Raw genomic sequence first — 55,461 nt, forward strand, 5'->3', positions numbered from 1 at the left:
CAGAAACCTGGTGATTCAGGCACGCTAAATACACACAGAGGTACATGTACCGTGGGCTGCTTTCAGTTTCCTTAATATGGGGCGCCTACGCGGTATTCTGCTCCAGCCAGGCATTGATGCCGCCGCGCAGGGAGTAGACCTGCGTGTAACCGCGCTCGCGCAGTGCGGCTACGGCTTGGGCGGAGCGGATGCCGCCGGCGCAGTGGATGACGGCGGGTTCGTCGTGGCCGAGCCGGGGATTCTCACCCGCCAGGATGCGGTCCAGGAGGAAGTGCTCGGAGCCGGGGATGGAATGCTCCGCGCGTTCTTCCTCGGTGCGCACATCGATGATGCGGTAGCCGGAGGGGATGGTGCGTATTTCGGGGGCGTCGGCAGGCTGCGTGGGCGTTGCGCCGCTGGCAACCACCGGAATGTACTCCCAGGTGCAGGTCAGCGCATCGAAGTAACCAATCTTCCCAGTAAGCAGCGTGCCCATACCCGTGAGGTACTTAAGGGCCTCCAACGCCATGGCGGAGCCCACCGTGCCCACCACGGGGCCCAGCACGCCGGCTTGGGAGCACGAAGGCACCGAGCCAGGGGCAGGTGCCGTGGGAAAGACGTCCTCGTAGACCGGACCGTGCCCAGACCAGAAGACGGAAAGCTGCGCATCGAATCCTAAAATCGACGCCCACACGTGCGGAATACCCAGCTCGTGGCACGCCCAAGAGCACAGGTAGCGGGCTTCAAAATTATCGGTGCCGTCTAAGAGGACGTCGGCTTCAGCCAAGTGCGCAAGCGCCGTGGCGGAGCTGAGGCGCGGGTACTGCAGTACCTGTACCTCCGGATTGAGTTGATGGATCGTCTCCGCGGCCGACGCAGTCTTCGGCCCACCAATATCGTCCATGCCGTGGATGACTTGGCGTTGCAGATTGGATAGGGAGACCACGTCGTCGTCGAAAAGCAGGATGCGCCCCACACCTGCGCCCGCGAGGTAAAGCAGGGCAGGCGAGCCAAGCCCGCCGGCACCGATGACCGCCACCGTTGCATTAGTTAGCTTGGCCTGGCCCTCTGTACCCCACAGGGCCTCCTGGCGTGCGTAGCGATTACTCATTCCAAGCCCACCCAGTTGCTAAAACCATCCGCGTAACGCTGCTCTTTCCAAATCGGCACCTCCGCCTTCACGCGGTCGGCGCACTCTTCCGCAGCCGCGAAAGCATCCCCGCGGTGGGCCGCGGCAGCGATCACCACGAATGCTGCCTCGCCCACGCGCAGATCACCGGTGCGGTGTGCGCACCACAGGCGGGTATTCTGATGCGCGGCGATGACTTCTTGCGCCACGCGGGAGATCTCGGATTCGGCAGTGGGGTGCGCGGTATAGCGCAAAAGCTCCACGCCGCCGCGCCCGCCATCATGGTTGCGCACGATGCCGTCGAAGGTGACCACGGCACCCATCGCCGGGGTGGAAATATCAGGCTTTTCAATGGGCGAGCTCGTCATCATCGCCCCGATTACCTTTCCGGTATCGGCGCTAACAAAGGCGGGATCAGTGCTCATGCCTTCCTTCCAATTGATCGACGATGTGCGGTAGCAAAGGCTCCAAAACCTTACAACCATCCTTCACCCCGCCCGTGGAACCGGGCAGCGCCATGGCGAAGGTGTGTGCGTTGACGCCGGCGACGGTACGCGAGAGCGCGGCAGTGGGCACGCTTGCCGACGCCGCGTAAAAAGCATGCGCTATCCCCGGCAGCTCCCGTGCCAGATGCGCGGAGACGGCCTCCACCGTGGCGTCGTCAGGCGAAATGCCCGTGCCTCCGGAAGTTAAAATGACGCTGGGCTGGGCGGCGAAGACCTTATCGAGGGCCTCGGCGATTTCGGCATCGGGTACCACGAGCGCATCCGGAGTATCAAAGCCCATCCGCCGCAGAAAATCCACCGCGATGGGCCCGGAACGATCTTCGTAGATGCCCGCTGCCGCGCGGGTGGAGGCAACCACTACTACTGCACGTCGCGCCATTAGAACGGGATAACCTCAACGACATCGCCCGGCTGCAGATGTGCGCCGGCCGGGATGCGGATGAGGGCGTTGGCGCTCATAGCCTGCGAAATCAGGTGCGAACCAGTGCCGGCGAAGAGCTCGGCCGTGGCGATGCCGTTTTCATAGTCGATGATGCCGCGACGGAACTGGTCGCGGCCTTCCAAGCCGGTGACTGGAACGGTGACTTGCGCGGTGTGTGCGGCCCTGGCGCGACCCAGTGTGGGGCCTACGTAGATGCGGAAGCTGACCAGCGTGGAGACGGGGTTGCCGGGCAGGCAGATAACCGGGACGCTGCTTAGCTTGGACAGTCCCTGCGGTCCGCCGGGCTGCTGTGCCACGTGGCCGAACCAGCCGTCTTCTTCGAAGACTTGGCGCACGACTTCGAACTTGCCGTGGGATACGCCGCCGGAGGTGACGATGGCGTCGGGCTGGTAAACGCGAACCACGCCTTCCAGATCGGAGCGCAGGATGCCTGGGTCATCGTTGGTGCGTACAAAGGCGACGACCTCAATGCCGTACTCGCGGCAGAGAGCAGCGATCATCGGCGCATTCGCATCGGGGATGCTGGCCGCACCTTGGCCGCCGATCTCCGCGCCACCCGTGGCGACCACGATGCGTGCCGGGGCATAGACCTCGACTTCAGTGATGCCTTGGGAGGCCAACGTGCCGATGATGGCCGGGGTCAGCCGCGTGCCTTCCTCCACCAGCACCTTGCCAGCCGCGATGTCGGATCCGGCCTCGCGGATGAACTGGCCCGCCGGAGCCGCCGGAATGGTGACTTTTTCCCCCTCGCGCGGGAACTGCGGTGGCTCGCATTGCTCCACCGGGACGATGGTCACGGTGCCCTCTGGAACCTTGGCGCCGGTCATGATTGGGGCCGCGATGCCATCCTGTGCCGCGCTGGGTACAGCACCGGCAGCTACCGTCTGGCCGACGGTGAAGGTGCCGCCTTCCGTCGTGGTGATGGCGTAGCCGTCCATCTGTGAGTTATTAAAGCGCGGCATGTCATAAGCCGCGGCGATGGTGCGCGCGAGGATCAAGCCATTGACCTCCAGCAGTGAGCGAGTCACCACCGTCGGCGCAGGTAGTGCCCCACGGATAGCTGCTAGGTGTTCTTCGTAACTGCGCATGCTGGCGTGCCTCTCCTTATGTGCCTGGTTAACCTCTTCAATTTTAACGGCACTTTCAATGCAAAAACTGGCATAGTGGCAGACATGGTTGAAATTCACTATTTCGCCGCCGCTCGCGCAGCGGCAGGCTTAAGCCATGAACAGACTGCAGCTCCTGCAACGCTCGGTGAGCTGCTGGACACCGTGGCTGCAGAGCATTCCGGCACCACCGAGGCCGGCATGAGCTTGGGCGAGGTGCTAGACCGCTGCACCTTCCTGGTGGATGGCAAAAACGCCGAACGCGCCGCCACCCTCACGGGTGCGACGCGTGTTGACGTGTTGCCGCCTTTTGCAGGCGGGTAGGGCTGCTGGTCTAGTGTCCTGTATCGGCCCTCAGGGCATTTACGTCCGACAACAAACTCTGCCGAGTATCAACTAGCCTCCAACAAAGTTGGTCTGGTCTGTTCCTAGGCGTTTAGCACTTCAAGGAGCTGATTCCGGTATTGCATTGTGAGGGTGTCTGTTTCAGTACAACTAGGGGGAGCAGTTTACTTACTTCTGTGGTGTGCAAACATAAGGGGGGTTCATTCCTGGGACAGGATTTTGCCAAAGGATGATTCCCTGGTCATTTCAGTCGCATAAAGCTCCTGCTGCAACAAGGGCCCCTAGTCCTACTGCAACCCATCCAGCAACTGAAGCTGCGAGTCCTTCTGCAATGATTTCTTTTGTCACCGCGCCAGCGGCGCCTCCGGCAGTGAAAATTTTAGTAGCTTTAGAAACCACATTGTGACTCAGATAAACTTTTACGACTGGCCCCCAGTGGGACACCTTTGTTTCATTTCCGTATGTGGTAAAAGTAGGGTGTCCAGCCGGGTCGACGGCTGAATTATTCTGTTGAATAAATTCATCGATCCTGGTAGCGCCGTCTTTATTTGCTGAGCGAACATCCGCGGGGATAACCGCAGTGGCGAGTCCTTTTTCGTCATACTTGATATATTGGCCGAGCTTCTCGAAAGCTTCACGATCTGCTTCAGATCGGTATTCGACATAGGTTTTATCGGACTCTTCCACTGGCAATTTCGATGTGGATGCTTTCGTTGTTTGATTATGCGTTGCTTCAGTAGCGGGAGCAGTGTCTGCCTGTGCCAATGGTGTTGCGCCAATTGCAAGACCGAGCATCACAGTCTACAAGAGGACTCCTGGATTGCGCAAAGATTTCATGGAAGTGAACCTTTCTGGTTGATAGACGAGTTCCACAATGCTGGCTAATGGAACACGCCCATTTTCACCTACATGATCTAGTCAAACCACAAAATCCGAGAAGAGTATACGAAAGTATCCGATTTAGAAACAGGACTCATTGGTGGGAAAAGAATTGTTAGTCTAAAGGGCGATTCTTAAGTTCAGTTGATGACGAAAATTGTAAGGACGATGCGGAAATGAAATTGCTTAAGGCTTTTACCCTTGTCGTTCTCATTGCAGGGGTTTTGTTGTGCGTAGCGGGCCTATATTGGGAAAATAAGCTTACCAATCTTGGGGTTCCCATAGCCTTGCTAGGCATCGCTCTTTCGGTTGCTATACCTGTGAAAAAGAGAAGCGAAGGGGAAAAACACGCTTAGCACAGATAGTGAAATGAAGAACGCTAAGTTTACGTGTTTCATTCATCAATGAGTCCCGTTTGAAGTGTCTTCGGGAGCCGAAAATTATAAAGTCCATGTTGCCCGATAAACCGCGCAAGATTCTCACTGCCGATGAAGTCTACGACGCTGTCATTGATTGGTTTAAAGCCGATGATGATTGGGTCAATCTCGTCTACGTCGTCCAAGATACCGGCTACGATGACGACGCATTGACTAGTGAGCAGCTTCAGGATGTCATTGAAAAAGTCATGAGCTTTGATGACCTTGTTATATATGACGCTGCAAGCCCTTCATCAAGTGAAATTGGAACAAATTTTGGTGGCAATCCACTGCCTCGGGACGTGGACGCAGCAGCATTGAGCCGATTCATCCTTGAAAAAGACCGAGCTGGCCTACTGATGGCGCTTATGGTTGTTCCGCATCCGGATAAGCACAAGATGCCTTACGAATACGACGAGGAATAGGCGTCAACAACGCACGCAGCAACATGATGCTTATTCTAAAAAAAGGGGGTTGCCGCCTTGGTAGCAACCCCTTTTTGGTGATCTTTTACCCGCGTTGTCGTTTTAGGCGCCGAAAGCAGCCTCCCACGCCTTGAGGAGTACATCGGTCTCCTCGGCGGTGGTGATGGAGATGCGCACACCTTCGTCGAAGGCGCGAACCAGCACGCCGTTTGCGGCGAGCTTGGCAGCGACTTCTTGTGGGGTGCCCAGCTCGGTGATGTTTGCTGCCGGGAACCAGATGTGGTTGGCCTCGGAAGCAGGAACGCCGAACTTAGCAAAGTGCTCAGTGACGCGCTCGCGTTGGCGGACGGTCTCATCGGTGCGCTCACGCAGGGAGTCCTGTGCCGCCAGAGAGTGCAGGGCGCCGACCTGAGCCACCGTGTTCACGGAGAACGGGATGGCTACCTTGTTCAACGCCTCAATGATCTCTTTGTCGCCGAAGGCATAGCCCACGCGCACGCCGGCTAGGCCGTAGGCCTTGGAGAAAGTGCGCAGGCCCACGACGTTGCGGTGCGTCTTGACGTACTCGGTGGCCAGCGGCAGGGAGCCGTTGCGGTTGTACTCGATGTAAGCCTCGTCCAATGCCACGATGATGTCATCCGGCACGGCCGCCAGGAACTCGTCGAATTCCGCGCGGGTGATGATCGAACCGGTGGGGTTATTCGGATTGCACACGAAGATAACCTTGGTCTTTTCCGTCACGGCCTTGGCCATTGCCGGCAAGTCCACGCGGTGTTCCTCATTCAGTGGGACCGGAACCGGCGTCGCGCCAACCACGTGGGCGAAGATTGGATAGGCCTCGAAGGAACGCCACGGGAAAACCACTTCATCGCCAGGCTGGCAGGTGATTTGTACCAGCTGCTGGCAGATTGCAGAAGAACCCGTTCCCACGGCCACCTCATCGAGCGTCAGGCCAAGGTGCTCTGCGAGTGCAGTGCGCAGCTCGACGACGCCCATGTCTGGGTAACGATTGGCGTCGCCAGCCGCGGCCTCCATGGCCTTGAGCGCCTCCGGAAGCGGAGGCTGGGTGGCCTCATTGGAAGACAGCTTCAAAGCAGTCTCGTTGCGGGCACCAGGAACATAGACGGGCAGGGAGGAAAGATCGGATCGAATCATGGCAACCACCTTAGCCCTGGGAAGAGGTTTCCGGGTTGCGCGGACCGCGAGGGCCGTAGTCAAACTCCGCCGTGAGCGGGCCGAATGCCTGCAGGCCCTTCGGTGCATCAAAAGCGTCGAGCTGGACCTCAAGGAAGGCGCCGCGCTCCGGGTGCTCAGAAATGTCCGCGAGCGCCTTAGCCAGCTCGCCCTCGGTCTTCGCTGCGTAGGACTCCATGGTGGTATCTGCCTTGAAGACCTTCGGCAGCTCGTTGTAGTTCCAGTTCTGGATGGCGTTGTACTCCTGCTCCATGCCCAGGATGTAGCGCTCAATGGTGTAGCCATCATTGTTGACCAGCACGATGATGGGCTTGAGCTCCTGGCGCAGGATGGTAGATAGCTCCTGGGCCGTTAGCTGGAAGGAACCATCACCGATGAAGAGCACGTGGCGGCGCTCTGGGTTGGCCAGCTGGGAGCCCAGCACGGCTGGCAGGGTAAAGCCGATGGAGCCCCAGATGGTGGAGTTGATGTACTGCACGCCCTCCGGCATACGCAGCGGGCCCAGGCCGATGTTGGAAGTACCCGCCTCGGCGATGACAACGTCGTCTTTTTTGAGGAAGTGGATCATCTGGTTCCAGATGCGCTCCTGGGTCAGCGGCGCTGACTCGTCTGGCTCGAAGGCAGGCAGCTCAAACTTCTCGCCCGCGGCGGCTTCCTTGGCTGGGATGCGCTCGACGAGGACGTCGAGAAGCTCCAGCGTATTGATACCCACGAAGTACTCGCCGTCAGCGTTGAGGTGCTGATCGCCGAAGTTGAACACGTGCGCCTTTTCCAGATCGTGGGTGAAGGAACCGGAGTTGACCTCGATGAATCGTGGATTGGTGGTGACCAGGAAGTCGGAGTTTTCGATGCGCTCCTGTACGCCCGGGGCGGAAGCGGCGCCGTTGTAGGTGCCGATGAACAGCGGGTCGCGCTCGGACAGGATGGCCTTGCCGGAAGAAAGCTGGGAGTACGGCAGTTGGGCCTTGTCGATGATGGCGCGGAACTTGTCGGCGAAGCCGTGGCGGCTAGTGTCCTGATCGATGAGGATGATCGGGTCCGTAGCAGCAGCGAGGCGCTCCAGCACGCGATCGGCCGCAGCCTCGAGGCGCTCCTGGTCGGAGGTAGCCAGCTCGGTGCTGAACGGGGTATCCGGGACCTCGATGGTCAGGTGCGTGATATCGGAAGGGATCTGGATGTGCACCGGGCGCTTCTCGCGCAGGCAGGTGTGCAGGGCGCGGTCGAATTCCTCGACCACGTTCATCGGGGAAACGCGGGTGGCTACCTCGGTAAACGGTGCGATGGCGTCGAGCATGTTGGCAAAGTCGCCGTCGGCAAGCGAGTGGTGCAGGTTCCAACCGAACTCGGTGGCGTACTGCGGCGGTGCGCCAGCGATGGAGACCATCGGAACGTGCTCCGCGCGAGCACCCGCGATGCCGTTGAGCGCAGAAAGCTCGCCCACGCCGTAGGTGGTGAGCAGACAGCCGACGCCGCGCTGGCGGGCGTAGCCATCAGCGGCATAGGCTGCGTTCAGCTCATTGCAGGCGCCGACGAAACGGATGTCCTTGTCTTCGTCGATCTGCTCGAGGAAGCTCAAATTGAAATCACCTGGGACACCGATGATTTCGGTGATGCCGATGGCCTTCAAGCGATCAAGGATAAATTCGCCGACAGTAGTCTGCATTGCGAGTCCTTTCTTTTGTTAGCGATAAAACGTGCTTTTCCGATTATCGTAGGTCACATTTTTGTTGTCATTAGTCAAAATAGAGAACTATCTTTGACATATGTCGAAACTGACGGCGCCGAACCTGGCACGGATTCAAGAGTTAGCCGATGACATCGCGCGGCAGTTGCAATGTTCGGTGGAGGTAACCACTCCCTCTATCAACGTGATTGCAGCAAGCGCGCAGTTGGGCGCCGTGGATAGTCACCGCGTGGCCTCGATTCTGGAGCGCACCCCGCCGCCGGAGCCGATCCCGTGGATGCTCAGTTATGGCATTCAGGAATCTTCTGCCCCGGTGCGCCTGCCGGCGAATGCGGAATATGACATGCTCCCGCGCGTGGTTATTCCTTTGCGCCACGGCCCTGACCTGGTAGGGCACGTGTGGATCATTGATGAGCACGCGCTTTCCGACGCCGCTCTTGCCTCCGTTTCCCCGCAACTGAGCACGCTGACCAAGTTGGTAGACGAGCGCGATGCTTACCTGGCCACTCGTGCGCAGCAGCTTGGTGACTTAACCCGTGACATCGTTGCGGGGGATGAAAGTGCGCTGGCTATAGCCCGCGAGCGCGACCTTTTGCCGCGTGATGGGGAAGTGCTCATTCACCGTATCGACGTAGACGGTGATTTAGTCCAGCTGACGATGGAGCTCGCCCGTCCGCTGCGGCGGCGTCCGTTTCTGGCCCTGGACTTGCATGATTCGCTCATCATTGTGGAATCCCCGCGCGACGAGCAAGACACGAAAACGCTGATTGAGGAGGTTGCTTCCGCGGCCCTTACGGCGGGAACGCAGATTGGTGCGCGGGGCAGTGCGCCCACTGCGCGTCGGGCTCGTTTCATGGCCGACGTGGCGCGGCTAACCGGGCAACCTGCGATGGACTGGGCTGCGGCTGGCGCCTGGCGCGCGCTGTTGGGTTGGGATCTGAGTCCGGCTACCGTGCGCGCGCTGAGCCCCGATGCCGCACTGCTTTTAGACGCCGAGCACAAAAGCTACTGGGAAAGTCTGCTTTGTTATTTCGAGTATTCCCGCAACGTCAATGACACAGCCGCCGCGCTGTATATTCACCGTGCTACTTTGCATTATCGCCTAGACCGCGTCCGTGAGATTCTGGGCTCGGCTGCCCTCGAAGATGGCTGGCGCTGTGCCGCTTTGTATGTGGCATTGAAGCTGCATGCGGCGCTTAATCGCCGCTAAAACCTAAGCAGTTAGACGGTAGTGAGGGGGCTGTTTGGCACGCGTGGAGGGGCTCGGGTAAAGTAAGCGAAGATTCATTGCGAATCGCTGGAGACGTGCCAGAGCGGCCGAATGGGGCTCCCTGCTAAGGAGTTGACTTGCTTGCGCAGGTCCGGAGGTTCAAATCCTCTCGTCTCCGCCACTTGAGAAGTCTCGAGACATCGTTTACTCGCTGTCTCGAGACTTTTTACTTAGACCCCGATGTGGGGCAGTGCGGTTATTGCCAAGCTGAGCCTGGAGCTCACCGCGAAGACGGACATTAGGTGGGAAATCTGCTTCTTAACGGTCGATTGTGCGTAGTGCATCGACTTGGCGATCTCTGCGTTTGAGCGCCCTTCGCAGATGTGGCTCAAGATTTGCTTCTCAGTATCGGTGAGTAAGGCGTACTTCTCATTGAACTCGATAACGCTGGATTCTTTGTCGTTATCGCCCTCTGTATGGGAATCGGATTGGGGAAGGTAGTCAACCAGGCGGGTTAGTGCGTGCGGCGATACGGCTGTGCCACCGTTTACCGCCTCGCGCACAGCGGCATACATTGTGGCTGGCTTGCTGCTTTTTACAACGTAGCCGGCCCCTCCGTTGGTTAAGACCTCGATCATTGTTTTGTCAGTGTCTAAAGCGGTGATTGCTACGAATGCTGGTGGGGCGGGCCGCTTTTTGGCCTCGCGCAAGAGCGTTATTCCGTCCATCTCGGGCATGTGAATATCGGCGATGATGACATCGATGTCGATTTGGTCGAGAAGCGAAAGGGCTTCGACGCCGGTGCTGGCCTCGGCGACGACGTGAATGTCGGCAGTGTATGAGAAGTAGGTCTTCAGCGATGAGCGTACGAGGGGATCGTCATCAACGATCAACGTCGCAATGCGGCTATCGGTGTCAGCGGTGCTCATCGATGCTGGATCGCCGACCTGGAAAATAGCCATAGGCATCTACTTTCATAGTTAAAACTCTTATTTATGCACACTTTATTTGTACCATCATTGAGCTCAATTAAAACCTCGTGCATTGGGCACGCGCGAAGGAGGATACTAAAGTATATTTCGCCTGAATATAAAGCTAAATTTGGGCCATTTCCGGTGGTCCAAGCGTGGTTAGGGCTAGCTAACCTACGCTAACGGAAGTATGGTCCTAACTGGATTCAGGCACAGCCCAAATCCACTTGTTAATGACCCTTTTACAGTTAGGACTCCATCATGGAAATCGCATCCACCGTTCTCGAAATCCTCGGCGGCATCTTCGAGGCAATCGCTGAAGGTCTGCAGAAGTAAGAGCTTCTAAAACCTTCAAACGCTCCCGCAGGCTAGTTCAATCGCACTGCCTCCGGGAGCGTTTGCATGTTTTGCGTGGGATGCTGCGCTTGGACTCTTTATCGGTCTTAGGGGCGTCCTTGTGCTGCACCGTGGTTGCCGCTAGGTGGTGACCTCACCATTTGTGGCCGCAGTAAAAGGCGAACCCCGCCCCACCAGTGATGAGCTGGCAGGACGGGGGTGCGGCTCCGGAAGAGCGGGCTCGCGCACTTACATCGCCGGGGAGAGACCCGCGTCGTCCTGGCCGCTGACGCGGTAGAGGTGCTCGTTGACGAACTCGCCCACGCCCCAGCGCTCGAGCTCGCGGCCGTAGCCGGAGCGGTTAATGCCGCCGAACGGGAGGCCGGCAGCGGTGACGGAAGCCTCGTTGACGAAGGTCATGCCGTCGTTAAGCTGCTGCGCCACCTCAAAGGCCTTGTCGAGGTCGGAACCCCACACGGAGCTGGAGAGGCCATAGTCAGAGTTGTTGGCAATCGCGATGGCCTCGTCGATGTCCTTTGCCTTGTAGATGACTGCGACTGGGCCGAAGATCTCGTTGCAGGCGATCTCGGCGGAAGAATCGACGTCGCTAAGCAGCGTTGGCTCCATGTAGGCGCCGTCGCGGTCTACCTTCTTGCCACCCACACGGACGGTGGCGGTGCCATCGGCAACAGCCTTGTCGAGGCGCTCGATGATTTCGTCGCGGGCACCGATGGAGGACAGTGGGCCGATGTCGGCATTCTCGTCGTCGTATGGGCCGACCTTGAGGTTGCCGATCTTCTCCACCAGGTAATCGAGGGTGCGATCGTAGAAATCCTCCAACACAATCAGGCGCTTTGGGGCGTTGCAGGCCTGACCGGTGTTGTACATGCGGATAGGTACGAACTGATCGAGGGTCCACTCGAGCTTCTTGTCATCGATGATGATGAATGGGTCGTTGCCGCCGAGCTCCAGCACGGACTTCTTGTAGTTCTCACCCGCGGTCTTTGCCACCGCAGCGCCGGCTGCTTCAGAGCCGGTGAGGGAAACGCCCTTGATGCGCTTGTCCGCCACGAAGGCATCCATCTGGGAGCCGGAAGCGTAGATGTTGATGAAAGCGTCCTTCGGCAGACCTGCCTCTTCCAGGAGATCCTGGCAGGCCTGGGAAGACAGCGGGCAGATGGAAGCGTGCTTGAGCACGATGGTGTTACCCAGCAAAAGGTTCGGCGCCGCGAAGCGGGCAACCTGGTAGTACGGGAAGTTCCATGGCATAACGCCCAGCAGCGGGCCGAGCGGCTCCTTTTTAACAACAGTCTTTTGCGCGCCCTGGGCCGCCAAGTACTCGGGCGCGAGCAGCTCGTGAGCGTGCTCGGCGTACCAGCGGTAGATGTCAGCGACGATTTGAATCTCGCCCTTTGCCCAGCGCGTGAGCTTACCCATCTCACGGCCGATGTGCTCGGCTAGCTTGTCTGCATTTTCTTCATAGAGATCTGCAGTGCGGAAGAGGATGGCTGCACGCTCCTCGATTGAGGTGCGGGACCAGCTCTTGAAGGCTTCCGTGGAGCGGTCCAGGATCGCGTCACGGTCAGAGTCATTGATGCGGTCGAAGGTCTCCTCGGAGACGCCAGTGTTTGGGTTCTCAAGTGCAAAAGTACTCATGTCCCCTGTGTACCCGCGGTGTGCCGAGCCTTCAAGAAAAATTAGTCACTTATAAAATGGTAAATCGCCCTAACAGGTCTATCATCCCTATTTGTGAAACGAAGATCTTTGCAGAACCGAAGCCGCATCTTTGGCCCTGCACGCGTGACAGCTTTGGGCTTTTTTCTGCTCATCATGCTGGGGGCATTCCTGCTGATGCTGCCATTTTCTACCGAAGGCACGCAGTGGACTCCTCCTCTACACGCTTTCTTTACAGCGACTTCCGCTGTCTCTCTGACCGGTCTTATCGTTGAAGATACCGGCACGTACTGGACTCCCTTCGGCCAAGTGGTAATTATCACCCTCATCCAGCTCGGCGGCTTGGGAATCATGTCGCTTGCCTCCTTATCCGGCATGCTTTTAACCGGACGCATCAGCTTGAAAGCGCGGCGCTCGACGGCCGCCGAGGGCCGCCCCGTAGCCGGCGGCATTCGCCGTACCCTCTTGCTTACCTTTCTCGTCACCCTCGTTTGCGAGGCTGCAGTTGCTGTCCTCTTGGCCCTACGCCTGCATTTCGCACATGGCGTCCCAGTACTGCGCGCGATGTGGGAGGGTGTCTTCCACGCGATTTCGGCATTTAACAACGCGGGTTTTAGTACTTACTCGGACAATATGATTGGTTTTAATACCGATGCGTGGATTCTGCTGCCGGTGGCCTTTGCGCTCATCGTGGGTGGCTTGGGCTATCCCATGTTGGCGGAGATAGTGCGCCGTATCCGCGGCCGGATCAAGCTCGCCCTGCGAGGGCGTGCGCCGCGCGTGCACCACATGTCCATTACCGCGCGGATGACGCTGGTGGGAACTGCCATTTTGCTCTTCGGCGGCATGACGTTTTTCTTGGTGGCCGAGTGGTCCGGCGTGCTGGCGGACATGCCGTTTGGCACCAAGCTGCTCAATAGCTTCTTCATGAGTGCTTCGCCGCGTACCGCGGGCTTTAATGCCATCGACTACGGGCATGTGCATTCCATTACCTTGATGGCCTCGGACATCTTGATGTTCATCGGCGGCGGATCCGCCGGTACGGCCGGCGGCGTGAAGGTGACCACCACCTGCGTGCTCGTTGCGGCGATGGCGGCGGAGTTCCTGGGCCGTGAGGACACCACCATCGGTAAGCGCCGTTTGCCGTATTCGATTACGCGCCAGGCGCTCGCCCTGACTGTGGCCGGTGCGGCAGTGGTGATGTTCGGAGTTGGAAGCCTGGTGGTTTTGAACCCGCAATTCTCCACCGACCAGATCACCTTCGAGGTGCTCTCGGCTTTCGCTACCGTTGGTCTGTCCACAGGAATTACGGCCAGCCTGACCGCGCCTTCCCAGATTATTTTGTGCTTCATCATGTATCTTGGCCGCGTCGGGCCGACCACGTTGGTGGCCGCTTTGGCCGCGCGCACGGTAACTCGTCACTATCGCTACCCAGTAGAAAGGCCGTTCATTGGCTAACATCTTCGGCGCGCTGCGCCGCGAAAATCAATCCATCGACATCCCCGCAGTGGTGGTTATCGGCTTGGGGCGCTTCGGTTTTTCCCTGGCACGTGAACTTATGGATCATGGCGTTGAGGTGCTTGGCATCGACAATTGCGAGAAGTTCGTGCGCGATTATTCGCCGGTTCTCACCGAGGTAGTACAAGCTGATACAACCGACGCCGAGGTCTTGCATCAGCTGGGCATCGACGAGGTGGACCGCGTGGTGCTGGCCATCGGCTCGCACCTTGAGGACTCCATTTTGACCGCCTCAAATCTGGTGGAACTCGGCGTAAAGGACATTTGGGCGAAGGCGGACTCCGACGCGCATGCACGCATCCTGCTGCAGCTGGGCGTACACCACGTCATCCGCCCAGAACGCGACACTGGCCGCCGCATTGCGCACTTGCTCGGCGGCAAGTTCGAAGATTTCGCCGAAATCGCCGAGGACTATGGCGTTACAAAGCTCACCCCGCCCGCGCACTTGGTGCAAACCCCACTAGATCCGCAGAAAACGTGGGAAAAACATCGCGTGCAGCTGGTCTCAGTGCGCAAGAACTATGGCTGCTGGATGCCTGTTGAGAAAGGCCAGCAATTGAACCCGACGGATCTCATCGTGATTGCTGGCAGCCCCATCGCCTTGGAGAAGTTCTCCGAGGCTGGGTCTTAGGCTTCTTAGTCCCCTGCCTGGCGGTATCCGCGGCGCAGGTCATCGACCACATAAGGATGATCGAGCGTGGAGGCCGGCAGGTTGCGCGGCTGGTTATCTAAGCCGAATGATTGCGCGGCCTCAAGAGTCGCATCATCGAGGTAGCGCAGCGGGGGAGCGTAGTTGGGCACGGAGATTTCCTCCGCGCAGGCTACAAAGCCCCAGTCACCAAAGGTGGGCACGTGCACGTGATAAGGCACGGTGGGGCAGCCGGCGGAACGCAGTGTGGAATCGATACGCCAGAACACATCGGGAGTACTAAAGGCACTGGTTGCCTGCACGACCATCTTGCCGCCGGGAGCGAGCATCTTGTGCGCCATGGAGTAGAACTCTTCCGAGTAAAGGCGGGCCATGGCGGCGGAGTCGGGGTCGGGTAGATCGATGAGGACGGCGTCGTAAAGCGTGTGATCACCACCCGATCGCAACCAGGTAAACGCGTCCTCGTTGAGGATCCGCACGCGCGGATCTTCCATGGCGCCCCCGTTGTCCTCGCGCAGGACCGTGTTGGTCACGTTCACCACCTCGGGATCGAGCTCGACCTGGGTGACTTTAAAGTCCATCTTGAGCAGCTCGCGCGCGGCTAAACCATCGCCGCCGCCGATGACGAGCACTCGCCCGCCTGGCTCGGCAGGCAGTACGGGATAGACCAGGGACTCGGTGTAGCGGTACTCGTCGCGGGAGGAATACTGCAGGCCGCCGTTGAGATAGAGGCGCGAATCCTTGCCGCGTTTGGTCACCACGATGTCCTGGTAATCCGAGGTATGGGCGTAAATGACAGGATCATCGTAGAGCGATTGCCGGGCGGTTACCACTATGGATTCGCTGCGGATGATGAGAGTAAGCAGCAAGGCGATAGCGCCCAGCAGCGCGAGGACATGCATTAGAAGCTGCTTGCCGGAGAGCACCGTGCGCAGTAGAAGCAGCGCAACCACGAGTGCGGCGATGAGGTTGACTAAGCCGGCCGCAGCGGTGCCACGAATCATGCCCAGCCACGGCAGCAAGATAAATGGCCATGCCAAACCGCCCAGCAGGCCGCCGACGTAATCCGCGAAGTTGAGGTTGGCCACCACCGAGCCGGAATCCTCAGCATTCGAGGTACGTCCGCGCTGAATCAGCGTCATAAGCAGTGGCACTTCCATACCCACCAAAATGCCAATGAGCAGCGTCGCTACGACTAAAATGAGGGTGGACTGGCCCACAAGCGCGAAGACCATGTAGAGCACCACGGCGCTCACGCCGCCGCACAGGCCGAGCAGAGTTTCGACGATGAGGAAAGAACTCGCCGGCCACGACAAGAATGGCTTGGCCATCAACGCGCCCAAGCCCAAGGATGCGACGTAACCTGCCACGATCAGCGAGGTCTCTACAATGCCGCCGCCGTTGAGGCTCGTGGACAGCGTCAGCAAGGCCAGTTCGTAGACCAAGCCCGAAGCTGCGCAGATACAGACGGAGATAAGCAGAGCTACCCGCCAGGCGCGCGAGCGGACCAGGGAATCTGCGGTGGGGGAAGCGTTTAGGTCAGACATGCGGCATTAATTGCGCCGATGACGATGAGGATGACGCTCGCGCAAAAGGTGCCCGCGCGGGGCTTGGTATCTTCCACCAGATCCCGGAAACGGCCGGGGATAAGCGCCTCCAAAATGACCAACGCTAGTGCCTGCAGCACGATGCCGACTAGGCCGTAGACAGCGGTTTCTAGCAGGTCAAAAGAGTGCACGATGGCGGTAACCAGCACCGCTCCCAGGGCAATCTGCTGGGCGGAAGCGATGACCGCAGCGTTGACGTGATGATCAACGAAGACAGCGCGGTAAAGCTTGCCCGGGGTGAGCAGATCCAGAACTACGAAGCCGGCAAGTAGCAGTACCGCTGCAACACCGAAATAAGCAAAGGTGGCCAGGATTGAATCGAGCATGAACTAAAGCCTTTCTATTTCACGCCGCCGGAAGACCCGGAGGAGCCGCCGGAAGAACGGGAAGGGGAGGAGGGACTAAAACCGGGACCTAAGAAGATATAGGTGCCGTCGTGGAAGTGATCGAGATTTTCCACGCGCACTGAACAGTTCTGCGGGCCAGTGGGCTCGACCTTGACAATCTGCTTGCGGTAGCGCAGGTACTCCGTGCCCGTTGCGGGATCGAATTGGCGCGCCTTCGGCTTGTGCTCTGCTGCAAGGCGGTTGGCCTCTGCCTGAACATTGTTTGCTTGACAGGTGCCTGACCTGATGGGAGCGCCAGTAACGCCGGGTGAAGTCAGACCGCCAATTACTGCGAATAGTACGGCGAAGACCAGTGACCATTTCCAGCCTTTGTCATAGTTCATGGAATCCACCTACTTGTAGTCTTCACGATTATTTCTTCTGCAGGGTACATATGCACCGTTTCCCACTCGAAGCCTGCGCAGTCTTCGAGTGCGGTGCCCTTGAGGGCGGTGACGTGGTATTCGCCCTGCCCGGGAAATTGCGCCGAGAGCCAATCCGTGCCCGATACCCGTTGAAATTCTGCGGCGAAGCCATCCGCGCCATGCTTGGCGACGTCCGTCTTCAGCTCGTAGCCCGTCATCTCACCGTAGGTCTGCGGCAGCGGACCCTCACAGTGGCAGGAGATCTCCTCGCGGAAGAGTAGCGTCTCGTCGCGATAAACGCTGGCAGTATGCGAAGCACCGATGATATCCAGCTCAAGCCGCAGGCCATCGGAACCGTGAAGCACGGTCATGCTCAACGCCTGCGGGCGCGGGCCGTTTAAGCGCAGCCCCAAGTCAGCGGCACTGACGTCAGCGCTGGGGCAATCTAGAACCTCCACTGCGGCCTATGCCTTTGGAGCTGGGTACACGGTGAACTCACCCGGCAGCATGGTGTGGCCGGTGGATACCTCCCAGCTGTCATTGTTGGCCCAGCCCTCAAAGCCCAGCAGCTTGTCACCCGCGGAATAATCTACGTAGCGCATCTCGCCGGACTCTGGCAGGCCGGTGGTGCCGGTGGAGGTGTAGCGCGCATGGCCACGCTCGTCCTCACTATATGTAACTCCCTCGAATTCCACGGTGCCGCGATCTGGCGTGACGCCGGCGCCCTTGCGGGAGGTCCACCAGGTGAGATTGAGCTGGCCTTCATCGACCTCGACTCCCAGCCAGGAGGAGTTATCTCCACCGTCGAGCAGGTACTCGTACCAGTAATAAGGGCCCTCATTTAGGGTCAGGGTGCCGCGGACGACGTAGTCGGTGGCGCCGTAACGGATGATTGCACCCGGACCAAGATTTTCTGGATTGAACTCGTTTTGGCCTTTGGCCTCGGCGAAGTAATCCTTGGAGAAGGTATCGCCCGTCTCCTGCGTGCTAGCCGCCTTGGCTTGGCGCGATTTAAAGAACATGTAGATGGCCGCGATTAACAAAACCACGGCGAGCAGAAAGAAAATCTTGTTCATGACTGGCCCTTTAATTTTTTGCTTAGCTTAGGTCTGTAGCAGTCACCTTAGCCCACGCCTTGGACGTCCGATAGTCCTACGCATTAAGCTGGGGAATTGTCGTTTTCAATTCGATGGATTTTAGGTCGGCGTATGAACGAAAAAGAGCTTATTTCTACTGCGAGCGATGCGGCGGAAGAACTCATTGACGCCGAGTCCTATCCCTTCGTCGAAGGCTGGCGAGCCTGGCGGGTGCGCGGAAAGTGGTTCATGCTGGCCACCACCATGCCTGCGAATAAGCCCTTCGGTGGAAAGAAGGCCATCATTCTCAAAGCTCCGCCGGAGGATGTCTCCGCTTTGCAGGCTGGTTATGCCGACATCGGCCCTGCATATCACATGAATAAGCGGCACTGGTACACCGTGTATCCCGGGGATTCGATAAACCCCAAGTTAGTTCGGGAGCTCGTCCAGGAATCTTATGCCGCGGTGGTGCAAAAGCTGCCTAAGGCGCAGCGCCCTGCCGGGTGGCAAGAGGCAGTGCGTTAAGGAAGTATAAGACGCAATGGATAAATCTAATGGCCGGTTCCCACGCTTTGTCTATGAAAAAGGCACAGAGCCCGATCCGCGTTTCAGCATGGCCAACGAGCGCACGTTCTTGGCATGGATTCGTACCTCGCTCGCTTTCATCGCAGGTGGCGTTGCACTGCAGGCTTTCGACCTCCCGATTCATGGCACGCTGACCCTCATCATCTCCGTGATCATGCTGGTGGTCGCCATCGTATTGCCGGCGGTGGCGTGGGCGCATTGGGCGGCGTCGGAAAGCGCGATGCGTGAGCAAAAGCCCCTGCCGCCGAATGTCGCGATGCCTCTGCTCGTGTTGGTGGTGCTGCTTATCGGCGTGCTGATCCTGGTAGGTCAGCTCGTGGGCGCGGGGGCGTAAATGTATGACCCAGGGCTGCAGCCGGAGCGCACCCGGCTGTCGTGGCAGCGCAGCCTTTTGGCGTTCGTGCTGGTGGTTCTGGTGGTTTTGCGCAGTGAGCTGCCGTGGACCATTGCGGAGCTCATCGCCTTCGTGGGCGGCGCGGGTGCCTGCGCCTGGCTGGGTTGGCGGGTGCGCCGCCGTAACGCGCTTTACGACGCCGCCCTTCACACCGGCGGCGCCCTCCCCGGTGCCGCGGCGCTGGCGGGCCTAGCCGTGGCCGTGATGCTGCTGGCAGTGCTGGCTCTGGTGGGCCTTGGTGGGGGTAACCGCGTTTAAAAACCGATTTTTTCTTTGGTTCAAAGTTGTATGGTGTTCGCAAACGTGGGTATTGCATGGTTCACATTTTGCTTATCCCCGCGTGCTAGAAGGTTTGGCAAGGAGAACTGAATGACGACCCCGCAAACACATGAATCAACAGCACACGTAGAAGGCGAAGAAGATCACGGCGTCGACAAGCGCGAATGGCGCCGCATGCTTATAGGCGTGTTCCTAGGCTTGGCGCTGGCCGCCCTGGTGTGGTTTATTTTTCCGTCGAATGCGGTGGATACCGTGCTGCAATCCTCGGGCGCGGACCCGGAGGAAACCTATACTTATGGCGCGATTCGCGCGGTTGCGGCGGTGACCATCCTGATGGGCGTGTGGTGGATGACCGAAGCAATTCCGCTGGCAGCTACGGCGCTTTTGCCTTTGGTTATCTTCCCGCTGGCCGGCGTGGGCACCATTAAGGAAGTCGGCTCGCCTTATGCTTCGGCGACGATCTTCTTGTTTATGGGTGGCTTCCTCATTGCGCTCGCGTTGCAGCGTTGGAACTTGCACCGCCGCATGGCCCTGGCGGTGGTGAAGGTGGTTGGCACTTCGCCAAAGCGCATTGTGCTGGGCTTTATGCTGGCAACCGGCTTTTTGTCCATGTGGGTCTCAAATACGGCGACCGCGGTAGTCATGCTGCCTATCGGTACCTCCGTGCTGGCGCTGACCGCAGACACTGTGGGCGGCATGGCCAAGCAGAAGAAGTTTGCAACGGCGCTGATGCTTGGCATTGCGTATTCTGCGTCTATCGGCTCCCTGGGCACGCTCATCGGCACTCCGCCGAATGCTCTGTTGGCCGGATATATGAAGGAATCTCACGACATCGTCCTCGGCTTTGGCAAGTGGATGATCGTGGGAATGCCGCTGGCGGTTATCTTCCTGTTTATCGCATGGCTGTTGTTGGTGACCATCTTCAAGCCGGAGATGGACCGTATTCCTGGCGGCAAGGAGCTCATCGACAAGGAAATCGCAGCTCTTGGTCCGTGGACTGCTCCGCAGATTCTCACCGGCATAATCTTCCTAGGCGCAGCTATCGCCTGGGTGGCCGTTCCTTTCTTGGTTGGCGAGGACTCCAACTACGACGATGCCATCGTCGGTATTGCTGCCGGCCTGCTGCTGTTTATCATCCCGGCCGACGCTAAGACCGGCGTTCGCCTGCTGGACTGGAAGACCGCGAATGAGATGCCGTGGGACGTCCTGCTTCTTTTTGGTGGTGGCCTGTCTCTGTCCGCGATGTTTAACAACTCGGGCCTATCTCTGTGGATCGGCGAGATGGCTAAGGGACTCGGCGGCCTGCCCACGGTGCTGCTCATCGCGGCAGTTGCGCTGCTGGTTCTTTTCCTGACCGAAATTACCTCCAACACGGCAACGGCGGCGACCTTCCTGCCCATCATGGGCGGTGTGGCCGTGGGCATTGGCCTGACCGAGGGCGGCGAGATCAACATTCTGCTGCTGACCATTCCGGTGGCGCTCGCGGCAACCTGCGCGTTCATGCTGCCGGTGGCAACCCCGCCGAATGCCATCGCATACGGATCGGGTTACGTGAAGATTGGCGACATGATCAAGGGCGGCGTCGGCCTCAACCTCATTGGCTGCGTGCTGATTACTCTCACGGTCTACCTGCTGGCCGTGCCGGTCTTTGGGCTGGTGCTTTAAAGGCTGGTGTTTAAGTGCAGTTATCGACAGGTTAACAACGCGTAAAAACGTGTGTTGGCCTGGCGATTTGCCGCCTTTAAAGAACGGCACTATAGTTAATCCACGTTGCAGCGAGAGATTGCACAGCAATCAAACGCAGTAGCGGTTAGCGCCCGTAGCTCAACGGATAGAGCATCTGACTACGGATCAGAAGGTTGGGGGTTCGAATCCCTCCGGGCGCACAGCATAAACCCGCTGGTTAAACGGTTAAAACACCGATTGGCCAGCGGGTTCTTTCGCGTTTTCGTGCCCCCAAAGTAGTCCCAAGTAACCCCAGGTAAACCAGGGTGGGTGCAAACACGCTGCAAACGCCCTGCAAACGGATTGCAAACAAGGCGCAAACACGCGAGCTGGGGTTTAGGGTCGGGGATTTCAGCAAGCCTTTAGCCGTATTCACGAATAGATAGCTAAGATTGGAGCATAAGCAAGGAGGTGCGGAACATGGCTGGTCTGGTTTGGAAAGACGCCAGGGAACAAGCGAAGGCCATTAGGTCTGCGTACCGCCTGAGCCGCCACGGACTGTCGGATCTTGAACGTGTAGCCGGGCTCCTCGGAGCAGAGGTCTTTTATGAGAAGCTTCCCAAAGACCAGGCGGGGTTCATCGTGAAGCGCCCCGAAGAGCCTTTTGCATCTATCGTCATCAATAAGCGAGACATTCCTGAACGGCAGCGGTTTACCCTCGCCCATGAAATCGGACATCTCGTAGATCGCCAGCGGATGGCCGGCGATGAACGATTCTCTTTCATGGACTACAGGGACAATCGGAACAACTACAGCCTGCATGAGTTCTTTGCTGATGAGTTCGCAGGAGAGCTATTGATGCCAGCAATTCCATTGCTGACCGAATTGGCTCGGAGCTCGCAATACGAAGTGGCCGCAAAATTTGGAGTAACACCCGCCGCGGTAGATCGCCGTATCGCCCGCCTCCAAAAGAACCTTCCAGAGGAGTTGATGGATGCCTAATTCCGAGGACGATTCGGAATCGCAGCCTTTCTTTATCCATAGCGAGGTTTCGGCCGACCTAAAGTCTCTACTTGAGAACTTCAATCCATCCAGGGGCTCACAAGTAGAACCGGACTCCCATGAAGGCGCTGAGGTCGGGAAACGCGGAGACGGGGACGTCTCCAAGGCTGCAGACGATGCGTTGAAATACATGAACGAGCGCCGGGCAGCAGAAATTGCTCGTCTCAAGATGGACAATGAACAACGAGAAAAGTTTTTTAAGTTCGTCCTGCTCATTACCGGAATACCGGTGCTCGTCGCCGCAGGCGCCCTGGTAAGAGTCGTGTGGGACGGGGACGTGGGGGATTCTGTCCTAATTGGGTTCTTCGCTTCCGTAGTCGTAGAAGTAATCGGTCTCTCGATAATCGTGGCCAACTACCTTTTCCCAAAAACTGGATCCGTTCCACCAGGAGTAGAAAAGGCGCTGGAGGAGTAAGCCTGAACCGCTCCCCAATCTGGTGCGCCTTCTCCGCCTCAAACCGGACAAAGCCCTGGATCGCTGACCTCATGAAGGTCGCGCTTTCCTCTCTTTCTCTGTATTGGGGAGCGAGTCCGAGCTTAATTAAAAGCTAAGCCCAGATCGATGGTCGAAACTTGAGCTCATTGAACCAGACGAAGATGTCGAACCTTGGCATCCTTCTCCCGCTGGGCGCGCCGGGCTTGAGCCGACTCGACGCGCTTTCGCTCAGATTCGAGGTGTCGTTCGATGGCTTCGGCGGCTTCGTCCAGGCCTTCGTCCCAGAGGTGCCCGTAGTGCTTCAGTGTGGTGGAAGCTGAGGCGTGGCCGCACATCCGTTGAACGACGTACACGTCGGCGCCAGCCGCAATCGCCATGGAGACTGCGGTATGTCGTAGCTCATAGGTCTTGAGGGTGGTGTCAATGCCTGCATCGACGAGGAAGGTTCTCCCAGATAACCCGCCACCGCGCCGTAGTCCAGACGTGACCGTACTCGTCTGGGAGCAGCCAGGCCTCGGGGTCGCGTCCTTCGGCTGCTTCTTCGAGGGTGAGAAGCATGAGTCGCGAGATTGGAACGTCGCGGTGCTGGCGGGTCTTTGTCTCGTCTACGTGCCCGAGGTCGTCGACGTCGCGGCGGATCATGAGGCGCCGGCGTTCCACGTCAAGGTCTTTAACCTTGAGGCCCTTTGCTTCTCCAGGCCGTAGTCCTGTCTTGAGAAGAACTTCGAGCATCATTTTTACCGCGGGCTTTTTGGCGGCGAAGAGCAGAGCGTCGACTTCTTGGATTTTCAGGTAACGGCGCTCTGCCTTTGGGATGGCAGGTGTCGGCGAGCCGTCGAGCGGATTGGAGTGAATGATCTTCATCTTGACCGCGCGCGTGAGCATGGATTTGAACATGCCAGCGATTTTTCGCTTGGCCGAGCCTCCCAGGGGCTTGGGCGCGTCGCCTTCTTTGACGCCCTTCATGGAGGTGAGGCTAGCAATCCATGCGACTACTTGGTGCTCTTGTATTTGGCTGACTTTCCTGTTGCCCCATACAGGTAGGACATGGGTGTTCCAATATGAGACGTAGTCTTTCCTGGACTTTTCGGAGATATTGGCCTTTGAGTCGAGCCAGGGCTCCCAAAGCTCTGCCAACGTGACGTCTTTCTTGTCCGCGGATATGAGCGTGCCGTCGGACTTGGTTACGCGGACTTTAGCGTCGAAGATTTCTGCGGCTTCGAATGCGTCGAATGTTTCGGACGTGCGGTGTCCTTCGAGGTCGAGGTACTGGACGATCCAGCGCTTGCCGACGCCGTGGCGCTTGGTGGGGACTTTGACCGTTTTCTTTCGGCCTGTCTTTTCGTCCACGGTAGTTATGTGCTTGTACCAGAGATCGCGTACAGCCATTGGTAGACTTCTTTCTTGTCAGGGCGAGCACTTACAAAACACGTAAGAGTTCACCTGTCTCGGGCCTCTTTCCCGTCGTGTCGCCAAACTTGTCGGGAAAGGGGCTTTATTTTTGCCTTTAGAGTCCAGGTTTTAGGCCAGGCATTTTTTTAGGCTTGAGGGTGTATTTATCCCACCTGCGAAGCGTCGAAGTAGGTGTAATCACCGAAATGCTCAGTTGGTTCGGCGACGCCGAACGCGTAGGGCTGCATGTCGGCGGGGACTTCGTAGACCCAGGTCATTGTCTTTTCAAAGCCAGGGTTCAGGCTCTCATTGCATTCGGGATTATCCAGCACGCGGTAAAGCGAATCAATTGGGTCGTATGCCTGCTCGTCTTTGTTGAAGAGAGTGGCCTGTAAGCCGAAACCACAGGTAAGGTCCATCGATTTCTTGCTGGTGTTTTTCACCGTGGTCTCAACGGATACGTACTTCGCGCCCTGGTTCTCGGGGGTAAGAGTCTCGTTCGGCATTGTGCCGCGCTTGTAGTTGTCAGCGTAGACCTCAAGAGATTCAGACTCGGTGACCTTTTGCAGGGTGACAGTTGCACCAGGAGCGTCGATTGCTTCGCCCATCTTGTGGAGCTCTCCGGTGCTGCTTTCCTGCTCTACGCCGGAGTCAGAGGGGCTTTGCTCATAGGAATCGGTCGTTCCGCAAGCAGTAAGTAGCGATGCGGTTAGCAGTGCGGTGGCCATGAGGAGGCGGTTCGAGGTCATGGGGTGTCCTTTCGTGAGAAGAGAAGAGTTAAAAGATGGCGCAGCTAAACGTGGAGACGCGCCCAGCGTCGAATAGTCGCATCCATACGTTTAGTAGGTGTGGCGTGACTCCGAGCTCCGCGGCGATAGCAGAAGGTGCTCCACCGCAGTCAGTGGCGATGTCTTCAATACGGTCGCCGTCGACCAGGTGTTGTGCGGCCCATTCATCTGCGAGGCGTTCAGCACGAGGTGAAGAACAGGTGTCACCGTTAGCCACGTGCCCGAGTTCATGCGCGATGGCGCATACCCGTGTGACGGGGTCGAGTCCTGCGCGCACGACGATCGTGCGTGAACCGGCATGGAAACATGCGTTATATCGAGCGTCGAGCCTGCCGGTTTCTACCAGCTCGACGCCCTGCTCATCGAGCAGCGCATGTAGACGATCCTCAATAAGAGACATGGTGAACTCCTTTCTGGGGAGGGGAAGATTGGTATGTATCAGGGGCGTGGGCGGTTTCGCCGTTGAAGGGTTTTGACTTCGTTCTCAAGTTGTCGCATATCGAGTTCATTTACTTCGTGGTCGAGCTGTGCGAGGTAGGCATTCCATTCTGTTTTTGCCTTAGTCTTGGCTTGTTCCTTAGTACGTTTCCCAAGGCCTTGAAGTACGTTGCGCTCGTTGAACGCTAGCCATTCAGCGGTTTTCTGCTCCCAGTCTTTTAGCAGGAGAGTCTTGCCCATTTCTGACTGATCTTCGGCATAGTCCAAGTACATTGTTGTGAGTCGATTTAGGCGGCGAAGTTCGGGATCGTCAAGGTAGTTTTTGGCAACGTACATGTCTGTAAGGTGAGGTTTCTCGCCTTGCCAGTTTGTGAGACCCGCATTTGGTTTTGCGCGGTCTGCGCGAGTGAAGATGAGCTCAGCGGCGGTGCTGCCATGGATTGCGTAGTGCAGTCGATTTTGCAGGGTCGCAAAGAAATTACTGACTTCCTTAAAGGACTTTCGTTCTTGATAGTCGGCGCTTGTCTCAACGATTACGTCGCAGATCTTGCGGAAGAACTGTCGCTCCGAGGCGCGAATTTCGCGGATCCGTTCGAGCAGCTCATCGAAGTGGGTGTCGACCCCGTCGTTCTTGAGTCGCTGGTCATCAAGTGCAAACCCTTTGGCCAGGTACTCTCGCAGAACGTCGGTTGCCCACTTTCGAAATTGAATACCTCGCGTTCCGCGCACGCGATAGCCGACTGCGAGGATCATTTCTAGGTTGTAGTGGTTGGTAGACCTGTCTTGACCTGGCTGTTGTAAAAGTTGTTTACATTTAGTTTCGTCTAATTCCCCGTCGCGAAGTATTTCGCGTATGTGATGGTTGATTGCCGGAGCTCCAACGTCGAAGAGGTTTGCCATCTGGGCCGTGTTGAGCCACGCAGTACCCTCTTTGAGCTGAAGCCTCACTTGAGCCTTGCCGTCTTCGGTGGTGTACAGGGCTATTTGGTCGCGGGTCGACATGGGGCCTCCTTCCGTTAGGGATGGTTTTCTTCGAGCGGCTCGGTGGCCTCTTGAGCGGCCACAGGTTCCAGGCCGGCATTGATGCGCTCGACGAGCTCGTCCCGGTCGTGCAATGAGCTTACCGATGCACTGGGCGCAGCATCGTTGCTTTCGAGCAGTTGGCTTTCTGCATCATTCATTCGGCGTAGGAATTCTTCCGCGAGCTGTCGCGGGGAGGCATCTGTGAGCTTCACGCCGCCGATGTGAACCTCGCGGAGATCAGCTTCTTCCTGCGAGATAAGACCTGACTCAACGAGGGCTTCGAGGACATTAGCTCCGTAGGCGCGGGCGAGCTTGACTGCGAACTCGGGGTCAGCCTTGGCGCCCTTCTTCCAGCGTGAAAACGCAGACTTGTCGAATTGCGCTTTCTCTGCCGCGTCCTTGAAAGAGTCGGGACCGATCAGATGCGCTACGTACGTCCACCAGCGTGTTTCTTCCATAGGAGTAACCATAATTGCGCACGCGCAATTATGCAAGTGGTGTGACACTGCAACTTGAGGTTGTGCACAAACTTTCATTAATGTAGGTTGAGGTGTGCACAAACAACTCCAGATTGTTGTGGCACATTTCAGGAGGTGAACAGTGCAAACCATAAACACAGTAAGGGTCAACCAGGAGTGGCTCGAAGCGCAGATCCGCGAATGTGGAGGCGCCTCAAATTTCGCCAGAATTCTTGGAGTTGACCCGTCAACAGTGAGTCGTCAGATCAACATGAAAGCAGAGGCAAGCCCACGCTTTATTGGGGCGGTACTAGCCAAGATCGCGGTTTCATTTCAGGACGCCTTCGACGTCACCGAGGAAGAAGTGCGAGTGCACCGCGCTCGAATGCTGCGGACTACAGCCGCCTAGGCGCGCCGGGCATCGGAAAGAAAAGCGCCCGTGTCCCAGGGGATAGGGCACTGGCAACAACATAGAAAGGAGAAACGCTGTGGAACCAAAAGTGAAAGACACCGGCGCTGGAGCATTTGCGGAAACTCCCGGTGATGAGACGCCGAGAGTAACCGTGAATATGCCGGATAACAAGTGCTTTACCAAGCAGGAAATATTAGAACTCGTTGCCTCTCTCAAGTCTCATAAGGCGACTTTCCAAGACGGCCATTTTCGAGGCAATGGAAGCTACTGCCTGTTTCGAAAACTTCGAATATTCCGCAACCGCTTCTTCAATCGGGACGGAACCTGAAGGTAACGCATTGACCAAATCAGCGAGCTCACTCATTAACTCGGGAGTAGTTGAAAGGCCAGCTTCACGTAGTCGCCATTCGACGTCTTCAGAGCTGAATTCGTAGTTAGAAGAACCAACATTCTTTGTCATTACTAACTCCTCGCTTTCCGGGGAAGCGTCCCCGAATGTGAGTCAACCACACCGTTGTTGCTGGGACAGGGGATATCCGAGCAAACGCAAGAAAAACGAAAGGAGGAAACATGAGATACGTCGACGCTGCATCTATGTCTTCTCAGCAACGTGCTGAATTTATGGCGAGAGAACTTGGTCCGGACTACCTACAAGAGAGATCAGGAGTCTTGGATGAATTCATCGAAATACTCGATGGTTTTACCGACAACGAGCTCTGCGTTCGCCATCCGATCGTCCATGCCCCATTGGGCATAGCTAGTGGGAATTTTGTCCAGCCAATCGGGTACATCGAACTCGACTCTCCAACGGATGTCTACGCCGTCGTTCGATTGGGATTTGGTGAGACCTTTGGCGCAGAAGCTGACGATTTCCAGCTCCTTATCGTCCCGGACGATAGCCGAGAATTGGTCGCATATTCGCACGCTGTGCCGGTCGACCAGGTCGGACGCAAAATAAAAGTTCATGTCAACGATGCGCCAAGTAAGGGTATGTCCGCGCCGATGTCGGTCGATGCGTGCCAACTCATGGATCCACCAGAGTGCGCTGCCGGTGTGCCCTCCCGTCGAGTGGTAGGGCTGCGTGGCTTCGATCGCAAGGCGCGTCCTCTCCCGCAGGCCCTCGGTATTGGCCTTTTGAGCGAAATTATCAGCAGTGGCGTTGATCGGGTAGTAGATGCGCCTAGCGTTGCGCGGAGGATCGAGCTGGGTGTCGTGAACGACGAGCTCGTACATCAGCCCGTCGAGGGCCGAGCGCAAGAGATACAGCCATTCACCAAACATCACGGAGAGATTGTCTGGGAATGGGCAGGGTGCATGCAGATAAACGGTGTGCTGTTGTCCGTGCTGTTCGATCCGGCGCTCGATCGGATTGGACTTTATATGTTCGGCGGCAACTTGCCACATTTCATTTCGTATTACGCAGGCTCGCTCTACTCGGGCAAGGAGCAACCGCAAATTTCTATCCATAGCCCCCAGTCTATGGGGACGACGCAGCAGTATCTGCGGCGTTGACATCAACATCAAAACAAAAGGAAGCCTGCGATGTGCCGCACCGGCCCAGTCACGGGCGTTAACACCAGCCACTTCCGTTGCGGGTCGACCTCACCATTTGCGATTTGCAGCCGCAGGGGCCGTGCAGAGAACCTGGTGCCGTGCGAAAGACCTGCGGGGCGCGGAAGCTGCTGCGAGAGAGGCCGCGGCGTACGATGAGACCGGAACCGCTTTACGAGACCTCATTTTCAGGTGCTTAGCTTCATGGCCAGTAAAAAGTTTGCCTTCGCTACGGGAACTAGAAAGGTGAGCGTGAACAACAACAAACTCGTGCCCTGCTTGGTAGCGGGCGCAATCCTCGGCGTGGTGCTGTGGGTTGCCTCGGGAATGCTGGTGCTTTTCCCGATTGGGCTCGCACTGGGCTTTCTGGGACTTCCCATCCTTGCGGTGAGCAGGGATGAATCGAAGTCCCGCAAGCGGCGCGACGATACGTTCCGTGACTAGACGGGGCGGGAAGGCTAGACAGGCCTAGAAGACTAGACGGGGCTAGAAAATCTCGATTCGCCCGCCCAAAGACTCCGACTGACGCAGCTGCGCCACCCAGTTCGGGCCACCCGGGTGCAGGCGCAGTACCGGCCGCGAGGAAATCTTGACCGGGGAGACCGATTCCTTGCGGGCGCCGGAGCGTGCCTCAATGCGGGTGCGGGCGCGGAAGCCATTCTCCGCGAGTTCAGCAACAGAGGGCTGCTCAGCGGCGAGAGAGTCGCGCGCGGCCTGCAGGAGCTGCAGTGCTTCATCGAGGGCGTCGACAAGCGCGGGTGCGTTGGTCTCGCACATCTGCCGCACCAGCTCCGGGGTGGTACCGGCCACGCGGGTGCCGTCCTTGAAAGAGCTCGAGGCCAGTGATTGCGCGAGGATGCCGCCGTTGTCGCCCACCACAGCGAGGGTTTCAGCGAAGACGTGCGGCAGGTGAGAAATGCGCGCCACCGCGGCATCGTGATTTGCCACGCGCACGGGGACGGCCTCGGCGTGCACCATCTGCGTCATACGCACCACATCGGAGAAGGTCTCAATCCACTTCTTCGGGATGCGCTCCCCGCGGGCCTCGCACTCGGCGGCGTAGTCATAGGTAATTGCCCATGCTGCACGCTTAAAGAGCTTGGTCTGCGAGTGGTCCCAGCCTGAGTTTTGAGTGCCGGCCATCGGGTGGCCGCCCACGTAGCGCGATTCCATGCCGCGCTCCAAGAAGAGATCACGCACCTCAGTCTTCACGGAAACTACGTCCGTGATGCCACAGCTCGGCGCGTGCTGTTGAATCTCGTCCAAGACCGAAGCGACCGCTTTCATCGGGGTAGCGATGACGATTAGTGCATTGTCTGCCTCCGCGCGGGTCAAAATTGCCTGCAGGTCATCGGTGACGTCATAGCCCGCTTTGATGGCGCTGCGGGCACCGGAAGTCGAGTGATTATAGCCATATACTGCGTGTTTGCTTGCCACGAGATCGCGCAGCAGGGAACCGCCAATAAGGCCTAGGCCGATGATGCATACGGGTCGTTGAACGTCTTGAGAACTCACGGTGACAATTCTGGCACAACACGACTAATCTCACGAGGTATGAGTGATGACAACATCTCCTTCGCAGTTACCGTTGCCCGCAATGAGGGGCAATGGGTGGTTCGGGAGTTTAATGACGACTTCGAGGACATCAACACCTCCATCAGCGCGGTGCGCGCGCTGCGCTCCGAGGGCGCGGCCTTCGCGCTGCTGTGCGTAGAGGATGAATACTTCGTTGTCGTACGCCCAGTGCCGGGAGATGTGCGCATGCTGATCTCTGACGCCACATATGCCGACGAGGATGATTTTGCCGCAGACTTCCTGGAGCTGCGCGACCTTGACTTCCCCGAAATCGATGACGACGACGAGGATCCAGATCCTTATGGCGACGGCGACTTCGATATCTTTGCTGATCTTGGGCTCAGTGAAGATCAGTTGGGCTACATCATCGACAATGACGAAGATTGGCCCTCCGATATGCTCCTGCGCATCGCGGGCGATTTAGGCTTCGGTGACGAGCTCGAAGAGATCATTGCTTAAATCCCAAGGCTTGGCCAGCGCCGAGGCGCGCATGCGCCGCGCGCTCGAGGTGGCACGCCAGACACCCGCGGGAGACATCCCGGTAGGAGCGGTGCTTTACGACGCCGCCGGCAACGAGCTTTCCACCGGCGTCAACCGCCGGGAGCAGCGCGGCGATCCCACCGCACATGCGGAAGTGGAGGCGATTCGCGCGGCCGTCGCCAAGCATGGCGATGGCTGGCGCTTAGAAGGCTGCGAACTTGTGGTCACCCTTGAGCCGTGCGCGATGTGTGCCGGGGCTATCCAGGGGGCCCGCGTGGCTTCCGTGGTCTTTGGTGCTTTCGAACCGAAGACGGGCGCGTGTGGCTCGCTTGTCGATGTCCTGCGTGCCCCCGGTGCCCTGCACGTGCCCGAAGTGCGCGCCGGAGTTTGCGAGGAAGAATGCGCCGGACTGCTCACCGGCTTCTTCGGCGAGCTGCGCTGACATTGCGTAGGATGGGGTCACCGCAAACAAAAAGGAGAAATAACATGGGTGATTTCGAAAACAAGAAGGACGACCTAGTAGGTAAGGCAAAGGAAGCTGCGGGAAACGCAACCGACAACGAGGATCTTGCTAACGAGGGCAAGGCAGACCAGGTTACTTCCCAGGCTAAGGACAAAGTCTCTGACGCTGTCGAGGGCGTAAAGGACAAGGCCAACGAGGTTATTGGCGGCCTGAAGGACAAGTAAATCCGGCGGGATTTTGTGCCGCGCGCTTCAACACGTAACCTAGACCACGGTGGCGTGTCCGAGCGGCCGAAGGTGTTCGCCTCGAAAGCGAATGTTGGGTAACCCCCAACCGCGGGTTCAAATCCCGCCGCCACCGCCATAGCGAAAGCCGTGGGGCAAGTAATTGCTCCACGGCTTTTCTTGTTTTAGCTGCCAGCGGCTGGCCGCTAGACTGGGCGAAGTTAATCAACGAGACAGAAGGTAACTCCTGTGGCAAAACTCTTGTACCGTCTTGGGCGCTGGTCCTTCCTCAACAGGTGGAAAGTGATCATCGCGTGGCTTGTGATCTTTGTGGCCGCTGTGGGCGCCACGATTGCCTTGATGAAGCCCATGACTTCGGAGTACTCCATCAAGGGCACGCCGGCGATTGACGCTACCCACCGCGCCGCCGAGCTTTTCCCGGAAAGCGGCAATTTGGCCAGCGCGCCTTCGGTGAACCTGGTTTTCCAAGCACCCGAGGGGCAGAAGCTTTCTGACCCGCAAAATAAGGAAGCGATGCAGCAGGTGGTCGATCAGATCACCAACGAGCTCGGCATCAAGGACCAGCAACGCTGGGGCAACCCGCTCGACGTATCGCCGGCTTTGCAGCAGCAAGTTATCGAACAATTCACCTCGATGGGCCTGCCGGAAGAGACCGCTCGCAAGGATGCGGATAACCTCGCGATGGTTAATGAGGACGAGACCATCGCCTATACCACCTTCAACTTCGATGCGGAAAGCTCCTACACCGTTAAGCAAGAAGACAAAGACGTCGTCACCGCGGCGATGGAGCTGGGCCGCGAGAAGGGGCTAACGGTCGAGGCCGGCGGCGCGGGCTTTGGCGATGAGATTAAGGTCAACTCCACCTCGGAGATCATCGGCCTGGGCGTGGCCTTCCTCGTCCTTATCTTTACCTTCGGCTCCTTGGTTTCGGCGGGCATGCCGCTGATCTCGGCCGTCGTGGGCGTGGGCCTGGGCGCGCTCGGCGTCATGATTGCCACGCACTGGATTGAGCTCAATAACTTGACCCCGGTCCTGGCCATCATGATTGGCCTGGCCGTGGGCATCGACTATGCGCTGTTTATCATGTCGCGCTACCGCCAGGAGCGCTCGCGGATGGATGGGCCCGAAGCCGCCGGCATGGCGGTGGGCACGGCAGGTTCCTCCGTGGTCTTCGCCGGCGCCACGGTCTTCGTGGCGCTCTTCGCCCTCATCGTGGCCAAGATTGGCTTCCTCACCGCCATGGGCTTGGCTGCCGCGGGCACCGTGTTCATGGCGGTGCTCGTCGCGCTGACCCTGGTGCCGGCGCTGCTTGGCCTGGCCGGCGATAAAGCCTTTGCCGGTCGAATCCCCGGCATCGCCGGCAACCCGAATAGGAAGGGCAATCGCCGTAAGGGCGCCACCATGGGCAACCGCTGGGTGCGTGCGGTGCAGAAGGCCCCGGGCCTGGTCATGGCCGTGGTCGTGTTGGGTCTTGGCGCGTTGAGCGCCCCGGTGTTGGACATGGAGCTCGCGCTGCCGGCGGATACCAGCTCGAATCCGGATACCACCCAGCGCAAGTCCGCGGACCTGCTGGCCGAAGGCTTCGGCGCAGGCGTCAATGGTCCATTCCTGGTCATCGTCAATGGTGAGGAAGCCAACCCAGACGCGCCGGCTCTCCAGCCGCTGATTCAGGGGCAAGAAGGCGAAGACCAACAAAAGAAGGCAACTTTCGCCTCCTTCATGTACGCGACCCAGCAGCTTAACCAGGTCGGCGGCGTGAAGCACGCACAGATCGTTGGCCTCAACTCTGATCAGACCGCGGCACAGATCATGGTCGCACCGACCACCGGCCCGACGGATCCCACGACCGTCGGCACGGCGTCGGCTCTGCGTGCAGAGAACGAGCGCTTGGGCGAGGTCACCGGCGCGGAAATCGGCATGACTGGCCTGACCGCCGTGCAGCTGGATATTACTGAGCGCTTGGAGGCTGCCATGCTGCCTTACCTCGCCATCGTGGTGGGCTTGGCCATCCTGTTGCTCTTCCTAGTCTTCCGCTCGGTCTTGGTCCCCGTGGTGGCTGGCTTGGGCTTCCTGCTCTCAGTGGGCGCGGCCTTCGGCCTTACGGTTCTGGTGTGGCAGGACGGCCTCTTCGGCCTGGTTCCGGCGCCTGGTCCGCTGATTTCCTTCATGCCTATCTTCCTGATCGGCGTGACTTTCGGCTTGGCCATGGATTATCAGGTCTTCCTGGTTACCCGCATGCGCGAGCACATCGCGCGTTATCCACGCGGCAATGGCACCAAGTACAACGCCGTGGATGAGGCCACCATCGCGGGCTTTACCGAAGGCGCGCGTGTGGTCACGGCCGCAGCCATCATTATGATTTCGGTCTTCGTGGCGTTTATTAACCAGCCGCTGCCGTTTATCCAGATCTTCGGTTTCGCCCTTGCCGCAGGCGTGCTTTTCGACGCCTTCCTTGTGCGCATGTCCCTCGTCCCCGCCACGATGTTCCTATTGGGCCGCGCGACCTGGTGGCTGCCAAAGTGGATGGATAAGGTCATGCCTTCCCTCGACATCGAAGGCACAGCTCTGGAAGAAGAGTGGGAGCGTGAGCATGGCGGCGCATCTGCGGATACGACGCAACACGTAAACTAGCCTCTATGATCGAGCAACAGCCGCCTTTTCCTGCACCCAAGCTAGAGACTGACCTGAGCTTCGACGTGCGCACGCGCCTCGACCAGGCTGGTCCTGGCAAGCATGGTCGCAGCGGCACCATTCATACACCGCACGGGGATATTCAGACCCCAGCCTTTATCCCCGTGGCCACCAAGGCCACGGTTAAGACCCTGACCCCGGAGCAGATCCGCCAGACGGGCGCGCAGGCTATCTTGTCCAACGCTTATCACCTTTATCTGCAGCCGGGCCACGACATCGTGGATGAGGCTGGCGGCGTCGCGACCTTTGAAAACTGGCATGGCCCCACCTACACGGACTCCGGCGGATTCCAGGTGATGTCGCTTGGCGTGGGATTCAAGAAGGTCCTGGCCATGGACACGGCCAACCTGACCGAAAAGGACATCCGCGCGGCCAAGAAGGAGCGTATGGCGCAGGTCGACGAGGATGGCGTGGACTTTAAGTCTGTTATCGATGGCTCGAAGCACCGCTTTACCCCGGAGGTCTCCATGCAGATTCAGCATGGTTTGGGTGCTGACATCATGTTCGCCTTTGATGAGCTGACCACCCTCATCGATAGCCGTGCCTATCAGGAGGAATCCGTCGCGCGAACGCACCGCTGGGCGCAGCGCTGCCTCGACGAGCACCACCGCCTGACCGAGGAGCGTGGCCCGCAGAAGCCGCGCCAGTCCCTATGGGGCGTCGTCCAGGGCGCGCAGTACGAGGACCTGCGCCGCCAAGCCACCCGCGGTCTGGTGGAGCTTTCCCAGGCTGCCGAGGCGGACGGCAAGCGCGGTTTCGGCGGCTTTGGTATCGGCGGCGCGCTGGAGAAGGAGAACCTGGGCACCATCGTGGGCTGGGTCTGCGACGAGCTTCCTGAGGATAAACCGCGTCACCTGCTGGGCATTTCCGAGCCCGATGATTTGTTTACCGCGATCGAGGCTGGTGCCGACACCTTCGACTGCGTTGCGCCGACCCGCCTGGGCCGCCGCGGCGGCGTGTACACGCTCGATGGCCGCTTGAACCTCAAGGGTGCGCGCTTCAAGCGCGACTTCACGGGCATCGACGAGGAGTTCGGCGGCTACGTCTCGGAGAACTATTCCCGCGCGTACATCCACCACCTGCTCAAGGCCAACGAATTCCTGGCCGGCACGCTGTGCACCATGCACAACCTTACCTTCATGATCCGCTTGGTGGACAACATCCGCGCCTCCATCGACGGCGGCTACTACGAGGCCTACCGCGACGAGTTCATGGGCCGCTACTACGTCGGCAAGTAAGCTACCTCCCTGCGCTCGCCGCCTCTTTTCCGCAAATACCCAGGGCTAGAACTGCAGACCTCCTGTTCGGCTTTTCTCGCGCTTGCCGACGCCGCCCTTTTCACCAGGAAGCTGCAGTTCCAGCCCTGGGTTTCTAGGGCTGGGTTTCTAGGGCTGAGTATTTGTGGGTTAGCTGCTGGGAACGTAGTCTTCGCGGGATTTAACCCACTTGATGACGATGGTGGTTAGCGGCAGCATGACCACCTCGATGAGGGTTTTCCACACGAAGCCGACCACTACGTAATTGAGAAAGCCGCTGAATGTGGAAATGCCGATGACTGGTGCGGCGATGATGCAGAACAACACAGTATCGCCGAGCTCGCCCACGACGGTTGAGGCGACCAAACGGCCGATGAGTCCACGTTCACCGGACTTTGCCTTCATGCGGGTCAGCGTGAAGGAATTGAGCAGCTGGCCCACTAAGTAGCCTGCCAAGGAAGCGGCGAGGATCTGCGGCACAAGGCCCAAGGTAGCGGCGAAGGCCTCTTGGCCTTCGTAGAAATCCGCCGCTGGCAGCCAAATCGCGATATAGAAGCACACCGCGGCCAGAATCGCCATGACGAATCCGATGTAGACCGCCCGCCGCGTGGACTTGAAGCCATAGCATTCGGACAGGACGTCGCCTGCGATATAAGCCAGCGGGAATAAGAAGAAGGCGCCGTCGGTGATGAGCGGACCGAGCTGGACGCCCTTTGTGGCATTGATGTTGGAAATGAGGAACGTAACGACGAACACCGTAACCAGCCACGGGTACAGCGTGGACTGTACCGGGATGAATCGGATGCTCTCGCCACTGGAAGTGGTTGCGGTTGCCGATTTTTCTGTCATGGGCAGTTATCTTGCCATGCCGTCTTATGGCGTTGTCTTATGGCGCTGTCTTATGGCCTGAGAAAACAGAAATGCTCACACATCTTAGGGGAGACTGGGGAATGATCCTCAAGGTAGATCCAGCGAGATATGTGCAGCTGAATCCGGCATTATCGATGTGGCGCTGGGGTAGTGGAGGGTAAATCCCAAGGAAGAGGCGAAATGAGGCCTTAAGTATGGCATTCTTTTGCTTGCAACACTTGTGCCTATTTTGTTCCCTTTGGTTTCCCTGGCCGCTCTCTTGGCTGGGGGAGCGCTATTTGAGAAAAGGTCATTAGTTATGACATTTGGTTCGCCTGGCTCATCGCCCCAGTTTGGTGGTCCGCGCCCCGGAGCGGGTAGCGGCCCCAACAACGGCCCTAACAATGCAGCCGGCCCGAGGTTCGGATTCCCAAGTTCCCCTAGCTTCGGTTCGCCGAATCAACCAGGAGGAAGCGCGCCGTCGTTTGGCGCAGCTGGCCCCGCACAAGGTGGCGGCCAGGGTTTTGGCGCACCAGGCGGGCAGCCCAGCGCGCCGCGCAGCTCGCGCCCTGCCACCCCAGCCGCACCCACCAAGGGGCCGTGGCCTTTGCTCATCGCCGCTGGTGTGGCCGCTATTTTCTCCTTAATCGCGGTAATCGCCGCGCCATTGGCCTCCACTGCAACCCAAGGCCTTTTCTTTGGCTTGGCCATCGCGGGATGGGTGCTTGCCGGCATCGTCGCCTTTGTGCTCCTTGGCCTATACACCCTGCAAAATACTCGGCGCCAAGCGGAAAGCTTCTACATTGAGGATACGCGCCAGACGCTGGTCTACCGCCTCGTCATGATCGGCGGCTTCTTGCTTGTGATCGCTTCCGCAGTGGAGATCGCCTTCTACGTAGGAAAGGTGATGGGCGCCTAATGCGAAAACTAAATCGTCTCCTCGCTCTCAGCAGCACTGCACTGTTGTGCGGTTTCGCAGGTTCCTTGGGAGCTTCCGCGCAAGATGCGCCAGCGCCTGAGCAAGCACCAGCGCCCGAGGCGGCCCCGCCGGCAGAACAAGCCCCACCAGAACAAGCTCCACAGGATAAAGCACCGCAGGCCTCCGAGAGCAGCCTCTCTGAGGCCTCGCAGAAAAACCTAGCGGACTTTAGTTCGTGTATCGCGGATAAGAAATCCGCGGACCTGTTGTTCGTGCTCGACCAGTCGCAGTCCCTCATCGGTTACGAAGGCGAACCAGCCACCGATGGCTCCCACTTCCGTGTTGATGCCACCAAGGACATCGTCAATCAGCTGGCCAGCCTAGGCAAGGACGCCGGCGCGGATATCAATGTCAAGCTTGCCGGATTCGGTTCAGGCTATTACTCCGAGGCCGGCGAGTACGGCGGCTGGACCAATGTTTCCGGAAACGCCGGCGCCTTGGACAAGGAGATTGACGCTTTCCGCAACAAGGAGCGCACCTCCGATCTAGAAACCGACTACGGTTTGGCCTACTCGGGCGCGCTCAAGGAATTCGGCGATCATGATGGCAGCGATTGCCGCGCCATTGTCTTTTTCACCGACGGCGCCTACGTGGGCGTTGAGACCGGCAAGGACAACGCAGCAGCCCGCAACATTTTGTGCACCCCGGATTCCACGGTGTCCGCATTCCGCCAGTCCAATATCCGCCTCTTCAACGTCGGTCTCGTACCGGCGCGCGATGCGAAGGAGCAGACGGAGCTTCTCACCGACCTGGCTGAAGGCGAGGGCTGTGGCCAAGGCGAACCCAACGGCGCCTTCTTCAACGGCGGTGAGGATCCCGCCGCACTGTTTGCAGCTTTCCGTAACCTCATTCCTACCTCCGGTGGCTTGAGCAAGGAAGGCACTTTCACCGAGCAATTCGATTTCTTCCTGGATAATTCGGTCGACCCAGTCCGCCTGTCCGCGGTTCCGAAGACCAGCGTAGAAGAAGGCAAGATCATTCCGACCCTCACCGGTCCTGATGGGCAAACGGTAGAGCTGAAGCCGGATACCAAGAAGGTCGCCGGCGCTGACGTGGAGATCACCACCAATGACCGCCTTCCGGGCATGGTCGACGTCGCAATGAAGAAGGGCGGCGAAGGCTGGGCCGGCAAGTGGACCTTTGGCTACAAGCTGGAGGGCGGCGCCGAGGGCGAGTACCAGGCATCCATGGTGATGATTCCGGGTCTGAACCTCAACCTGCAGCGCGAAAACGGTGAGAAGCTAAGCGGCGGCATCAACTCCGACCAAGTTATTAAGGCACAGCTTGTCGACGGCGGCGGTGAGCCGCGCAAGCTCGAAGGCCAAGGCACGCTGCGCGCGGAGTTCGTCCCCGAAGAGGGCGAGCCAGTAACGCTTCTCGAAAACGCCCCGATCGTGGACGGCAACGCGGTGGATATCCCGTTGGACAAGGTCGAAAACGTTGCCGCGGGCAAGCTGGTGACCAGCGTGGACATCACCACGAAGGGCGTCGATAATCAGCCGGGCTCCAAGCTCAACCCCATCAAGAGTGAAACCCCGCTGACGATTACCCCGGTCAACATGCCCTCCGTCGGCTCGGCACAGGTGGTGTCGATGACGGAAAAGGAAGTCACCGTTGATGTTCCGGTAACTGGTCCGGGCAAGGTGTGGCTGGCGGAGCAAAGCTTCGGCGCTGACGAGGCCACGCTGCCGAAGGGCGTGGATGCGCTCAAGGTTACGTCCAAGCACGATTCCGCGGATAACGCGCTTGAGCTCGGTGAGGGCGAAGAGGCGACGCTGCCTGTGACCCTTTCTGCCGAAAACATGGAAGACGGCGCATTGGCTTTGAAGCCAGAGCTGAGCTTGCAGTCTGCGGAAGATAATCAGGAAGCGCAGCTGCCGCTGCAGCTGAAGGGCTCGATGACCACGCCTTTGAGCAAGAGTGCCTTCGGCCTGGCATTCGTGCTGGCGGTCCTTTTGGGCCTTTTGATTCCGCTGGCGGTTCTTTACTTCATGAAGTGGTTCTCCGGCCGCATCCCTGAGTCCCCGCGCATGTTCGCGAAGACGATTCCGGTCAAGAAGGAAGGCACGAGCCTCATCCGCACGGATACCGGCAAGCCGTTTGCGGTCTCCAAGGAGGAGTTCCAGGGCGCAGTGCCTGTCGACGCCGCGCCGCGCCGGGCAAATCTGGGCCTGTACGAGGCAAAGGTAAAGATGGGCCTTAGCCCATTTACCGCGGCCCATGTGGAAGTTGAAAAGGACGGCTCCATCTCCGGAAAGGGCAAGCAGTCTGGCGGCCGCGCCATCTTGCCGCTGGCAGTTCAGAACAACTGGTTCTTCGTGGGCAACGCTAATGACAAGGAGCGCGGCGAGATCGTTTTGACGGTCGACACGATGGCACATGCCGAAAAGTATGACGAGCTTTCCGAGGAGATCAACCGCTCCGCACCGGTGCTCTTCGAGCAGGTGCAGTTCCCCGCGCCGAAGGAGCCTAAGGCTCCGAAGGGCCCGAAGGGAGAGCAAGGCGCACAAGGTGCACAGGCACCGCAGAACGCGCCGGGTGCTAACGCTCCAGTGCAGCAGTTCCCTGGCCAGCCGGGCCAGTTGCAGAAGCCGGGCCAGCCAGGTCAGCAGCGTGGCTTCGGTCAGCCAGGTGGCCAAGGTGGCTTCGGTCAACCAGGTAGCCAGGGCGGTTTCGGCCAGCCGGGCAACGGGCCGCGCCAGAACCCGCAGCAAGGTGGATTCGGTCAGCAAGGCGGCTTCGGCCAGCCGGGAAACGGACCACGCGGCAACAACGGTGGATGGCCGCAGGGGCCTTCCTTCGGAAATAACTAGTCCGAACCAGAACGCAAGCAGAACGCACAAGTTGAACACTTAAAGAGACATCCCGAAAGGTTTTAAGAGCAGATGAAGAAGTTCCTCGTAGTTGGCTGCGGTGGCTCCGGCGCCAAGACCTTGGCCTTTATCATGGACCAGCTCAAGGCGGAGCTGCGAACCATCGATCCAGACATCACCGAGCTGCCCAAGGCGTGGCAGTTTGTGAACATCGATGTGCCCCTCGAAGAGGAGGCCGGCCCGCAGAAGCTGCCGAACGTTACCCAAAGCGGCGGTCAGTATGTGGGGATCGGCTCACGCCAGCATTACAACCAGTTCGATGCTGGTATCTCTGAAACGTTGGGCCGCTCCGGCAAGCTGGGCGAGATCGCCACGTGGGCTTCGCGTACGCCGCAATCGAATGACACAAAGCTTGCCGACGGCGCCGGCCAGTACCGCGCCATCGGCCGCATCCTGACCCTGCGCCACCTGAAGGACATCCGCAGCGCATTGAACGCGGCGGTGTCTGAGATGTTTACCCAGGAAGCTATCCAGGAGCTCAACGAGCTCAATTACAAGCAGTCGAAGAAGCGCACAGATACTGGTTCCTCCGCGCCGGTTGTGCTGGTTGTTTCCTCCATGGCAGGCGGCGCAGGCGCTTCGATGTTCCTGGATGTCTGCCGCGTTCTGACCACCATCAAGAATCTCGATCCGACCAGCACGCTGGTCTTCATGTACACCCCGGAGATCTTCTCCGACAACAAGGCTGAAGACATGGCCGGCGCATGGCCCAACTCCCTGGCCATGTTCGGCGAGGTCGTTGCATCCCAGATGGGTAACTCCACTGCGCATGACCGCGCCATCTTCGAGGCCTTTGACATGGGCACCCCGCCAGAGGGCCCGACTTTTGGCCGAATCTTTCCCATCGGTTCCAAGATGGGCACCACCGGCTCCCGCTTTGGCGATGGCTCCGCGATGTCGATCTACCGAGGCCTAGGCCGCGCGCTGGCCGGTTTGATGGCCTCGACTCGTGCGTCTGACAACCTGGTCTCTTATGCGTTGACCAACACCCCATCCGGTGACGGCGGCCGCCGTTTCTTCGGTTGGGACCGTGATCAGTCCCAGGGCGGTACCCCGTGGGCTCGCCTGCCGTGGGGTTCGCTGGGTTATGCGCAGATTTCCATGGGCCGCGATCGCTTCGCCGAGTATTCCGCGCAGCGCCTGGCCCGTAGCTCCTTTGAGCGTCTGCTCAACGGACATCTCGATAAGGCCAACCCAGAGGCCGGCGAGATGCAGATTGCAAAGCGCCTTGATGAGCGCCTGCCGGGCCGCTTCCAAGACATGATGTTGGATCCGAGCTGGGCGATGGGCGGACCTATCGATCCGAACTCCGCGTATAACTGGCTGAACACCGTATTCGGCGGCATGGGCCAGCCAGCTGCCGAAAACGCAGCGCGCAGCCTGCGTAATTTCATCCCGGTAGGGGAAGGGCGCAACGTTAACGAGTGGCGCGCAGAGCTCATGCAGAACCTGAGCGATCCACAGAACCAGCAGTACATCGCGGGAATGCTCCAACAGGCGGCGTATGACACCACCTATCGCTTCGCTAACTTCTTCTCAGACAAGGTCTTGAGCACGGTCGAGGGCGAGTTGGCGGCAGTGGGCCTGCCTTATGTTCGCGAGATGCTCGATCGCGTCAAGGACGTCTTGGCCAGCGGCGACCGCCTGCAGCCGCAGCTTAATGAGTTCTCTAATTCCTTCCAGAACTTCGCCGTGCTTGCGCTTCCGCAAGGCGCGGAGCCGATCCTTAGCCCGCTGACCGGCAAGGGTCAGATGACGGATCCAACGCCGACTGTCAACGCTCTACTGGGCCTTTATCACCAGCAGTTCTATCACTACTTCCTGTTGGCTACGGCGCATATTCTGCAGGACGTTCTGCAGGATTACGTCGACGAGAACCTCTTCCATCTGCAGCGTGAGCTTGGCGACGCCCATAAGGTGCTCGAGAAGGCAGCACAGTCACGCCCGGAGACCAACAAGCTGGCAGACGTTCGCACCAACGAGGTCAACGCCTGGCCGGAGGAAGTAGACGAGGTCGTTGAGTCCCGCTTCAAGGGCGCGGAAAACGAAATCATGTTGACCGACGTCAACGCGTTTATCACCGACTACCAAACCCAGATGTTGCGCACCATTCAGGGCCAGCAGTCCACTGCCGATGTGCAACATTACGATCAGGCTTACCCATTCGCGGTGCGTGCGGTCATTCGCGGCGAGTGGGATTCGCTGGATGCCAACAAGGCACCGCGGGATACGCTGGCGCCGCAGAAGCGCACCAACGATGAATACAGCAACCGTGCAGGTTGGGTATCCAAGCACCTGTCGCAGCATCCGCAGACCGGGGAGCGTCGCGAGTCCCAGCGCGCACAGTACCGTTCGCGCATTCGCCCGGCAGATCTGCTGGAGCGCTCCCGTGCGTGGATTAACCGCCGCGACTATGAGTTCTACAAGTTCAACTCCGTGGATCTGCGCAGTTACCTGATGCTGACCCCGGATATCAACGAGGTGGAGCACTCCCAGCGCATTGACCGCTTCGTCAACGCCTTCCAGTTGGCGCTGAGCTACGCCCGCCCGTTGGCTGCCGTGTCCAGCGACATGGTCCAGCGCATCCACGGCAAGGACGTGCAGTACACCTACTCCTTCTCTGATATTCCTTTCGAGGCTTTGGGCAGCGAAGAAACCGGCATCGTTCCACGCCTGGGCGAGCTGCTTTCTACGCCTTCTATTGACGAGCCATCGCAGGTGGCGTTGCGTAACTCGCTGAACATGTCCGAGCAGGTACAGCACATCGAGATCTTCGGTTCCTACCCGAACTACTCGCCGATCGTATTTTCTTCCATGTTCGGCTACATCGCCGAGGACATCGATAAGCAAGAAAACTTCGATGGTTCCTACTGGTCGGAGCGTCGTACCCGTCCGCTCGCGGCGGCACTGCCGCTGACTGAGACCGAGCGTCAGGCCATGGTTGCAGGTTGGATCATCGGCCGCATTACCGGCCGCATCCACATCTCCAACCCGGATTCCGATAACGCCGCGGCACATATCTACGACGACACCGCCAATGGCGTAGGCGATTGGGTACCTTTCCCGAACCCGATGCTGATTTCCCCGCGCCGCATGGTTAAGAAGTCCGACTGGATGTCTTCCGTGCTTGAGTCCATCTTCATCGCGTACGCGAAGGTACAAAAGAATGGCGCATACGGCTTTGCCTCTTCCTTGTACCCGTACCAGTTGCTGCGCGGGCTTTACGACGACGGCCAGGACTTTGCGCACTCTGGTGCTTCGACGCACCCACTGGTCCACCGTCTGGCGGCCTTCCTGCGTGATGGCACCGTGCCGGGCCGCGGCGTCGTCGGCTCCAGCATCCAGGATCGTTATGAATCCTTCGTTGCGGAGCTCGATAAGTTCGTCCGCGGCGCTGATCACTTCATTCCGGGTGGTATGAATTCTCTGCCGGGCCAAGGCATGGATGACAAGCCATTTGCAAACATTCGCCGCCGCGACGTCGCCTCCGCTACGCCGTACTACCGCGACCTGGCGCCGGACGTCGTCGTCATGGCGCAGCGCATCCGCGATTTGCTGGGCCAGGCAAAGACTGTCGCTGAAACGCCCGATACTTTTGAGGCTCCCGCGAGCCGGGATTCTTCCAGCCAGACCCCGCGCTTTGAGCCTGAATTCAACCTCACCGACTTGGATGACACCTTCTAATGACTAACGTACTGTTCTTTGGACACGGCGCCACGGCCGATGAGATTCGTTCCCGCCTTTTCGACCTGCGAGCTGTTGGCTTGCTGCAGAACTTCATGTGGGTGGACTACACCCAACCGACGTCGGCAGCCGCAGTGCGCTTCTTCGACGCCGAGGGAAACCCACGTATTGCCACTCTCGACGAGTCTCTGCGCAACCACGAAGGCGATATGCTCCTCGTGGTCATCGATACGCTGGATGAAAGTGATTCCTTGCAGCCAGACGCTTTGTCGCGGTGGGCGGCGGCCGTGGATTCGCGCATCGTCCAGGCCTCGAACCAGCGCGTTCGCCTGTTGCTGACCACCTTGCCTTTGCAGCCGGCACACATTGAGCCGCTGCAGGTGTGGGAGAACCTGGTGCTTTCCCCAGAAGAGGGCGGCACTCCTTCCGCTTCGCATATTCGCCCCATCATGCGCAGCGAAGATGGCTTTGCCTTGGCACAGTTCGCAGCTCCTGCCGTGGCATCCATCTTCGGCCTGTGGCGCGGAATGCAGGAGGCAGCTGTATTCGAGGCCGAATCGGGCCGGCTGATGGAAACCGGCAACTGGGAAAACTTCCGTCTCGTGCGTGCTTTCCACCGCACTATCGATGCCAGCGAGGTCGAAAATGAGGTCAAGGACCGAGTATTCAATCCGAATAATCGCCTGCCGCGTACCCGCGTGAATAACACCAGCTACACCGAGCACGCTACCGATCCGAACGCGCTTACGCAGCACTACGCGGATACTCTCTTTCACGCTTTTGGTGGCAGCCTGATTTCCCAGGAAATCCCGCTGGAGACCCCGAAGACGCAGAAGATCGGCGCGTGGGCTGCGCTGCGCGATAACCTGCGCCTGTACTGGGCCACCGTCATCGGCAAGCCGCAGGATTGGGTCAACGACCGGCGCGGTGCCGTAAACAGCGCAACCGCCTCGTTCCTGCAGAATCTTCTCTATGGCCGCAATTCCAACATGGAGGTGGTTTTGGATGGCCATTCCGGCAAGGGCGAGAATGCTGTATCCATCGCACAGATGCAGCAGAAGAATAACCGGACGCTGAATGAAGCCCAGAAGGTCCAATTCGACGTTGGTGATACCCCGCAGCTGGCTGGCATGTGGGAGGCCTATCATGACTTTGCGCTGGGCTTAGTTGATGGCCAGTGGAAGGAAAACGCCAACTTCGCCCCGCCGAAGGGCAATAACCAGGACGTACTCATTGTCCAGCACGGCAAGCAGTCCGTGCCCGATGTCAGCCAATCCTTCCGTGGTTTCCACCCACTGATGAACCGCACGGTGGGCTATGAAAACGAGGCGCAGGCAACGATTGCACCTTTCGATCCACTCGCTGCGGAGAAGTTCGCGGCTGACCTGGAGTGGACTAGCCAGAGCACACAAAACACTGAGATCAACCGTAAAAAGCAGCAATTCGCGGCATGGCGTAACCAGCACCAGGAAACCTTCGCATGGAAGGTCGGCTCTGGTTTGGCCGCAAGCCTGCACTCCGCGCGCCAGCGCGAGGCGCACTTCGAGGACGTCGCCCGCCAGCTCAGCGAGGAAGCCAAGGGCTTTGCCGAGCGTGACTTCAACGCTGAAAACCGCAAGCTGACCACCAAGCTGCGCGCCATGTGGGGCGTGCTAGGCGCGATTTTGCTCGTGCTCATTTACCTGTGCATCTCGCATTACAACAGCGACTTGCGGATCTGGGATTCCATGCCCACCCTGGACTGGAAGTGGACCACCTTCGGCGTCATTGTTTCCATCGCCTTGTTCCTGGTTTGTTCCTGGCTTGCCTTCACCAAGGCGCAGCGCGAAATCTACGATTACGTGCAAAGGCAAAAGCTCAATCGCCAGAACCAGGAGATTGCCGCGCGCAACATCGTGCTCGCAGCGGGAGACATCGACCGCAACATCAATGCATACGGTCAGTTCCTGAGCTGGTCTTCAGTTCTGGGTCGCGCAATCTATGCGCCATTCGGCTTGAAGTCCACCACCAGCGACCACCTGCGCACCCCGGAATCCGGCTTGCCGGATAACGCGCGTATCGGCAAGGCAAAGGTCACCGACGATGAAACCAGCCGCATGGCCGAGGGAATTCGTTCCCACGTTTTCTCTGAGGCCTGGGCTCATAAGTCTTTGCGTGGGCTCGTGGATTACATGAATTCTGTCTTCGAGCGTCACCAGGTGGGCAACGGTTCTATCCAGCCGAGCGCCATGTGGGGCATGCGCGGCCAGTATTCGAAGTCGCCGCTGGACATGATCGCTCGCAACCTGGATCACCCAGCGATGGCGGATCGAGATTTGAAGCCGCAGGTCTGGCACAGTGCGATTACCAATCCACAAATGACGGGCAGCATGCAGCAGTTCCTGTCCAAGGTGACCTTCTTGGACGATAATCGCAGGCAGGAGCAATCCACCCAGCAGTTCATGGCGGGTATGAGCGAAGAAAAGGGCGCTATGCAGGCCTTCAGCAATGAATCGCTGACCACGTTGGGCGCTTCCGATGGATACACCGAGATCGATCCTTCCCGCACTCGCATCATCGAGGTCGATAGCAATACCGCGCTAACCAGCCAGCTTTCGCGTTCTTTGACCGTGGTGCAGTTCGGCCGCATCACCGATTTCAAATACTTGCTGCCAAAGGAAGCGCAGCCGGAGACGGAAGCTGCTTTACCTTCCTTCGCAGATGCGCTCAGTGGACTGGACGAAACCGACCACATGGACTCTTTCAACAATGCTTCGCAGGTGCAGCCGGGCCGCCACAGCGCCGGCGAGGGTTCCACCGGCTTTAGCTTTGGCCGCCACAGTCAGACGCCGTCGCTCGATGACTTGGACGAGACGTTCTAGGAGCAATCACCAAGATGACGCAATCACCCAAGATTACGGATATTCCGCTTTCGCAATTACTCCCGCTGCACGATTTGGAGCAGGTCTCGGCCGAGGACGTGCGTCGGCACATTGCACCGCAGTACGGCGAGTTTGCAGAACAAATCGCGGCGGTATTCAACGGCAGCGCCGTTGCGCATCCGGAACTTAACGCGGCCAATCTCAACCCGCAGCCGCCTGCTCCGGAGCCCCAAACGGGCGCCACCCTATCCTCCTTTGGAACTTCGGAGATCAAAGACATGAGTCCCAAAAAAGAAGACCCACAGTCGCCACAGCCTGGTAACAAGGACATCGACTGGGCAGCGGAGCTTGCCAAGCTCAAGGCCAAGGAGAACGTACGTACCCAGGTCAACGAGGACGATTACACCAACCTGCCGGCAGATGCATTCAGCGCGCCTTATAAGGGCAAGCAGCCAGAGGGTTGGGTAGTGCCTGAGATGCACGCTGTGGTTGAGGTCCCGGAAACCACCGATGCAGCGGCAGAAGCAGAAGAAGATCCTTATGGCTACGAGCAGCCGACAGAGGATAATTCGGACGTTCGCCACCCGGTGCGCATTTGGTGGGAGCCGGTTTCTGCGCAGCCGGGAGAACTGGTTTTCTACCGCGTCGTTGCCGATGACCGAGAGATGATTGCCTCGCCGGAAGCAGGCGAGACATTGATGATCACTCGCGGCACCGCTTACCGCGACATGGATCCGGGTGCGGCCGGTCTGCGCCACTATGCGGTGTGGGCTTATAAAGGAGCCGATCTGGGAGAAGCGATTAGCAGCCAGCCGCTGTTTATGGGCGAGACGGCAGTGGTCTTTCCGCCGGTCAACGTCAAGGTGACCACCATCAAGGGCGCAATCCAGGTCTCTTGGGACTTGCTGGAGGGCCATGAGGCCGCCGTCGTTTATGCATGCAAGGACACCGAGCGCGACTTGCTTTCCCCGCGGTTTGAGCAGGACATCGAAAGCAGTGGGCGTAAGGCCACCATCCGTGTGCAGGAGGCGGGCCAGACCATGGTTGTCTCCTTGCTCGGCCAGGCGCAGTTCCGAGATGGCAGGTTGACCAGCTCGAATGAGACGGTAGTGCAGCATTCGGTGAAGTTAGCCAGTGAGCTAGAGAAGATGTCGCTTACGCGCTGTGAGCGGGAGAATTCCGATGGCCACGACAACATCGAGATTGAGTGGAACTCGCCGAAGACGGGCGAAGTCAAGATTTATCTGACCCCGCACGCCCCACGTCCGGAGCTGCGCACCAAGGCCATCGATAAGTCTTATGTGGAAAACGCGTTTGCCGACGCCGTGACTGAAACGCGAGGCGCAACCCCACCGGATTCCGTGCAGAACACCACGATGCCGTGGCCTTCTGATTGGTACGAGGTTTATGTCACCCCGGTTAACTTCAACGAGGCCGACGCATGGGTCGGTGAGTCGCGCGTTCTGCAGCGTGTGCTGCCCATCGGGGAGGATGAAGTGCGGCTTATCGAGCGCGTGGATAGCCAGTTGATTTCCTTCACCTGGCCGCGCGGCGCCACGATGGTGGAGTGCACGACCAACAGCGGCACTACCACGGTGCGCGAGGAGGAATACGAGTTGCAGGGCGGCATTCGCCTGAAACTCGAGCGCCACAGTGACGTCGTGCGCCTGCGCCCGTTTGCCATGTTTGCGGGTAAAAGAACTGAGGCCCGAGAACAGGTCATTGAATACCCCGGCCTGCGCACGGTGACTTATGACTTCCACTATGACTTCAGCACCCGGCAGCTTGGCGTGTACCTGTCCAGCCTGGACATGGGCGATAGGCGCCCATTTTCTTGCCAGGTGATTTATAACCCGGTGCGCCTGCCGCTGTTTGCTGAGGATGGTGTGCCGTTGAAGCTGTCTGGCATGAACACGGACCGCTACACCAGCCAGGGCCTGCACCAGGGCACTTTTGAGCAGCCTGATTTCATCGTGGACTTAGACCAGCGAACCTGGAACGGCGGCTATGTTCGCCTGTTTGCGGTCGAAGACTTTGCTACGGGTGATTTTTCCGCGCAATCTTTCAACCCTGACTTCGGCCACGACTTCAGCTTGGGCCAGCAGGGCAGCTTCGATTCTGATTCGGCGTCGCAGTTCAATGCCACTGATAGGACGGTCGTGGTAGAAAGCGGCGTCGCCCAGCGCTTGCGCTTTGACCCATTGCCTTCCCCGCAGGATGGCGCGCAGAACTTCCAGCAAGGAGGGCAGTATTAATGGCGGGTGCTTTTAGCTTTGCATCCTTCTCGCGCGGCAACGGTCGGGCAGGCGGCTGGGGAGTGGGCGCAGTAAGCGGGGATATTTCCCAGGAGCAGCTGCAGGAGCTGGTTAGTTTTGTCCCAACGAGCTTGAACAGCGGTGCGCCTATCCCGGACTTTCCTTCGGCTCAGGAGCGCGCGGAGCTGGTGCGCCGCACTGCGGTATTCACGCTGACCGAGGAGGGCGAGCAATGGGTCACCATGGTCTCCGTTCCCGCCGGCATCGACGCCACGGGCCGCGGCGGCAACGTCTTTACCTACACCGCGGTTTCAGACGGGGGAGTGCCGCCCGCACCGGCGGACGTTCTGTATTCGCCGGATGTGCCGACGCCTTTTTCCATCTTTGAAGTGGACAAGGTGGAGATCCCGGAAAAGATTTCGCGTAAAGGTCCGCTTGCTAGCGATGCGCTTATCGACGACTTCTTGGCCGGCGAATTCCGCAGCCCTGCCGCGTTGCCAGCGCCCTTCAAGTCCGTAGTGCCGCATAACGACGCCGCCTATAACGCGCGCTTGGTAGAAGCGATGGCGAAGGTGCTTTCTTCGAAGAAGAAAACTCTCGTCATCTTGGTGGCTCCCGAAAACCAAGCGGCCTTTTGGGTTGCTGCCGCAGCCCGCGAGGTAGGCGAGCTGGGATTCGGATTCTCTACCTTTGAAAAGCCAGCCGCCATAGCTGAGCTTCCACTGGGAACTTCGACCATGGTGGTGGTTCCTGAGTCCGAAAAGTTGCGTCTTTCCGAGCTGACCAAGGCCCGCGCTATTCCTGGCAATCCGGTGATCTTCGAACTGGGCGAGCCACTGCCGGACTTGAGCGCCTACGAGGGCGCTGGGGAAATAGCGTCGGCGCCGACCCCAGCACCGGCAGCAGTAGAGCCAGAGGCGAACTCGCCTTTTGTTGACGAACCCGCACAATCTGTGGCCGAGCCATGGGCTGAGTCGCCGGCCGCAGCTGCCGCAGACTTGTCGGCTGCGTCGCAGGTAAACCCTTTCAGCGAAAGTGCGCAATCTGCGCCACGGGGCGAGGAAAACGGGGCATCGCCAGGCATCGCGCAAACGGAGCCTGCACCGACCGCAGCAGCTGCAGCGGCCCCTGCGGCGCCGGGTGCGAACGCCGTCCTTCCGGGGCTTACCTCAGATGAACTGGAACAGCTGCGAGACTTCGATCCAGCTTGGTGGATGGGTTACCTGGAGAAGCATCGGGGGCGTGCTATTCACTTTGCGCTGCTGCATCCTTCCTGCTTCCCCGAGGGAACGCGGGTCTTTGCGCTGGCGGCAGCATTGGCTTCTTGGGTGAAATATTTTCCGGCCGATTATAACTTCCTAGTTTCGCAGGCTTTGGGCGGCATCGACACGGCGTCGCTGGATCAAGCGCGTGCACTCACTATCGAAAGATTTGCGCCTGTTATCCAGCTTGAGGAACGGCGGAGCGCGGCGACTGGTGAATTAGGACGTTACTTGGGCGGGATTTTTGCAGAAATAATTCGAGCACACGGTTTCACGGAAAGTTAAAGACAATGGCTAAATACACTTTGAAAGACGGGGAATCTCGTCACCTTACAATCACTGACACCATTCGCGTCGAGGCTTTCGAAATCGGTGCGGGTGGCGCGCAGGTTGAACTCGCTATCGTGCCCGAGGGTGTGGATTACACCCGCGTAGATGACCTGCTGCTCATCGTGCATGCGGTTACACAGGATGCGACGATCCAGGTGCGCCCGAAGGGCTTCGGCACCTTTGGTTTGCGCAGCGAGATTCGTTTGAATATCAGCAACGGTGAGGACACCGTGAGCTTCCCGCGCGTGCTTATCGACGGCGCGGAAGATAGCCCCGAGCGTCTCGCCGAGCTGCAGGTTGAGGACCAGCAGCTGCGTCTTTCGGCCTTTGGTTCTTCCGAGGGTGCAGGAATCACCGATTCGGCGCGCGAGGTCCGCTCTAAGATGCGCCGCGCGGCGCTTGATGACGCTGAGCTGGCCGATGCCATCGCGGTTATCGATAGCTCTGCTTCCATGCAGGTCAATACTTCCGATGGTGCTATCGAGCTGGTGGCGAAGTACATCAATGCCCTAGCGGATTCCTTCGCGAACTTCACCGCGACCGATGGGCAGGAACGTACCGCTGGCCATACCGTAAGCGAGCTGCAGAGCTTTATCACTGGTGTTATCGATGCCGGTGCTGACCGCGTGGGGCGCCGCCAGTGGAAGGGACATGACTTACACGAATCTTCCTCGCTGTTTATCTATGTAACCGACAGCCCTACTGCCGCGATGCTAAGCGGTGAAAAGCCCGCCGTGGTGATTGTGGTTAGCCCGATTGCCGAGCAGGAGGTTGAACTCGCTCGCGCAAGTGCAGGCGAGCACCCGGTGGCTTTCGTGGTGATTGACCGAGACGACGTCGATAAGCAGCGCAGCGCATTCAACAGCGATCTTGCGCGCCTATCCGATGAAGCGGCAGCGATGCTCAAGGAGGAGTACTAATGACCAGCACCGCCGCATGCCCGTGGACTTTCCGTCCACTGGAAAAGGGCGCTACCGAAAGCCCTTATAACAACCGCGAGCTGTTGCCGGACTGGACGGAATCCGTGACCCACTGCGTGGCCATGGCCGGTGCACGTAACTCCGGCAAGTCGCTGTATACCGCCGTGATGGTCAAGCAGCTCAAGCAGCTTGCGCACAAGCACGATCACTCCGTGCTGGCGGCCGATGAATCCACGGCGCAGCGCTATGCGGAAAAGTACGAAAATCCGCTCTTTAAGGAAATGCAGAGCATGGAGCCCACCCCGAGCGCCGTGGCCACCGATGCTTATCAGCGTGACCCGCTGATCTTTGATCTGGGCCGTTGGCCAGATGCCGAAGGCGTAATGCGTACCAATTATCTCGTCTTCCGCGACGTTGCCGGCGAGGACCTGGAGAACCTGCCGGAGCGGGAAGAAGACCGCGAGGCGCTGTCCTTCTTCAAGTACGCCGACCTGGTTATCTTCCTGTTTGACCCGCTGCGTGAGCGACAAATCCGGGACTACCTGCACGGACTTGTTCCGGACTTTGGTGAGCTCGGTGCCGAGCCCACGCAGGTGCTGGAAAACCTCATCACGCTGATGGGAACGGAGTGCCCGCCGCCGCTGGCAGTTACCATCTCCAAGTTCGATACGCTGCAGAAACTGGAGCATAACCCGAATACGCCGTGGGCCAAGATCATGGGCAACGCGGGCGCTGCCTTCCGCCGCGATACCGGCTGGAACTTCCACTTCGACGATTCCTACGTCCTGCACCAGGAAGTGGACTCCTTGCTGCGCTACCTGGAAGCCTTCGACCTCATCAACATGGTCGCCAACGTCAGCAAGAACGGATACCGGTACTTCGCGGTCTCCGCTCTAGGCGAGGCGCCGACAGGCCGGCACCTAGCACGCAGTGGCATCGCACCTTTCCGCGTGCTGGACCCAATCCGTACGCTGCTTAGCGGCTACGGCGTATTAGGAAAGGATGTCCAGTGACCTTCGGTACGCCCAACGGAAACCAGCAATTTGGGGTTCCTTCCCAAAGCGGTGCTGGCGGAGCACAGTTTGGTTCCCCAGCGATGCCGGTCAGTGACTACCGCTATGGGCAGGTTGCAGACCAACAGAAGGCGGCGCGCCGGGCCGCCGATATGTCCGCCTGGCGGGCGCCGTGGGCGCTACAGATCGCTGCGCTTTTTGTGCTGGGAATCTCGGCCTACATCGTCTACTACGTATTCGAGCTCGTGGCCTCCGAGCGCGTTCCCGAACACTTGAACCGCATCGAGCGCCTAGCCACTGAGCTGGGCGTGGGGCTTTCACTCGTGGTGCTCGCGCTGTGCGTGCTCATGGTCTATACGCTGCATGCCCAGCACAAAGCGCGAATCTGGCTGACGGTCATCCTTGCCATTGTGGTGTTGATGCTCGTGTTGCCACATGTCTGGCCCATTTCCTTGGCAGCAATGGTAACCATCGTGCTGCTGTGGCTACCAGGCAACAAGGAATGGTTCGGCTTTAAGCCTTCTTAGCCAATGCCGCGAGTGCCTCCTGATTGTTCGCCGTATTAAACAGCTCATAGGCCACGCGGTACTTCTCACGTGCGGTGACAGTATCGTTCGCGGAGGTATAGCGATCCCCCAAGAGCTCAACGACTTCAGCCAAGGCGTTGAAATCTAGGGGGCTGCGCGCCGAGGCGATGGGGTGGCGGCTTAGAAAGTCCATCAGGACCTGGGTGGACTTAAACATGTTTTCTGCCTCCGTGCGCAGCGTCTCGGAGAACAAGACGGTCCAGCGTGCGGCGATGGGCAGCTCCGTGTACTTGAGTGCGTTGACGTACCGTGAAGCCAAGATGTCGTGCGCTTCATCGCGGTCATTGTCGATGAGGAAGACCTCGACCTTGCGCAGCAGCATTTCTAGCTCGCGGGCTTCATTGCCGTTGCGGGAGTATTCCTTAGCCGCAAGGCCGTAGAAATCAGCTGCGGTTTCGCTCGTGGTATCGGTATTGTTTCGTGCCGCGTCAGCGTAAAAGCGTGCCAGCATTCCCGCAGGCAGCGTGGCATATTCGGGGCTGAGGTGGTACTTTCGCAGGATCTCGTTGCTCTTGTTCGCCACGTGGCTGCGCGTCGCGAAGGAAGGGCACGCCCACAGCGCGCCTACAGCGGATTCGAGGAGGATAGACAGCGCCTTCGCGAGGGCGGTGCTAGGGTTCGGCGCCGCGCTGATCGGGGAGGCCGGAAGCGAGTCTTCCTCGCTGAACGCAGCGAGCTGGACTTGGCGGTTGATGTCGACGAATTCCTCGCTGTGCTCTTTGGCGTTCTCACGCTTGGCAATCTCGAGGCGGTCACGCAGCTCGTTTAGCTGCTCTTCGAGGGTGCCGGTTCGCTCGCGCTCTTCCGGTTCCTCTGGCTCTAGCTCTGCTGTTTCTTCTGCTTCGGCTGCTTGTGCTTGCTGGGCGGCTAGTGCTTCCTCGGCGGCGCGCTCTTGCTCGGCGATGTTCTGCAGCTTTATCAGTTGGGCGTCGTCTCCTGCCTGGGCAGCTTTCTTGGCGTATGCCCATGCCTTCTCGGAGTCTTGCAAAGCATCGTAGTAAAGGGACGCGAGCCTAAAGCCGCGGCTGGTGATGGCCGGATTACCAGCTAAGGCGCCGAGGCTTGCGATGTGCAGCGCGGACTGGGCCGCTGCGGGAGAGGACGGGTCCTGCCAGATAAGCAGGAGCATGAATGCATTGAGCAGGTCAGCGGTAGGCGTTACGTCCTCAGCTGAGCCCACGAATTTATCGTCACCGATGACTTGGCTTAAAAGTGCGCCGATTTCCTTTAATTCCGCTGCGGGAAAAGCGGTGTCGTTGTCGTAGCTTTTCGCAATATCCAAAAGCGCGGTGGCACGTTGAGCATCGAGAATAGGGTAAGTCACATCGGTAGGCATGGGGCAGATTTTAGTGCAGGAACATATAAATTTCGCTCGTACACTAGATTCCATGGATTCTCACACCCACGCTGGACGCTACGCCCCGAGCCCTTCGGGGGATCTCCACTTCGGAAACCTCCGCACAGCCCTTCTGGCATGGCTTTTTGCGCGTTCTTCAGGGCGGCGCTTTGTGGTGCGAATCGAGGACATCGATAAGCAGCGCTCCTCGCTTGATGCAGCGCAGCGCCAATTGGAAGATCTGGCCACGCTCGGAATCGACTGGGATGGCGAGGTCATCTACCAGCAGGATAGGGAAGCCGCCTACAGCGCGGCCTTGGAGAAGCTGCAGTACTATGAGTGCTTCTGTTCGCGCAAAGACATTCAGGAAGCCGCGCGCGCCCCGCATGCCATCCCCGGGCAGTATCCGGGCACCTGCCGCTATCTTGATGAGGGAACCAAAGCGCAAAAACGCGGCGAGCTTGCCGCGCAAAGCCGCGTGCCATCGCTGCGGCTGCGTGCGGAAACAAATCAGTTCACCATCCAGGACAAGCTGCATGGCAATTACACAGGCGACGTCGACGATTTCATCTTGCGGCGCGGCGGCCAGGTTACCGATATTGATAATCCAAAGACGGACTGGGCTTATAACTTGGCGGTGGTGGTAGACGATATCTACCAAGGAGTCGACCAGGTAGTCCGCGGCGATGATTTGTTGAGCTCCGCCCCGCGGCAGGCTTATCTCGCGAGCTTGCTGGGCCAGTCGGCGCCAGAGTTTGTTCACGTTCCCTTGGTTCTCAACGCGGAAGGCAAGCGCTTGTCCAAACGGGATGGTGCGGTAACGCTGCGCCAGTTGCTGGAGTTTTATACCCCGGAGCAGGTGGTGGGGCAGATGGCGCATTCGCTGGGCTATACGGCAGCAAGCGCTCACGAGCTACTGGAAAAGTTTCAGCCGGAGGCGCTGAGCACTCAGCCTTATGAGTGGAGCGATGGGCGCCGAGGTGCCGCACAGGACTAATACCGGCCAGACTATTGTTTAAAGGGTAAGCTACAAGGGGCAGAGTCGGCGCGTATGTGGAGTGAGTTTTGTGGAAGTACTGCTAGTACTCATTGGTTTGATGTTGTTGACCGTGATTGTGGTGGCAGTCGGGGATAAGACCGGGCTTCCCTGGCCGGCTTTGCTTTCCATTCTGGCGGCACTGTCCATGTTCATTCCGAGGCTGCCGGACTTTGAGATTCCAACCGATCTCATCCTGCCCGTCTTCCTGCCGCCTTTGCTGTGGGCACTGGCGCGTAGAACCTCCTGGGGTGTAATCCGCGAGCAATGGGTGACTATCTTGAGCTTGTCCGTGCTCTTGGTGGTTGCCACCACGCTGACCGTGGGCATGACTGCCTATGCCTTCTTGCCTGGAGTCAGCCTGGCGGGTGCGATTCTCATCGGCG

55 protein-coding genes and 3 tRNA genes (1 of these 58 cut by a window edge) are annotated in these 55,461 nt (G+C 58.8%); 33 read left to right on the plus strand and 25 right to left on the minus strand.

Features of this window, described 5'->3' with window-relative positions; translation table 11 throughout:
- Positions 1-85: 85 nt before the first annotated feature.
- From HMPREF3155_RS11455 to HMPREF3155_RS11470, 4 genes are read right to left on the minus strand one after another with little or no spacing between them, the layout of a single operon-like run.
- Positions 86-1,090, minus strand: a complete 1,005-nt coding sequence (locus HMPREF3155_RS11455; protein WP_062036270.1) for a ThiF family adenylyltransferase — start codon at positions 1,088-1,090, stop codon at positions 86-88.
- Entirely contained in the window at positions 1,087-1,533 is a 447-nt protein-coding gene (locus HMPREF3155_RS11460) for a molybdopterin synthase catalytic subunit (RefSeq protein ID WP_061920012.1), read from the minus strand. Before HMPREF3155_RS11460 ends, HMPREF3155_RS11455 begins: the two co-directional genes overlap by 4 nt.
- Positions 1,523-1,993 carry a MogA/MoaB family molybdenum cofactor biosynthesis protein gene (locus HMPREF3155_RS11465; RefSeq protein WP_062036266.1) on the minus strand — a complete coding sequence of 157 codons (471 nt, stop codon included), beginning with the start codon at positions 1,991-1,993 and terminating at the stop codon, positions 1,523-1,525. The genes HMPREF3155_RS11460 and HMPREF3155_RS11465 overlap by 11 nt, the downstream gene beginning before the upstream one ends.
- Positions 1,993-3,144, minus strand: coding sequence for a molybdopterin molybdotransferase MoeA (locus tag HMPREF3155_RS11470; protein WP_061920017.1), 1,152 nt, complete (start codon positions 3,142-3,144; stop codon positions 1,993-1,995). The genes HMPREF3155_RS11465 and HMPREF3155_RS11470 overlap by 1 nt, the downstream gene beginning before the upstream one ends.
- Before the next feature lie 84 nt (positions 3,145-3,228).
- Here HMPREF3155_RS11470 and HMPREF3155_RS11475 point away from each other — a divergent pair, with 84 nt between their 5' ends.
- A complete protein-coding gene (locus HMPREF3155_RS11475) occupies positions 3,229-3,486 on the plus strand; it encodes a MoaD/ThiS family protein (protein WP_061920158.1) in 258 nt (85 codons plus the stop codon).
- Between the two features lie 267 nt (positions 3,487-3,753).
- Here the strand turns inward: HMPREF3155_RS11475 and HMPREF3155_RS12935 are convergent, their stop codons facing one another.
- A complete protein-coding gene (locus HMPREF3155_RS12935; protein WP_153014925.1) occupies positions 3,754-4,305 on the minus strand; it encodes a hypothetical protein in 552 nt (183 codons plus the stop codon).
- Positions 4,306-4,562: 257 nt separating this feature from the next.
- On the opposite strand from HMPREF3155_RS12935, the gene HMPREF3155_RS11480 reads away from it, so the two are divergent.
- The gene (locus HMPREF3155_RS11480) at positions 4,563-4,742 is read left to right on the plus strand and encodes a hypothetical protein (RefSeq protein ID WP_070433371.1); all 180 of its coding nucleotides are present in this window, start codon (positions 4,563-4,565) and stop codon (positions 4,740-4,742) included.
- Positions 4,743-4,837: 95 nt separating this feature from the next.
- Positions 4,838-5,227 carry a hypothetical protein gene (locus HMPREF3155_RS11485; protein WP_062042731.1) on the plus strand — a complete coding sequence of 130 codons (390 nt, stop codon included), beginning with the start codon at positions 4,838-4,840 and terminating at the stop codon, positions 5,225-5,227.
- 102 nt (positions 5,228-5,329) lie between these two features.
- Here HMPREF3155_RS11485 and hisC read toward each other — a convergent pair whose 3' ends face one another.
- Both hisC and HMPREF3155_RS11495 read right to left on the minus strand, forming a co-directional pair.
- Positions 5,330-6,382, minus strand: a complete 1,053-nt coding sequence (hisC, locus tag HMPREF3155_RS11490) for a histidinol-phosphate transaminase (RefSeq protein ID WP_061920025.1) — start codon at positions 6,380-6,382, stop codon at positions 5,330-5,332.
- A 10-nt stretch (positions 6,383-6,392) separates the two neighbouring features.
- Positions 6,393-8,084 (minus strand): alpha-keto acid decarboxylase family protein, encoded by a 1,692-nt coding sequence (locus HMPREF3155_RS11495; protein ID WP_061920027.1) that lies wholly within the window; start codon positions 8,082-8,084, stop codon positions 6,393-6,395.
- Positions 8,085-8,184: 100 nt separating this feature from the next.
- On the opposite strand from HMPREF3155_RS11495, the gene HMPREF3155_RS11500 reads away from it, so the two are divergent.
- Positions 8,185-9,315, plus strand: coding sequence for a PucR family transcriptional regulator (locus HMPREF3155_RS11500; protein ID WP_070433372.1), 1,131 nt, complete (start codon positions 8,185-8,187; stop codon positions 9,313-9,315).
- An 89-nt stretch (positions 9,316-9,404) separates the two neighbouring features.
- Positions 9,405-9,496 (plus strand) — tRNA-Ser (locus HMPREF3155_RS11505).
- A 49-nt stretch (positions 9,497-9,545) separates the two neighbouring features.
- Here the strand turns inward: HMPREF3155_RS11505 and HMPREF3155_RS11510 are convergent.
- Together HMPREF3155_RS11510 and HMPREF3155_RS11515 are read right to left on the minus strand one after the other, a co-directional pair.
- A complete protein-coding gene (locus HMPREF3155_RS11510) occupies positions 9,546-10,277 on the minus strand; it encodes a response regulator (RefSeq protein ID WP_235590975.1) in 732 nt (243 codons plus the stop codon).
- A gap of 594 nt (positions 10,278-10,871) precedes the next feature.
- The gene (locus HMPREF3155_RS11515) at positions 10,872-12,278 is read right to left on the minus strand and encodes an NAD-dependent succinate-semialdehyde dehydrogenase (protein ID WP_062042725.1); all 1,407 of its coding nucleotides are present in this window, start codon (positions 12,276-12,278) and stop codon (positions 10,872-10,874) included.
- 174 nt (positions 12,279-12,452) lie between these two features.
- Here HMPREF3155_RS11515 and HMPREF3155_RS11520 point away from each other — a divergent pair, with 174 nt between their 5' ends.
- Both HMPREF3155_RS11520 and HMPREF3155_RS11525 read left to right on the plus strand, forming a co-directional pair.
- Positions 12,453-13,754 (plus strand): TrkH family potassium uptake protein, encoded by a 1,302-nt coding sequence (locus HMPREF3155_RS11520; protein WP_239240467.1) that lies wholly within the window; start codon positions 12,453-12,455, stop codon positions 13,752-13,754.
- Positions 13,747-14,445, plus strand: a complete 699-nt coding sequence (locus tag HMPREF3155_RS11525) for a potassium channel family protein (protein WP_210385669.1) — start codon at positions 13,747-13,749, stop codon at positions 14,443-14,445. The genes HMPREF3155_RS11520 and HMPREF3155_RS11525 overlap by 8 nt, the downstream gene beginning before the upstream one ends.
- 5 nt (positions 14,446-14,450) lie before the next feature.
- On the opposite strand, the gene HMPREF3155_RS11530 is transcribed toward HMPREF3155_RS11525, so the two are convergent.
- The 5 genes from HMPREF3155_RS11530 to HMPREF3155_RS11550 are packed head-to-tail and all read right to left on the minus strand — an operon-like array spanning position 14,451 to position 17,897.
- A complete protein-coding gene (locus HMPREF3155_RS11530; RefSeq protein WP_070433373.1) occupies positions 14,451-16,010 on the minus strand; it encodes a polyamine aminopropyltransferase in 1,560 nt (519 codons plus the stop codon).
- Positions 15,998-16,396, minus strand: a complete 399-nt coding sequence (locus HMPREF3155_RS11535) for a DUF350 domain-containing protein (RefSeq protein ID WP_061920035.1) — start codon at positions 16,394-16,396, stop codon at positions 15,998-16,000. Before HMPREF3155_RS11535 ends, HMPREF3155_RS11530 begins: the two co-directional genes overlap by 13 nt.
- A 14-nt stretch (positions 16,397-16,410) precedes the next feature.
- Positions 16,411-16,800 carry a DUF4247 domain-containing protein gene (locus tag HMPREF3155_RS11540; protein WP_061920038.1) on the minus strand — a complete coding sequence of 130 codons (390 nt, stop codon included), beginning with the start codon at positions 16,798-16,800 and terminating at the stop codon, positions 16,411-16,413.
- Entirely contained in the window at positions 16,797-17,279 is a 483-nt protein-coding gene (locus tag HMPREF3155_RS11545) for a DUF2617 family protein (RefSeq protein ID WP_061920040.1), read from the minus strand. Before HMPREF3155_RS11545 ends, HMPREF3155_RS11540 begins: the two co-directional genes overlap by 4 nt.
- Positions 17,280-17,285: 6 nt before the next feature.
- Complete coding sequence (locus HMPREF3155_RS11550) at positions 17,286-17,897, minus strand: DUF4178 domain-containing protein (protein WP_061920042.1); 612 nt, start codon at positions 17,895-17,897, stop codon at positions 17,286-17,288.
- Positions 17,898-18,029: 132 nt separating this feature from the next.
- Here HMPREF3155_RS11550 and HMPREF3155_RS11555 point away from each other — a divergent pair, with 132 nt between their 5' ends.
- From HMPREF3155_RS11555 to HMPREF3155_RS11585, 7 genes are all read left to right on the plus strand, one after another.
- On the plus strand, positions 18,030-18,422 hold the full coding sequence (locus HMPREF3155_RS11555; RefSeq protein ID WP_061920044.1) for an MmcQ/YjbR family DNA-binding protein: 393 nt from the start codon (positions 18,030-18,032) through the stop codon (positions 18,420-18,422).
- Positions 18,423-18,438: 16 nt separating this feature from the next.
- Positions 18,439-18,816 (plus strand): YidH family protein, encoded by a 378-nt coding sequence (locus tag HMPREF3155_RS11560; protein ID WP_061920046.1) that lies wholly within the window; start codon positions 18,439-18,441, stop codon positions 18,814-18,816.
- Positions 18,817-19,134 carry a DUF202 domain-containing protein gene (locus tag HMPREF3155_RS11565; protein ID WP_061920047.1) on the plus strand — a complete coding sequence of 106 codons (318 nt, stop codon included), beginning with the start codon at positions 18,817-18,819 and terminating at the stop codon, positions 19,132-19,134.
- A gap of 111 nt (positions 19,135-19,245) precedes the next feature.
- Complete coding sequence (locus tag HMPREF3155_RS11570) at positions 19,246-20,820, plus strand: SLC13 family permease (protein WP_070433374.1); 1,575 nt, start codon at positions 19,246-19,248, stop codon at positions 20,818-20,820.
- A gap of 148 nt (positions 20,821-20,968) precedes the next feature.
- A tRNA-Arg gene (locus HMPREF3155_RS11575) sits at positions 20,969-21,041 on the plus strand.
- 259 nt (positions 21,042-21,300) lie between these two features.
- On the plus strand, positions 21,301-21,822 hold the full coding sequence (locus HMPREF3155_RS11580) for an ImmA/IrrE family metallo-endopeptidase (protein WP_070433375.1): 522 nt from the start codon (positions 21,301-21,303) through the stop codon (positions 21,820-21,822).
- Positions 21,815-22,297 (plus strand): hypothetical protein, encoded by a 483-nt coding sequence (locus HMPREF3155_RS11585; RefSeq protein WP_070433376.1) that lies wholly within the window; start codon positions 21,815-21,817, stop codon positions 22,295-22,297. Before HMPREF3155_RS11580 ends, HMPREF3155_RS11585 begins: the two co-directional genes overlap by 8 nt.
- A gap of 164 nt (positions 22,298-22,461) precedes the next feature.
- Here the strand turns inward: HMPREF3155_RS11585 and HMPREF3155_RS13400 are convergent, their stop codons facing one another.
- From HMPREF3155_RS13400 to HMPREF3155_RS11615, 6 genes are all read right to left on the minus strand, one after another.
- Positions 22,462-22,695, minus strand: coding sequence for a hypothetical protein (locus HMPREF3155_RS13400; RefSeq protein WP_070433377.1), 234 nt, complete (start codon positions 22,693-22,695; stop codon positions 22,462-22,464).
- A gap of 43 nt (positions 22,696-22,738) precedes the next feature.
- Positions 22,739-23,707: a tyrosine-type recombinase/integrase gene (locus tag HMPREF3155_RS12945; protein WP_141761334.1), complete on the minus strand. Its 969-nt coding sequence runs from the start codon at positions 23,705-23,707 to the stop codon at positions 22,739-22,741.
- 167 nt (positions 23,708-23,874) lie between these two features.
- On the minus strand, positions 23,875-24,459 hold the full coding sequence (locus HMPREF3155_RS11600) for a DUF4352 domain-containing protein (RefSeq protein ID WP_070433378.1): 585 nt from the start codon (positions 24,457-24,459) through the stop codon (positions 23,875-23,877).
- 28 nt (positions 24,460-24,487) lie between these two features.
- Positions 24,488-24,898: an ImmA/IrrE family metallo-endopeptidase gene (locus HMPREF3155_RS11605; RefSeq protein WP_070433379.1), complete on the minus strand. Its 411-nt coding sequence runs from the start codon at positions 24,896-24,898 to the stop codon at positions 24,488-24,490.
- Positions 24,899-24,936: 38 nt separating this feature from the next.
- Positions 24,937-25,938 carry a RhuM family protein gene (gene rhuM / locus HMPREF3155_RS11610; protein WP_070433380.1) on the minus strand — a complete coding sequence of 334 codons (1,002 nt, stop codon included), beginning with the start codon at positions 25,936-25,938 and terminating at the stop codon, positions 24,937-24,939.
- A gap of 14 nt (positions 25,939-25,952) precedes the next feature.
- A complete protein-coding gene (locus tag HMPREF3155_RS11615; RefSeq protein ID WP_070433381.1) occupies positions 25,953-26,417 on the minus strand; it encodes a hypothetical protein in 465 nt (154 codons plus the stop codon).
- A 253-nt stretch (positions 26,418-26,670) separates the two neighbouring features.
- Here HMPREF3155_RS11615 and HMPREF3155_RS13080 point away from each other — a divergent pair, with 253 nt between their 5' ends.
- Entirely contained in the window at positions 26,671-26,826 is a 156-nt protein-coding gene (locus HMPREF3155_RS13080) for a hypothetical protein (protein ID WP_168162320.1), read from the plus strand.
- 196 nt (positions 26,827-27,022) lie between these two features.
- Here the strand turns inward: HMPREF3155_RS13080 and HMPREF3155_RS11625 are convergent, their stop codons facing one another.
- The gene (locus HMPREF3155_RS11625) at positions 27,023-27,289 is read right to left on the minus strand and encodes a hypothetical protein (protein ID WP_070433383.1); all 267 of its coding nucleotides are present in this window, start codon (positions 27,287-27,289) and stop codon (positions 27,023-27,025) included.
- A 200-nt stretch (positions 27,290-27,489) separates the two neighbouring features.
- Positions 27,490-28,296, minus strand: a complete 807-nt coding sequence (locus tag HMPREF3155_RS11630) for a hypothetical protein (RefSeq protein WP_141761335.1) — start codon at positions 28,294-28,296, stop codon at positions 27,490-27,492.
- Positions 28,297-28,632: 336 nt separating this feature from the next.
- On the opposite strand from HMPREF3155_RS11630, the gene HMPREF3155_RS11640 reads away from it, so the two are divergent.
- A complete protein-coding gene (locus tag HMPREF3155_RS11640) occupies positions 28,633-28,824 on the plus strand; it encodes a hypothetical protein (RefSeq protein WP_235591329.1) in 192 nt (63 codons plus the stop codon).
- Positions 28,825-28,866: 42 nt separating this feature from the next.
- On the opposite strand, the gene HMPREF3155_RS11645 is transcribed toward HMPREF3155_RS11640, so the two are convergent.
- A complete protein-coding gene (locus HMPREF3155_RS11645; RefSeq protein ID WP_062036240.1) occupies positions 28,867-29,895 on the minus strand; it encodes a prephenate dehydrogenase in 1,029 nt (342 codons plus the stop codon).
- Positions 29,896-29,934: 39 nt separating this feature from the next.
- Here HMPREF3155_RS11645 and HMPREF3155_RS11650 point away from each other — a divergent pair, with 39 nt between their 5' ends.
- From HMPREF3155_RS11650 to tgt, 6 genes are all read left to right on the plus strand, one after another.
- Entirely contained in the window at positions 29,935-30,414 is a 480-nt protein-coding gene (locus HMPREF3155_RS11650) for a tRNA adenosine deaminase-associated protein (RefSeq protein ID WP_062042667.1), read from the plus strand.
- Positions 30,415-30,445: 31 nt separating this feature from the next.
- Positions 30,446-30,877 (plus strand): nucleoside deaminase, encoded by a 432-nt coding sequence (locus HMPREF3155_RS11655; protein WP_046645837.1) that lies wholly within the window; start codon positions 30,446-30,448, stop codon positions 30,875-30,877.
- A 44-nt stretch (positions 30,878-30,921) separates the two neighbouring features.
- Complete coding sequence (locus HMPREF3155_RS11660; protein ID WP_061920058.1) at positions 30,922-31,122, plus strand: CsbD family protein; 201 nt, start codon at positions 30,922-30,924, stop codon at positions 31,120-31,122.
- Positions 31,123-31,170: 48 nt separating this feature from the next.
- Positions 31,171-31,261 (plus strand) — tRNA-Ser (locus HMPREF3155_RS11665).
- A gap of 110 nt (positions 31,262-31,371) precedes the next feature.
- Positions 31,372-33,774: an MMPL family transporter gene (locus tag HMPREF3155_RS11670; protein ID WP_070433386.1), complete on the plus strand. Its 2,403-nt coding sequence runs from the start codon at positions 31,372-31,374 to the stop codon at positions 33,772-33,774.
- A 5-nt stretch (positions 33,775-33,779) separates the two neighbouring features.
- Positions 33,780-35,072: a tRNA guanosine(34) transglycosylase Tgt gene (gene tgt / locus HMPREF3155_RS11675; RefSeq protein WP_070433387.1), complete on the plus strand. Its 1,293-nt coding sequence runs from the start codon at positions 33,780-33,782 to the stop codon at positions 35,070-35,072.
- Between the two features lie 168 nt (positions 35,073-35,240).
- On the opposite strand, the gene HMPREF3155_RS11680 is transcribed toward tgt, so the two are convergent.
- The gene (locus tag HMPREF3155_RS11680; RefSeq protein WP_062042664.1) at positions 35,241-35,939 is read right to left on the minus strand and encodes a queuosine precursor transporter; all 699 of its coding nucleotides are present in this window, start codon (positions 35,937-35,939) and stop codon (positions 35,241-35,243) included.
- A 319-nt stretch (positions 35,940-36,258) separates the two neighbouring features.
- Between HMPREF3155_RS11680 and HMPREF3155_RS13335 the strand changes: the two genes are divergently transcribed.
- The 9 genes from HMPREF3155_RS13335 to HMPREF3155_RS11725 all read left to right on the plus strand — a co-directional run bounded on the left by HMPREF3155_RS13335 (position 36,259) and on the right by HMPREF3155_RS11725 (position 52,643).
- Positions 36,259-36,858 (plus strand): hypothetical protein, encoded by a 600-nt coding sequence (locus HMPREF3155_RS13335; protein WP_235590977.1) that lies wholly within the window; start codon positions 36,259-36,261, stop codon positions 36,856-36,858.
- Entirely contained in the window at positions 36,858-39,731 is a 2,874-nt protein-coding gene (locus tag HMPREF3155_RS11690; RefSeq protein ID WP_070433388.1) for a VWA domain-containing protein, read from the plus strand. The genes HMPREF3155_RS13335 and HMPREF3155_RS11690 overlap by 1 nt, the downstream gene beginning before the upstream one ends.
- Before the next feature lie 72 nt (positions 39,732-39,803).
- A complete protein-coding gene (locus tag HMPREF3155_RS11695) occupies positions 39,804-43,475 on the plus strand; it encodes a tubulin-like doman-containing protein (protein WP_070433389.1) in 3,672 nt (1,223 codons plus the stop codon).
- Entirely contained in the window at positions 43,475-46,336 is a 2,862-nt protein-coding gene (locus tag HMPREF3155_RS11700) for a hypothetical protein (protein WP_061920073.1), read from the plus strand. Before HMPREF3155_RS11695 ends, HMPREF3155_RS11700 begins: the two co-directional genes overlap by 1 nt.
- Positions 46,337-46,350: 14 nt before the next feature.
- Entirely contained in the window at positions 46,351-48,591 is a 2,241-nt protein-coding gene (locus HMPREF3155_RS11705) for a SaeA-related protein (protein ID WP_061920076.1), read from the plus strand.
- Positions 48,591-50,138 carry a GAP1-N2 domain-containing protein gene (locus HMPREF3155_RS11710; RefSeq protein WP_070433390.1) on the plus strand — a complete coding sequence of 516 codons (1,548 nt, stop codon included), beginning with the start codon at positions 48,591-48,593 and terminating at the stop codon, positions 50,136-50,138. Before HMPREF3155_RS11705 ends, HMPREF3155_RS11710 begins: the two co-directional genes overlap by 1 nt.
- A 5-nt stretch (positions 50,139-50,143) precedes the next feature.
- Entirely contained in the window at positions 50,144-51,103 is a 960-nt protein-coding gene (locus tag HMPREF3155_RS11715) for an apurinic/apyrimidinic endonuclease family protein (protein ID WP_070433391.1), read from the plus strand.
- Entirely contained in the window at positions 51,103-52,116 is a 1,014-nt protein-coding gene (locus HMPREF3155_RS11720; protein ID WP_070433392.1) for a TRAFAC clade GTPase domain-containing protein, read from the plus strand. The genes HMPREF3155_RS11715 and HMPREF3155_RS11720 overlap by 1 nt, the downstream gene beginning before the upstream one ends.
- Positions 52,113-52,643, plus strand: a complete 531-nt coding sequence (locus HMPREF3155_RS11725) for a hypothetical protein (protein WP_235590978.1) — start codon at positions 52,113-52,115, stop codon at positions 52,641-52,643. Before HMPREF3155_RS11720 ends, HMPREF3155_RS11725 begins: the two co-directional genes overlap by 4 nt.
- Here the strand turns inward: HMPREF3155_RS11725 and HMPREF3155_RS11730 are convergent.
- Positions 52,630-54,039: a hypothetical protein gene (locus HMPREF3155_RS11730; protein ID WP_070433393.1), complete on the minus strand. Its 1,410-nt coding sequence runs from the start codon at positions 54,037-54,039 to the stop codon at positions 52,630-52,632. The genes HMPREF3155_RS11725 and HMPREF3155_RS11730 overlap by 14 nt on opposite strands.
- A gap of 52 nt (positions 54,040-54,091) precedes the next feature.
- Here HMPREF3155_RS11730 and gluQRS point away from each other — a divergent pair, with 52 nt between their 5' ends.
- Positions 54,092-55,036, plus strand: a complete 945-nt coding sequence (gene gluQRS, locus HMPREF3155_RS11735; RefSeq protein ID WP_070433394.1) for a tRNA glutamyl-Q(34) synthetase GluQRS — start codon at positions 54,092-54,094, stop codon at positions 55,034-55,036.
- Between the two features lie 70 nt (positions 55,037-55,106).
- Positions 55,107-55,461, plus strand: partial view of a cation:proton antiporter gene (locus HMPREF3155_RS11740; RefSeq protein ID WP_070433395.1) — the 5' portion only. 1,202 nt of this gene lie beyond the right edge of the window; 355 of the gene's 1,557 nt are visible here — the first part of the coding sequence; the start codon lies at positions 55,107-55,109; its stop codon lies beyond the right edge, outside the window.

The organism is Corynebacterium sp. HMSC06D04 (assembly GCF_001807315.1).
Lineage (GTDB): Bacteria > Actinomycetota > Actinomycetes > Mycobacteriales > Mycobacteriaceae > Corynebacterium > Corynebacterium simulans.

What these genes read in the sequence shown, in the direction of transcription:
- HMPREF3155_RS11455 (WP_062036270.1), bottom strand. Translation starts at nt 1,090, where the DNA reads ATGAGTAATCGCTACGCACGCCAGGAGGCCCTGTGGGGTACAGAGGGC.
- HMPREF3155_RS11460 (WP_061920012.1), bottom strand. Translation starts at nt 1,533, where the DNA reads ATGAGCACTGATCCCGCCTTTGTTAGCGCCGATACCGGAAAGGTAATC.
- HMPREF3155_RS11465 (WP_062036266.1), bottom strand. Translation starts at nt 1,993, where the DNA reads ATGGCGCGACGTGCAGTAGTAGTGGTTGCCTCCACCCGCGCGGCAGCG.
- HMPREF3155_RS11470 (WP_061920017.1), bottom strand. Translation starts at nt 3,144, where the DNA reads ATGCGCAGTTACGAAGAACACCTAGCAGCTATCCGTGGGGCACTACCT.
- HMPREF3155_RS11475 (WP_061920158.1), top strand. Translation starts at nt 3,229, where the DNA reads ATGGTTGAAATTCACTATTTCGCCGCCGCTCGCGCAGCGGCAGGCTTA.
- HMPREF3155_RS11480 (WP_070433371.1), top strand. Translation starts at nt 4,563, where the DNA reads ATGAAATTGCTTAAGGCTTTTACCCTTGTCGTTCTCATTGCAGGGGTT.
- HMPREF3155_RS11485 (WP_062042731.1), top strand. Translation starts at nt 4,838, where the DNA reads ATGTTGCCCGATAAACCGCGCAAGATTCTCACTGCCGATGAAGTCTAC.
- hisC (WP_061920025.1), bottom strand. Translation starts at nt 6,382, where the DNA reads ATGATTCGATCCGATCTTTCCTCCCTGCCCGTCTATGTTCCTGGTGCC.
- HMPREF3155_RS11495 (WP_061920027.1), bottom strand. Translation starts at nt 8,084, where the DNA reads ATGCAGACTACTGTCGGCGAATTTATCCTTGATCGCTTGAAGGCCATC.
- HMPREF3155_RS11500 (WP_070433372.1), top strand. Translation starts at nt 8,185, where the DNA reads ATGTCGAAACTGACGGCGCCGAACCTGGCACGGATTCAAGAGTTAGCC.
- HMPREF3155_RS11510 (WP_235590975.1), bottom strand. Translation starts at nt 10,277, where the DNA reads ATGGCTATTTTCCAGGTCGGCGATCCAGCATCGATGAGCACCGCTGAC.
- HMPREF3155_RS11515 (WP_062042725.1), bottom strand. Translation starts at nt 12,278, where the DNA reads ATGAGTACTTTTGCACTTGAGAACCCAAACACTGGCGTCTCCGAGGAG.
- HMPREF3155_RS11520 (WP_239240467.1), top strand. Translation starts at nt 12,453, where the DNA reads ATGCTGGGGGCATTCCTGCTGATGCTGCCATTTTCTACCGAAGGCACG.
- HMPREF3155_RS11530 (WP_070433373.1), bottom strand. Translation starts at nt 16,010, where the DNA reads ATGTCTGACCTAAACGCTTCCCCCACCGCAGATTCCCTGGTCCGCTCG.
- HMPREF3155_RS11535 (WP_061920035.1), bottom strand. Translation starts at nt 16,396, where the DNA reads ATGCTCGATTCAATCCTGGCCACCTTTGCTTATTTCGGTGTTGCAGCG.
- HMPREF3155_RS11540 (WP_061920038.1), bottom strand. Translation starts at nt 16,800, where the DNA reads ATGAACTATGACAAAGGCTGGAAATGGTCACTGGTCTTCGCCGTACTA.
- HMPREF3155_RS11550 (WP_061920042.1), bottom strand. Translation starts at nt 17,897, where the DNA reads ATGAACAAGATTTTCTTTCTGCTCGCCGTGGTTTTGTTAATCGCGGCC.
- HMPREF3155_RS11555 (WP_061920044.1), top strand. Translation starts at nt 18,030, where the DNA reads ATGAACGAAAAAGAGCTTATTTCTACTGCGAGCGATGCGGCGGAAGAA.
- HMPREF3155_RS11560 (WP_061920046.1), top strand. Translation starts at nt 18,439, where the DNA reads ATGGATAAATCTAATGGCCGGTTCCCACGCTTTGTCTATGAAAAAGGC.
- HMPREF3155_RS11565 (WP_061920047.1), top strand. Translation starts at nt 18,817, where the DNA reads ATGTATGACCCAGGGCTGCAGCCGGAGCGCACCCGGCTGTCGTGGCAG.
- HMPREF3155_RS11570 (WP_070433374.1), top strand. Translation starts at nt 19,246, where the DNA reads ATGACGACCCCGCAAACACATGAATCAACAGCACACGTAGAAGGCGAA.
- HMPREF3155_RS11580 (WP_070433375.1), top strand. Translation starts at nt 21,301, where the DNA reads ATGGCTGGTCTGGTTTGGAAAGACGCCAGGGAACAAGCGAAGGCCATT.
- HMPREF3155_RS11585 (WP_070433376.1), top strand. Translation starts at nt 21,815, where the DNA reads ATGCCTAATTCCGAGGACGATTCGGAATCGCAGCCTTTCTTTATCCAT.
- HMPREF3155_RS13400 (WP_070433377.1), bottom strand. Translation starts at nt 22,695, where the DNA reads ATGGCGATTGCGGCTGGCGCCGACGTGTACGTCGTTCAACGGATGTGC.
- HMPREF3155_RS12945 (WP_141761334.1), bottom strand. Translation starts at nt 23,707, where the DNA reads ATGGCTGTACGCGATCTCTGGTACAAGCACATAACTACCGTGGACGAA.
- HMPREF3155_RS11600 (WP_070433378.1), bottom strand. Translation starts at nt 24,459, where the DNA reads ATGACCTCGAACCGCCTCCTCATGGCCACCGCACTGCTAACCGCATCG.
- HMPREF3155_RS11605 (WP_070433379.1), bottom strand. Translation starts at nt 24,898, where the DNA reads ATGTCTCTTATTGAGGATCGTCTACATGCGCTGCTCGATGAGCAGGGC.
- rhuM (WP_070433380.1), bottom strand. Translation starts at nt 25,938, where the DNA reads ATGTCGACCCGCGACCAAATAGCCCTGTACACCACCGAAGACGGCAAG.
- HMPREF3155_RS11615 (WP_070433381.1), bottom strand. Translation starts at nt 26,417, where the DNA reads ATGGAAGAAACACGCTGGTGGACGTACGTAGCGCATCTGATCGGTCCC.
- HMPREF3155_RS11625 (WP_070433383.1), bottom strand. Translation starts at nt 27,289, where the DNA reads ATGACAAAGAATGTTGGTTCTTCTAACTACGAATTCAGCTCTGAAGAC.
- HMPREF3155_RS11630 (WP_141761335.1), bottom strand. Translation starts at nt 28,296, where the DNA reads ATGGATAGAAATTTGCGGTTGCTCCTTGCCCGAGTAGAGCGAGCCTGC.
- HMPREF3155_RS11650 (WP_062042667.1), top strand. Translation starts at nt 29,935, where the DNA reads ATGAGTGATGACAACATCTCCTTCGCAGTTACCGTTGCCCGCAATGAG.
- HMPREF3155_RS11655 (WP_046645837.1), top strand. Translation starts at nt 30,446, where the DNA reads ATGCGCCGCGCGCTCGAGGTGGCACGCCAGACACCCGCGGGAGACATC.
- HMPREF3155_RS11660 (WP_061920058.1), top strand. Translation starts at nt 30,922, where the DNA reads ATGGGTGATTTCGAAAACAAGAAGGACGACCTAGTAGGTAAGGCAAAG.
- tgt (WP_070433387.1), top strand. Translation starts at nt 33,780, where the DNA reads ATGATCGAGCAACAGCCGCCTTTTCCTGCACCCAAGCTAGAGACTGAC.
- HMPREF3155_RS11680 (WP_062042664.1), bottom strand. Translation starts at nt 35,939, where the DNA reads ATGACAGAAAAATCGGCAACCGCAACCACTTCCAGTGGCGAGAGCATC.
- HMPREF3155_RS13335 (WP_235590977.1), top strand. Translation starts at nt 36,259, where the DNA reads ATGACATTTGGTTCGCCTGGCTCATCGCCCCAGTTTGGTGGTCCGCGC.
- HMPREF3155_RS11690 (WP_070433388.1), top strand. Translation starts at nt 36,858, where the DNA reads ATGCGAAAACTAAATCGTCTCCTCGCTCTCAGCAGCACTGCACTGTTG.
- HMPREF3155_RS11695 (WP_070433389.1), top strand. Translation starts at nt 39,804, where the DNA reads ATGAAGAAGTTCCTCGTAGTTGGCTGCGGTGGCTCCGGCGCCAAGACC.
- HMPREF3155_RS11700 (WP_061920073.1), top strand. Translation starts at nt 43,475, where the DNA reads ATGACTAACGTACTGTTCTTTGGACACGGCGCCACGGCCGATGAGATT.
- HMPREF3155_RS11705 (WP_061920076.1), top strand. Translation starts at nt 46,351, where the DNA reads ATGACGCAATCACCCAAGATTACGGATATTCCGCTTTCGCAATTACTC.
- HMPREF3155_RS11710 (WP_070433390.1), top strand. Translation starts at nt 48,591, where the DNA reads ATGGCGGGTGCTTTTAGCTTTGCATCCTTCTCGCGCGGCAACGGTCGG.
- HMPREF3155_RS11715 (WP_070433391.1), top strand. Translation starts at nt 50,144, where the DNA reads ATGGCTAAATACACTTTGAAAGACGGGGAATCTCGTCACCTTACAATC.
- HMPREF3155_RS11720 (WP_070433392.1), top strand. Translation starts at nt 51,103, where the DNA reads ATGACCAGCACCGCCGCATGCCCGTGGACTTTCCGTCCACTGGAAAAG.
- HMPREF3155_RS11730 (WP_070433393.1), bottom strand. Translation starts at nt 54,039, where the DNA reads ATGCCTACCGATGTGACTTACCCTATTCTCGATGCTCAACGTGCCACC.
- gluQRS (WP_070433394.1), top strand. Translation starts at nt 54,092, where the DNA reads ATGGATTCTCACACCCACGCTGGACGCTACGCCCCGAGCCCTTCGGGG.